Genomic DNA, 57,671 nt, shown 5'->3' on the forward strand with positions numbered 1-57,671 from the left:
ACGATTTTCACTTCGCACGCACTAAACTGCTTAGCCTAGAAAATACAATCAATGGTAAGGTTCTTCCTCTATCCTACCTCGCGAAAGCTCGTGAATTCGTCGACAAACATGGACTCAAGCTTCATTTAGATGGCGCACGAGTCTACAACGCTGCTGTAGCCTTAAACGTTGATATTAATGAAATTTCCCAACATTTTGACACAATGACCATTTGCTTATCAAAAGGCTTGTCAGCTCCGATCGGCTCCTTATTATTAGGGGACGTTGTCACGATTAATAAGGCTCGACGTATTCGTAAAATGCTAGGGGGCGGCATGCGCCAAGTTGGTTTACTAGCCGCTGCAGGTAAACTCGCACTAACCGAGCAAGTCACTCAGCTTAAAGTTGATCATGAGAACGCTCAAAAGTTAGTTCACGGTTTAGCCAAACTACCCGGCTTCTCAGTAAAGCCAGAGCTAGTACAAACCAACATTGTGTTTGCTAAATTAGATCAGAGTGTTGATATTGACAAGATTGCGAAAGAACTAGAAAAGGAAGGTATTACTATCACCCCGAGTAACCCTATCCGATTTGTAACACATAAGGATGTGAGTGCAGATGATATTGATGTGTTGCTACAGAAGTTAGCTGAGAAGTTAGGTTAGTACGCTCTAAGATACTGGCCTTCGCCAGTATGACGGTATATTGACCCTTGTTCGATAAAACTGGTCATACTGGAAGGCACAGCGTGGCTATCCAGTATCTTAGAAACACCCTAATCTAATTCTAATCAAGTTACCTACCGCGCTTCTTGCCTCGGTTTTTATGCACGCCCATTTTGGCTTTCATTTTTCGCTTTTCAGCACTACGACTGCGACGTTGACCACCGGATTCTTCGAGGATTTCAGACTCAGGGCTTGGCTCAAAACCCTCTAACCACTCTTGAGGAAGCTTGGCATCAAGTAATTTTTCAATTGCTTCAAGTAAGTACTGTTCGTTGTGGCTCATCAATGATACAGCATGGCCTTTATTGCCTGCGCGCCCGCTACGACCGATTCTATGAATATAATCTTCAGCTTTATACGGCATATCAAAGTTAATCACATGTTCGAGTTCTTTCACGTCGATACCACGTGCCGCAACGTCCGTTGCCACCAGCGCTCGCACCTTACCTACCTTGAAATCATCTAACGCTCGTTGCCTTGCGCCTTGGCTTTTATCACCATGCAATGACGCTGCTTGAATTCCGTCTAGCTTTAGTTCTTTGGCAACTGACTCGGCACCTTCTTTGGTGCGAGTAAATACCAGTACCTGCTGCCAATTTCTTGAGCCAATAAGGTATGAAAGTAATTCTGGTTTGCGTTTCTTATCTACGGGGTAAACAATCTGCTCCACAGCATCAGCGGTCGAATTCGCTGGGCTAACTTCTACCTCAACAGGATTATTAAGGATCTTATAGGCAAGGTTTTTTACGTCTTTTTTAAACGTAGCTGAGAAAAATAACGTTTGGCGATCAGCACTTAATTTTTGCAAAATACGCTTAATATCTGGCATAAAGCCCATATCAAGCATGCGATCAGCTTCATCCAACACTAGGTATTTCGTGTGCTGTAAAGTCAGTGTTTTATTAAATAAATGATCCAGTAAACGACCAGGAGTAGCGATTAAGATGTCGCAGCCTTTATTTAAGTTACTCGCCTGAACATTAAAACTGGTACCGCCGTACACAACCACCGTTTTAAGTTCTGTCGGCTGTGCGTATTGAGTAATAGCATCAAAAACCTGTTGCGCTAACTCACGTGTTGGCACTAAAACTAATGCCTTTACCTTGCATGGCGATTGAGTGTTATGAACACTCACCTGCCCCATCAATTTTTGAATAATAGGTAGACCAAATGCTGCGGTTTTACCTGTGCCGGTCTGAGCTGCTGCAAGTACGTCTTGCCCATCGAGAACGTGAGGGATTCCCTCAAGTTGAACAGGTGTTGGAGTGACAAAGTTCAGCTTTTCTAACTGCTCTAAGAGAATAGGATCAAGGCCAAGTGCAGCGAATTGTGATGAAGACATAGGTGATTCCGTACTATTTGGTCGTTTTAGGGCGTGAGTCTACTCGAATTTTGTCTTAGTTACAGCTTCAATTACGTCTGGATAAAAATCGATAAATACCTGATCTAATTCTTTGTAGTGCTTCTCTATGGTTTCAAAACAATCCGCTAACGGTCCCATACGCGGACTCCTGTTTGACATACGTGTCAACGCATAGCCGATATTATCCAGATCCTTGTATGAGTCTATCCAGCGATTGTCCCACATTGAGCTAATAACACGCTGGTATTGTTCAGGCACTGGCGATTTAACGAAGCTAGGGTGAGTAGCTTGTTTAGCATGATCGCAAAAGAGATCTAAAGAGGTTGAATGAAACTCTGCCCAATGATTGGCTAAGCAATGATCCCAAAACACATCTAGCGCTATGGGTGAAAAACGCCTAGTTACCCCAAAAAGCGGCTTTACCTCGGCAATTGACGGATGGCTGTCGGTGAAGCTATCGACAAATCGGTGTATGCGAATGCCCCTAGTTATCTCTTGAGCATATCGACCCTCAGGGTTACCACGAACAAAATCACCAAGGAGGTTTCCAAGAAGACTACTATTGCTCGCATCAGCAAGATGCAGGTGACCTAAGAAATTCATGCTTTAACCCTTAGCGATCTTTTGACGTGTCTCTCTAACGCGTTTTCGATATTCTCGTGGTGAGCATCCAAAGTATTTTCTAAACCTATGCGTAAAGTTATAGGGATCATTGTAGCCCAGTCGCTGAGCAATCAAAGCGATTGCCCAATCTTCATAACGTAATAGATCCGTTGCTTTGTCCATACGCAATTGGATAAGCTTACTTCTGGGCGACATACCATATAGGGATTTGGACACACGATTAAGCTGCTCTTGACTAATAAAACACTTTTCGGCAATGGCCTTAACTGTCCAGTCATGGTGTAACTGAGCTTCTATTTCATTAAATGTTGTTTGTACTCGAATCGCTGAACTGTAAGGCCTTGCTTCAAATCGAGCTAAGATCCGGCTGACCTCACTGATCAACAAACGTCGGTATGCAGGTCTTCCGTTTATCTCCAAATGCAGTAAATTCATTAATGACCACACCTGTTCGCTTGATTCAAAGGGCATCACCGCTTGTCCGCCAGAAATGAGGTCATCCCACTTTGGAAGTCGCTCCAATAAAATCCACACCATCTTCCAATGACTAAAGTCTGGGTGTAGTTCAAAACGATAAGGCAAACCAGCAGGTAGCACTGTCAAACTGTACGGTTTAAGCTCTTGCACGAACGTAGGCGTGATAAGCACGCCACTCCCTTCTAATGTCACTAGCAAAGTATGAATATCAATACCTTCTCGCTCAATTTCATAACCTGCTTCAAGCTCAGCCAAACCAGCCATGAAATAACCACTTTCACCTAACTCAGGGATATCAGTGTTGGTAAGAAACCGTTCTTTACACTCGTCGCTCAAATAGACTTTATCTGACCACTCACTTTTAGGAGCAAAAAGTTGCATGACAGATTTGCACAGGTTTTGGCTTTCTTTGAACATGCCTTTATCCATTCAGTGTGGCTATAGTTACCCTGATTTTCGGGGAGGTTATTATGTCAAGTCAAAAGCAAAATGTGACAAGTGTGAATTCCATGCCAAATGGATTCTTCTCTAAAGTTGCACGCCTCGCCATACCTGTCGCTTTGCAAAGTGCTTTAGTGGCTATGTTGCAGCTCGCAGACGTTTTAATGGTGAGTGATCTCGGTAAAGAAGCACCCGCAGCTGTTGGGATCGCGACTAAATGGCACTTTGTCATCATCATGGTCTCCGCAGGAATTGCGACGGCTAACGGTATACTCGTGGCTCAATATTGGGGACGCCGAGACGCTAGCTCTGCCAAAACTGTCAACACGCTAGCTCTAAAATACGGTACCTGGCTAATGGTACCGCTTACCTTTGTTATTACTGTTTTCTCCGGCTACATAATGTTACTGCAAACAAGTGATCCTGAGGTGATTCACCTAGGTTCGACCTATTTGTGGTACAGCATACCAGTGTTGGTGCTAACCCATTGGATTATTGTTGCTGAATCAAGTCTTCGCAGCTCTGGCAATGCGATGCTTCCTCTTTATTTAGGTGCGGCGACGGTGTTTTTGAATATTGGCCTAAATTTCTGGCTGATAAAAGGCGGGATGGGTCTTGAGCCGATGGGCGTTGCGGGAGCGGCGCTAGCCACTTCAATTGCACGGACATTTCAAGTAGTCGCTATCCTTTATGCACTGTTTAAGATAAACCACTGGTTAATAAAGTCAGAAGTGTTGCCGAATCCACAAAGGCTAGCAACGTCATTTCGTAAACTGGCTATTCCATCGACGGCGAATACAATCATTTGGGGTATGGGCACCCTATCTTATCAGGTAATCTTTGGACATATGGGCACCACAGAGTTAGCCGTATTTAGTATGCTCGGCCCCTTTGAAGGTTTGTGTTACTCAGCCTTCTTCGGAGTGGCTATTGCATGCGCCGTTCTCATCGGACAATCTTTGGGCAATGACGAATTCGTTGAAGCGCGAAACATGGCAAATTGGTTCATTAAAACAATTTTTGGGTGTTCTGTCGTTTTAGCCTTAATGGTTTTTCTGTTTAGAGAATCTATTTTGATTGGTCTTAATCTAGATCAACCTGAACTCTATACCCTCGCCTCGCCAGCAATTATGGTATTTACCGTACTGCTCGGAATTCGCATGCTCAATATGGTGATCATTGTCGGGATCTTAAAAGCAGGTGGAGAAAATTCGTTCTGCTTGCGAATGGATTTCATCGCCATGTGGATGGTAGGGATTCCATGCCTTGCGTGGGGCGCGTTTATCGCAGGATGGAGCTTTGAATACGTTTACGCATTAATGCTCACCGAAGAAATTGTTAAGTTAGCACTGTGTTTTCACCGCTATTTGAAAAAAACGTGGATCAAGAATCTCACTCTTTCTCCAGCTTGAATTTCAAACAGCCCTGATAACGATTAAACACCAACAAATACATCCTCCCTTTCTTAAAGGAGGAATGTGTTTGTGCAACCTTTCAATAAACCAAAAGATGTACCTGAGGTGACACACGTGTAATGACACAAGTTCACTTCACTGAATATCCCCATCCCCTCCAAGCATCCCTAACATATTGTTATTAAGTAGTTTTCACTCAAGATCCTCCTATTCACTCTTTGGCATCTTTTTTGCAAATCTGATGTACTTGCTGAGAGTGATACAGCAGTTCTCACAGCAACACTTAAACCAAAGACTATTAAGTGGAGCGAACCATGGATATGAACGTGATTACCCTCTGGTTTAGAAAATATCTGAACTTTTCGACACTAATAAGACTATGTTGTGTCGCAATACTAGGCTTTACATCATCACTATATGCAGCACCTAAGCAGATACCATTTGTTGATTCACAAATAACCATATTTCCGAGTGGATATGAAAACGGTGCTAGAAATGAATGTGTTAAAGACAGTACAGACTTAAACAGTCTGACTTGTACTGCCAATGACGTACAGTTAGCTGAAATCACTGTCCCACACGGTGAACCGACTACTTGTCGAGCAGGTGAGATTGTGACACAAAATCTAAGTTTTAAAGTAGTCTCAACGGCGAGCATTCGTTATAACTGGTCGTTTTATACCACCACTGATCCCAACGCTAGTCCATTAGAAGGTCCCCCATCTGATGTTACCAATCGTGAAGCTTGCTTGGTTTGGGTAGGTGATCTAACCGGAGGTAATTCGACAGCGCAAAATGCCAATGGTGACTCATGCGCAGACGTGACAAAGAACAATGACGCACTGTACAACAATGAAGAAATTACCTTTGTGTGTGCGGATACCGATGGCGATACTCAAGTCGATCTACAGTTTTGTGCGACTTGGGAACAAAATGCCGGTGGTAGTTGTGAGGCCGATAGTGGAGGTATAGATCCAAACAAATTACCTCTTCCTGGCGCACCTTCAAAATGTAACTGTTCAACTGCAACCATTCCTATCACTGTTTTACCGAGCGACCCAGAGTTGACGAAGTCTATCTTTGGTCCAGCGAGTCGTCCAGAGGATGATATCTTTAACGGTAGTAATACATTTACATTCGATCTGAAAATAAAAAACCCAAATACTGCAACTCCATTAGTAATCACCTCCCTTACTGATAGTTTTGGCGGTGCAAACTTCAGTATTCCAACTGATATAGACGCTTCCCCAGGCACATTAATTGAAGATCAAGTTGTTTTAATCAGTGCAACCGACAACGACGGTACTTGTTTAGCTTCTGGTAGTGAAACCGTCGCACCAGGGGCAACGTATAACTGTCGAGCTACTTTTAAATGGCACAATCTTGACCTAGACGATACCATTTTAGTGGATACGATCGTTCGTGAAGATAAACAAAATAGCTTCCAGGGTGAATGGAAATTTGGCAACGAATCTCCAACACCAACAGAGGTATCCAATACAGTTACAGTGAGTATTACTGATGTACCTCCAGTGTTAACTGTGACAAAAACTGCTAATAAGACCTCCATTCCAGAAAGCGGTGGAGCGAATTTTGATTTGATCAACTACACAGTAACATTTGGTAATGCTTCAGGATGGGATACCATCCAAATATTTGCCAATGATCTAGATGACACCTTGATGCAAAATGGTGCAAACTCGAAGTCAGGTTATCTCAAAACGTGTTCTATCTCAGGTCTTGATTTAGGTGAAAACCCTAAGTGTTACTATCCTGTGAATTTGGCCACAGAGTATCCAACACTGAATGCTGGGGATATTTATAAAAACACCGTTTCCGCGATTCCTACGGATGAAGAGGGAACATCAGGCACACTCAAAGATCACATGGTAAACGTTAATGTTACCAATGTTAACCCTACGGTTAGCCTAACTAAATACGTCAAAGCAGGAGGAGCACCAGCGTCGCCGAATACATTAGACCCAAGCTTATATAGCGACACTTCAGCTTCGGTCAATGAGTTCGAACTAGCGGATATCACTAACGCTCCTATAGTGACTTATCTGTTCGAAATCACTAATACTAGTCCAGAAACGGTGAACATTACCGACTTTGTTGACTTTGCATCTGCTAATGGTTCATTTAGTACAACGCCCCCTAGCCAAGTGTTTGATAATAATATCCCAGACACCAATCCAGTCGCAGGAGATTGTAACACTTTAGTCGGTCGTTCAATGGTTGCAGGCAGTTCTGAATACTGTTATTTAACCTTCAAAGTTAAAGGCGATGAATCGGAAGATGTTGATAACATTGCTTGGGTGTTAGTACAAGATACCGATAGCGCTCAAGGTAAAGCATTTGCTACTGATGCTGCTATTGTCTATATCGATCCTGTCACTCCTGACTTCGCACTTGATCTAGGCGTACAACTGAAAATCAACGTGGCTGTTACGGCGGATACAGGCAATACCGAGTATGTACTGTTCACACCAACCAGTGACATCTTGCTAAGTAATGTTGCAATACTTGATGGTGGTTACGCCAATGACAACCCTGCATTTACTGTGCAGAACCTAGATTGTTCAAGTTCAGAGCAGTCTTTGGGTCCTGACGAATCCTATAACTGTGACTTTACTGTTACCTTAACGGGTAATTTCGGAGCAACAGCACTAGGTAACTTGTCAGCTACAGTTCTTAAAGTACAAGCAAAAGACAATGATGGTTCAGTGCAATTTATTGATGCACAAGCTACCGTTCAGATTGTCGACTAATACGTCTCTTTAAATTAATTAGGCCACTCCTGAGTGGCCTTTTTTATCTCACCCACAAGGGTGATTTTTACTTATCAGAGTTCCATTTAAACAAGAGCTGACCTACTCTTTTAATGGAATTCAAAGCCGTTCCATTTTCGGCCTAGTTGATATTTTTATCTAATGGATGCGAAAACAAGGAATGAGCTGAATCTTTCACTAAGAAAATCAACGACTTTGATGTCCTCCTCTTCATTTTCAAAGTAGAAGGGTATCTCTGTATGCACCATAAAATTAATCTAGAATGCATTTCTCAATGTTGCAACACCGTAGAAAGCGGCGGGACACTATCCGCTCAGGTGCATCATCACCTCAAAAAGCTGGCTGGTGTAAATGATGTGGTTTTATTTACTGGTGAGACAGGTACAGGTAAGAGTGTTTGCGCCAAAATGTTACATTATTTATCCAAACGCCCTTTAGACAATTTTGTCGCTGTGAACTGTGGTGCCCTCGCAACTAGTCTTGTTCAATCTCAATTATTTGGCCATGAAAAAGGGGCTTTTACTGGAGCTTGTCAACGCCATAAAGGCTACATTGAGTCCGCTCAAAACGGGTCACTTTTTCTAGACGAAATTGGTGATATGCCATTAGGACTACAAATAAATTTGCTCGACTTTTTAGATACAGGTGAGTTTTATCGCGTAGGTGGAGATAAACCAATCCATATTAACACCCATATTATTGCCGCGACCAATTCCAACTTAGAGCAAGCTGTTGATAATGGTAATTTTCGAGAAGATCTCTACCATCGTCTGCATATTTTCTCTATTGAACTACCTCCTCTTCGAAGTCGCATTAATGAAATTGATACACTTGCGTCTCACTTTTTGCATCAAATCGACCCTAGGGATCACTATGAATTATCCTCTGCGGCGAAAAGGGCCATTCATCAATACCATTGGCCCGGAAACCTAAGAGAGTTAATTAACAAACTGAAGCGCGCCTGTGTTTATGCTGAGGGAAAACAGATTACACCATATGATCTTGAGCTAGCGGATATTTCAGACAACTTGGATCAGACAATACCTATGTATCATGCTGACCTACGAAAACAACGGGACTTATCGGAACGAAATACATTAATGGCAGCAATCGCTAAAAACAAAGATAACCGCTCTGCCGCCGCTCGTGATTTAAATATCTCTAGAAATACTTTTTATCGACTCTTAAGCAAATATCAATTGAAGTAGCTATAGAGAAGCTCTGATCTAGTTTTGAGTCATTGAAGCCAATGCACGTTCATAAATTGATACTGTTTTGTATAATTCAACCAAATTGAAAAGGTATAGTCCTTATTAAAGATGGACATCAAATATCCAAAACGTACCTGGTAAAAATAAGGTGCTGTTGTTAATAACCCATTAATAAAGCTAATCAAACAGTTCAATCACCAACTTATTGTCCTTTATAGATAAGCTAGGCTCAGCGGATTTGATTAAAGCTTCTTGAACGACATTGCTATCTAACTTGTAAACAGGTTGCTGAGATAATCCATAACCAATCATCGATACTGCAGGCTTTAATAATTGTTTTATCTCTGGGACTAAGCGTTGATCACCCTTTTCGTTAAACTGCTCCAAGCGTATCGACTTTAAAAAAATCTCACCGCTCTGCGCGTCATATTCAGGGATTGCGCTAAATTCTAAGTCTAGATCTAAGTTTTGATTCGGATTTCCCCACATTTGAATTTTTGCCAGTGTACTAGCAAAAATAGACACTCGATCAACATCTGCCCGCCCTATTCTTACCTCTAGGTCATCCACTGACACTTGAGCATAGAGCAGATTCTCCACGCCGACTGACTGCTCAAAACTCACATTATCCTGTAAATAGTCGGTCATTTCTTTTTCGGTAATACTATAACTAGCACAACCACTAAGAAGCAGTCCCAAACCAACAACACATCCTTGCAACCATCTTTTTAACATGAACTCGAGTTCTCATTGTCGAATTAAACCTCTCTAGAGCTAAGAGGGAAACCTCTTTTGAGTCAAGTTTTCTTTCACTTCACCTCTTTATTGGCTTCTGTTCTCATCTCTTTGTATGTTACAAAGAAAAACAAAGTCTTTAACATTTGCGCAACTCAAGTCACACTCCACAAGATAGTGTATTGATTCACCTGATTAGACCAGTATATTGATTGTTACAACCATGTAACATATAGGTGTTATACATGCACATAGATGAGCTTTTAAAAATGGCCGAGCGGTGCGTTTTAAACAACACCAGCATGGTCGTGCCAGAGCACTGGTCTCAGGGAGATGCCGTATTTGGGGGGTTAACAGCGGCGCTGCTGTTTCACGTCACCTCTCCACTTGCCACTTTAGGCAGGCCCCTTTATTCCGTTAAAACAAACTTTATTAGCTCACTGTTGATCGATCAGCCGTTCACTTTTGAATTAGAGTTGCTACACGAAGACAGCCAACACTCAAAAGTGACAGGGCGAATTGTCCAAAATGACGAAGTCGTAGTGGTTCAACACTCATGCTTTGGGCAAGATGTAGCGTTAAAAACCTCATTAGTGAATTACCCTCAGCAAACGCCACTGCTACCCTCTTTTAAACAATTGCCAAAGCTTCATGACACTCGTATCGCAACCAACGACATCCCTTCCTACACTCAGCATGTTGATTTCGCGGTAGTAAAAACACCTCAACTCAATGCTAATTTAGATATCTCTCATAATCACGGGTGGATGAAGTTGAAAACCTCTCCAGTACGAACGACTGGAGCTCACCTTATCTGTCTTATCGATGCGTGGCCGAGAGGTTCGTGCTCTGAACTGAACAGCCAAAACTCAGGAACGATCATGATGTGGAATTTGGAATTTCCAGCAGCCAATCATGAAGATTTAGGTACACAGTGGTTCGCCTATCAGTCAGACATAAGAAAGATGGCTGGAGGTTATGCCCACGTAGAGGCAAACATCTGGAGTGAAGACAACCGACTTGTGGCAATCAGTCGTCAAAGCGTTGATTTAGCGAGTTAAATTTTACGTTTGTATATAAAATTGCTCAACTATCAAGCAAGTAAACGCAATATAAGTTTCAGTTTTATGACGTCTAGCTCAAGCGCGCTACAATATCGGCCCATTAGATAAGAGCGAAGCTAGACAATGCAAATGCAATACTGGAAAAATAATGGAGCCGGACTTCTCACTTTAAGCGGATTCTTGTTTGCGATAGGCCTATTATCGAGCGTTATACCAAATATCGACTTGCTCAGCCCTGCAACAAACTCTGTCGGGACCATCCTTACCTATCTCACCTACTCTGCAGGTTCCCAAGGTTTTCTTATTACTTTGGCTTTCTTTGTCGCCATCACCGCATTTCGTACAACTAACAAGAAGCAATTCTTTTTGCTGATGACTCAGTTAGGTGTCCTATTAGTGCTCTCATTTGCTGCAAAAACAGCAATGAAAGAGATAACACAAAGCCCTCGCCCGTATACAGATGCATTAACTCAATTACATCTCGTTGATTCACCGAGTAGCTTTTACGCGCTCGACCTTCCGACTCAAAATACCGTAATAGACAACGCATCAAAAAAGGTGTCTCACTGGAGAACGATTCACTGGCAAGGGGAAACAGACTACTCTTTTCCATCTGGTCACACTGTATTTGTTGCTCTGTGTGTATTCTTTTTCGGTGGTTTATTCCTGAAAAGAAAGCAATACATAATGCTAGGCATTGTTTTCACTTGGGGTCTCGCGGTCGGCTTTAGCAGGTTGTGGCTGGGTATGCATCGTCCAGAAGACCTGATTGGCTCTAGCATCGTCGTCGCAGTTATCGCTGTATTGATACCAGCTCCCAATCAAACCGACCATCATCATTCTAACTAAGCTTACTCATAATAGATCAAATGCAGCCTTAAAAAGCTGCATATGAATAGGCACAAGATCTCGATGATTACTGCGGTAACCGCCACCCACTACGGCAGCGATAGGGATATTGCGTTGTGTCGCGAACTCAAGCATAAATCGATCTCTTTGATAGATAGCCTCTGTACTTACCGCAAGAAATCCTAGTTCATCTCCTTCGTGAATATCCACACCTGCATCATATAAGATGAGATCGGGGCGATAGAGATTCACCGCCATTTCCACCACTGAAGTAAACGAAGCTAAAAACTCTTCGCCAGTCGTTCCTTTCGCCAAGGCCACATCAATATCAGAGTTAGGCTTTCGTGCAGGGAAGTTCTTGTCACAATGAAATGATACGGTGGTAATATCCGGATTTTCAGCACATAAAGTGGCAGTGCCATCCCCTTGATGCACATCGCTATCTATGATCATGACTGAGTCCACATCAACATGCTTAAGCGCTTCATTAGCCGCAACCACCAAGTCGTTAAATAAGCAGAAACCACTACCATAGTTTGCATGTGCATGGTGGTATCCACCGCTAAGATGTATCGCAATTCCCTCTTCAATGGCTTTCTGCGCCGTTATCACAGTGCCTGATGTCGAGGTAAGTGTTCTTTTAATTAACTGCTCGCTCCAAGGAAAACCTATTCGACGCATTTTAGGTGCAGGCAAATCGCCAGTAGCGAGCTGATTTATATAATCTGAGTCATGGCACTGTGCTATGACGTCTATAGGCATCGGTCGTGGTAGGAAAAAGCACACGTGCTTTAGGTCAAATTCTCTTTGCTGAATCTCAATATTCACTGCGTCATACAGCAGCTTATATTTCATGATCGGGTAACGGTGCCCTTCTGGAAGGGGCAGATCTGAATAGATAGGGTGATAAATTAATGGAAGCATCTAAGACTTGTTGACCTTTTGATATTAAATTTTGCTTGGAATTTCTAGTGCGTTAGTCACTTTTCATACGCAGCCACCACACCTAAAAGCGACTGTCTTGTATGAATATCCAACAAGTCGGCACATAAACAAACTCGAAAGATCAGCAGAGCGTAACGCCTTGTTTTGCCAAGGTCTGTATATTCTTATTGATGTATCTCACAAAAGAAAGCAAAATGGCGCCCCTTCCTAAGAAGGTGAGCGTTTTTCACATTATTCAACTACGCTCCTACTAGCTTATTTGCAGGCAAATCCGCCTTCACTACTTTCACATCGAGAACATCTATGAGTTTTGACTCCCTTGGTCTATCAGCCCCGATCCTTCGTGCTATCAACGAATTGGGCTATACAAAGGCTTCTCCTATTCAAGAAAAAGCCATCCCTGCCATTATCGAAGGCAAGGACGTTATGGCCGCAGCTCAAACAGGTACAGGTAAAACAGCAGGTTTTACCTTGCCACTGCTTGAGAGACTGAGTTCTGGGCCAAGACCAAAAGGAAACCATGTTCGCGCGCTTGTACTAACGCCAACACGCGAGCTTGCAGCGCAGGTTCATGACAGTGTAGTAAAATACGGTGCACACCTAGAAACGACCTCTACCGTTGTTTTTGGTGGCGTTAAAATCAACCCTCAGATGCTAAACCTTCGTAAGGGTTGCGATGTATTGGTTGCTACACCTGGTCGCTTATTAGATTTGCATAGCCAAAATGCAGTGAAGTTTTCTGAGTTAGAAGTACTCGTACTCGATGAAGCCGATCGCATGCTAGATATGGGCTTCTTCCGTGATATTAAACGCATTCTCAATCTGTTACCAAAGCAGCGTCAGAACCTATTGTTTTCTGCTACTTTCTCTCCAGATATCAGAGAACTGGCTCGCGGCTTAGTGAATAATCCAGTAGAAGTATCCGTAAATCCACCTAACTCCACCACTCAACTTGTCGAGCAGAGCGTTTACGTATCCGATAAACGCCAAAAATCAGCCATTCTCGCGAACCTTATTAAACAAGGTAATTGGCAGCAAGTGTTGGTGTTTAGTAAAACGAAACATGGCGCAAATCGTCTCGCTCGTTTCCTTGAAGGGGAAAAGATATCAGCCCTACCAATTCACGGGAACAAAAGTCAAGGTGCTCGTACTAAAGCACTAGAAGAATTCAAAACCGGTAAGATCCGCGTATTAGTTGCAACCGATATAGCGGCACGTGGCCTTGATATCCCTCAGCTTCCTCAGGTAGTAAACTTTGATTTACCTCATGTGTCTGAAGATTATGTTCACCGTATTGGTCGTACTGGTCGTGCGGGTGAAACAGGTAAGGCTTACTCTTTGGTGTGCGCTGATGAGACAAAAGAGTTATTTGCGATCGAGAGACTGATCGGCAAGGTGCTAGAGCGTCATGAAATGGAAGGCTTCAAGCCAGTCAACGCTATCCCTGAATCAAAGCTCGATACACGCCCTATTAAGGCTAAAAAGCCTAAAAAGCCGCGAGTTGAACACAAGGATGGCCAACGTTCGGCTGAAAATGCTCAAGGTCATAAACCTGCCAACAAGAACAAACGTCATTCGACAAGGCGCGGATCTGGTCAAGACAGTGAATCCAAAGGCAATCAACAAAACAAACCTGCAGCAACGACTCGCGATGGCGCTAAACCAAGACCAAGACGTCGCCCGCAACGCAGTAGCAACGCCAATAATAATACCTAGCTTTGACAGCGGAAAGCTTATGACTTTCCGCTTTTTAGTTGCTTCCTGAGATGTCGATTAGAGACGTTTGTTTTCGGCACCTCAGGCACCTGTTTCTTTTCATGACGCAAGTGACGAATGGCTAGTAGTGGATGTTTAAGTAACATTCTAGGCCCAGAAAAGCGCATCACGGCGCCCATAGTCTCTTTCGGTTCTGGTCGATAGCAGTGAACCGGACAACGATTACAGGTTGGTTTATTCTGCCCAAATACACAACGATCTAGCTTTGTCTTAGCATATTGGCTTAATTCGTCACACTCTCCACATAAGCCATGCAACACTCCATGATGCTTGCGGCAATATATTTTTATCATTGCGTGCACAGTTTTAAATTCTTTAAGCAGTTCACCACTTAGTATTTCATCTAGTTGCTGCTGACTTTGCAAAATCATTTCTCATAATCAATAAGATACATCTAGTATATAACTTAAAAATCCCACACTGCCATTCCATTTATCTTGATTTAGCACCATGTCTCTTTTCCTTCAACAATATGTACAAAATAGCGCCAGTCATTCCGTTAAATGGAACTAACTTCTGAGCAAACACTCAAAATAAAACCAAGATTTATCACTATTATTGAAATACTTAGCTTTGTTTTAGCTAAGATAATAGAATGTTTAGCAAGAGCACATTGGCCGCATCAACTACACACTCGGCCAATATTTCGACAGGGAAACGGAGAGTCACATGCTTAAAAGGACGCTTCTCACAAGCGCTATTCTTTGCTCACCATGGCTTCACGCACAGGTGATCGAATCTACGTATTTATCAGGATTTGGCGACGCCAAACACACTTCTGGTTTTGAACATCTAGATTACGTTAATCCGTCAGCACCTAAAGGCGGTCATGTCACTTATGGCGCTATTGGCACTTACGATAGCTTTAACCGTTATGGATCTCGCGGTAAACCTGGCGCTATGACAGGGGAGATTTATGACACCTTGATGTTCTCTCCCACCGATGAAATCAATACCTCCTACCCTCTGATTGCAGAGAAAGTACGTTACGAAGACGACTTTTCTTGGATGGAAGTCGATATCAACCCAAACGCCAAGTTTCAAGATGGCGTACCTATCACCGCTAAAGACGTTGAATTTACTTTTCAAAAGTTTCTCGACCAAGGCGTGCCTCAATACAAAACGTACTTTAAGAAAATTAAATCCGTTAAAGCCATAAGCGACAAAACAGCGCGAATCGAAATGGCAGAACCCGATAGAGACGTTCTATTCGCATTAGTACAAGGTATGGCCGTTCTTCCTGAACACTTCTGGAAGGGCAAAGATCTCAGTCAACCTCTCTCTCAGCCTCCTGTTGGAAGTGGTCCTTACAAAATAGATTCTTTTAAGTCTGGACAAAGCATTACCTATGCTCGAGTTACGGATTATTGGGCAGAATCATTACCGGTTAATATTGGTAGGAATAACTTCGATACTATCCAGTATGATTACTATCGCGATGACACCGTGATGCTTGAAGCATTTAAAGCGGGCGAATACGATCTAAGACAAGAAGGTACCGCTAAATTTTGGGCCACCTCTTACACTGGCACTAATTTTGATAAAGGCTACATAATCAAAGAAGAGATCGCCCACCAAATTCCTCAGAGCATGCAAGGCTTTATCTACAATACCGAAAGCGACATCTTCCAAGACCCGAAAGTACGTGAAGCCCTCACCTACGCATTGGATTTCGAGTGGATGAATAAGAACATGTTCTACCACCAGTACGCTCGCACCAGTAGTTACTTCCAAAATACCGATTACCAAGCTAGCGGTAAACCGAGTAAAGCAGAGCTTGAGGTACTAGAGCCTATAAAAGATCAAGTACCAGAGCGTGTGTTTGGTGATTCATACGCACCACCAAAAAGTGATGCTTCGGGTAGAATCCGCACACAAATGCGTACGGCGATTAAATTGCTTAAAGAAGCGGGATGGGAAACAAAGAACGGCGTACTCACCAACAGCAAAACGGGCAAACCGTTTGAATTTGAATTAATGGTGTACAGTCCAACAACAGAACGTATTGCAGATCCGTTGAAAAAGAATCTGAGTAATATTGGCATCAATATGAAAGTTCGTACTGTAGACACTACCCAGTATTTAAAACGCTGGCATGAGCGTGATTACGACATGATCTTCTCATCCTATTCAGCCAATGCGTATCCAAGCACTAACCTTAAAATTGCATGGAACAGCAACTTTATCGATAGCACTTACAACCAAGCGGGTGTGCGAAACAAAGCAATCGACTACCTCACTGAAGAAATCGATACCCACCAGCAAGATCCAGAGAAACTAAAAGCCTTGGGCCCTGCCCTAGATCGCGTACTGACTTGGAACTTCTACGCCATTCCAGCCTGGCATACGGGTGCATTTCGGGTCGCGACTTGGGATAAGTTTACCCGACCAGAGATTCGTCCAGAGTACGACCTTGGATTAGATACTTGGTGGATAGATACCGAAAAGGCAAGCAAGCTACCTGCAAAACGAAGATAAGTGTTGTTATAGCTTCGAGTTGCAAGCTACAAGCTACAAGCTACAAGCTACAAGCTACAAGCTACAAGCTACAAGCTACAAGCTACAAGCTACAAGCTACAAGCTACAAGCTACAAGCTACAAGCTACAAGCTACAAGCTACAAGCTAGAAAATTTTAGGGCCTAGCCCTGTTTATCCATTCAAACATAGAGAGTTATGTCAGCTTATATAATAAGACGCCTGTTGCTGGTCATCCCCACCCTGTGGGCGATCATCACCATCAATTTCTTTGTCATCCAGATAGCTCCTGGCGGTCCAGTGGAGCAAGCTATTGCTCAAATGGAGGGCCTAGACTCGGGTGTAATGGAACGTTTTACCGGTGGTGGGCAAGAAGTCGAACTCAGCGCCGCTAATACCGATGCACAAACTACGGGTTATCGTGGTTCAAGGGGTATGGATCCCGAGGTAATTGAAGCGATCAAAAAACAGTTTGGTTTCGATAAACCAATCCATGTACGCTATTTTGAAATGCTAAAAAATTACATTACCTTTGATTTTGGTGAAAGCTTATTCAAGGGAGGCGATGTCATCGATCTCATTGTCGAACGCTTACCAGTGTCTATCTCTCTAGGGCTTTGGAGCACTTTGATTATTTACCTAATCTCCATACCTTTAGGAATAGTAAAAGCGATTCATCATGGTTCTCGGTTTGATATTTGGACCAGTGCTTTAGTCATTGTGGGCTATGCCATACCAGGATTTTTATTTGCGATACTGCTTATTATTGTTTTTTCTAGTGGTAACTACCTCGACTGGTTCCCTTTGCGAGGCTTAGTTTCATCTGACTTTGAACAGCTTAACTGGTACCAGAAAATTATCGATTACTTCTGGCATCTTACCCTACCTACCCTTGCTATGGTCATTGGCGGCTTTGCTACACTAACCATGTTAACCAAGAACTCTTTTCTTGATGAAATTAACAAGCAATATGTTGTTACGGCCAGAGCTAAAGGACTGGATGAAAGTAGTATTCTCTACAAGCACGTATTTCGCAATGCAATGTTAATTATTATTGCTGGATTTCCAAGTGCTTTTATCAGCATCTTCTTCACCGGTTCTATGTTGATTGAGGTGATGTTCTCACTCGAGGGAATTGGACTTCTCGGCTTTGAGTCCACGATTCAACGAGACTACCCTGTGGTATTTAGTTCCTTATATATCATGACCTTACTCGGTTTATTGTTGAGTATCATTTCTGATCTCACCTATTCGTGGGTCGATCCACGCATCGACTTTGAGGCCAGATAGATGAACCCATTACTTAAACTGCGCATTCAGCGCTTTACAGCAAATAAACGCGGCTTCTGGTCTCTCTGGATTTTTACTCTTTTGTTTACGGTCAGTTTATTTGCTGAACTCGTTGCCAATGATAAGCCTCTCTTTGTCAGCTTTGACGATGGTTGGTACTTTCCCATTGCACAGCAATACTCTGAAATTGAATTTGGCGGTGAATTTGCTGCCGAAGCGGATTACACCGACCCTTATGTACAAGACCTTATTAATGAAAAAGGCTACATGGTTTGGCCAATCATCCGGTTTAGTTATGACACCATTAATTACGATCTACCAGGTCCTGCACCCTCTGCACCTGATTCAATTAATTGGTTAGGCACCGACGATAGAGGAAGAGATGTGCTTGCTCGTATTATTTATGGGTTCCGTATATCCGTCTTATTTGGTTTTGTATTGACCATTGTCAGTAGCATTATTGGTGTTGTTGTCGGTGCAACTCAGGGCTATTACGGTGGCAAGCTTGATCTTATAGGTCAACGATTCATCGAAGTTTGGTCAGGAATGCCTACCCTGTTCTTGCTTATTATCTTATCGAGTTTTGTAGAACCGAGCTTTTGGTGGCTACTGGGTATTATGGTGCTATTTAGCTGGATGAGTTTAGTGGGTGTGGTGCGCGCAGAATTTTTGCGATGCCGTAACTTTGATTATGTAAAGGCAGCTCACGCATTGGGCGTAAGCGATAAACGAATCATTAGCAGGCATATGCTGCCAAACGCTATGGTAGCAACTCTGACTATGATTCCGTTTATTCTATCTGGATCAGTAACCACACTAACGTCACTGGACTTCTTAGGATTTGGTTTGCCTAGCGGATCACCATCTCTTGGTGAGCTGCTAGCTCAAGGTAAGGCTAACCTTCAAGCACCATGGCTCGGTTTTTCTGCATTTATCGTTTTATCGATAATGTTGAGTTTATTGGTATTTATCGGAGAGGCGGTAAGAGACGCATTTGACCCTCACGCGCAAGCGTAGGATATAAAAAAGAGGCGTAAAACGCCTCTTCAACAAAACTGGGTAATAAACTAAATTGCTTCTTAGCTCGTTTGCTCTGAAAGCTTAAGACGTTCGATAGACTGTTTCAGTTCGTTAGCAAGGTCAGTTGTAGCCGATAGGCTAGATTCGTTTTGACCGGCAATAGCGTCAACCATAGAAGTTGCTTGCTGAAGCGCATCGTTAACCGTCGCATCTAGAGAGCGTAAACATTTTTGCGCCAATTGAAGATGCAATTCCGCCTCTTTTGCGAGGCTGTAAGCTGATTTGTAGATTTCTTTTGGCATTTTAGCCTCCTGAGTCAATTTAGGGGGGTATGAGACAAAGTATTCGAAAGTCGAATATTGTATTTAAATACTACAAATAAGATATATTAATTTAGTTTAATGGGCTACATTTTATTTGAGAAAATGAGATACATAGCGCAAAACAGCCTAGAAAACATACCGATCTTTAAAATAAACGACATCGTTTGCGCAATCGATGTCGAACAAGACCTACAAAAGTAGCAAACTCAATCAACAAGGAACGACATGACTCAAGCATTACTCCACATTGAAAACCTCTCTGTTGCCTTCGGGGGAAAGACCCACCCCAGAACGGTGACACACAATGTGAGCTTGTCCGTCAATAAAGGCGAAACGCTCGCCTTAGTCGGTGAAAGTGGCTCAGGTAAATCTGTGACCGCTAATGCTATTTTACGTCTACTACCTAAAGCGAGTACCGTTTATCAAACTGGCACCATACATTTTGATAAAGAAGAACTGCTAACGCTATCGGAGCGTCGAATGCGTGGCGTGCGGGGTGCTCGAATTGGTATGATTTTTCAAGAGCCAATGGTATCTCTAAATCCTCTTCATAAAATTGGTCGTCAACTGGTCGAGACTGTTGAAATACATCGCGGTCTTCGTGCCAATAAGGCTAAGACTCTTGCCCTAACGTGGCTTAATAAAGTAGGCATTCGTAACCCCGAGCAGAAGATCAATGCCTACCCTCATGAACTCAGTGGCGGAGAAAGACAGCGTGTGATGATTGCTCTAGCCCTTATCAATGAGCCCGAACTCCTGATTGCCGATGAGCCAACAACCGCATTAGACGTGTCTGTTCAAGCACAAATACTCGACCTGTTAAAAGATCTCCAACAAGAACTGGGCATGGCAATGCTTTTCATCACTCATGATTTAAGTATTGTTAAACGCATTGCCAATCGCGTTTGCGTAATGAAAGAAGGCCAGATAGTAGAAACCGGTGAATGCCAATCTCTGTTTAGCGACCCTAAGCATCCTTACACTAAGATGCTAATTGATGCAGATCCTTCCGGTTCTCCGGTAGAAGCTCCTGAAACCAATACGAACCTAGTTGAGGCGCACGATCTCAAGGTTTGGTTCCCGATTACAGGTGGAATATTTAAGCGGGTCGTTGACCACACTAAAGCTGTAACAGGTGTTAACTTCACCCTCAAGAAAGGTCACACACTAGGTTTAGTGGGTGAGAGTGGCTCAGGTAAATCAACAACTGGCATGGCCATCCTGCGATTAGTTGATAGTAATGGCAGCATTGTGTTTGATACCAAAGAGCTTTCCTCGCTTGATCGAAAACAGATGTTGCCTCTTAGAAGTCGAATGCAGGTGGTATTTCAAGACCCTTTCTCAGCTTTGAATCCGAGAATGTCAGTAGCACAGATCATTGGCGAAGGGTTATTAGTCCATCAAAACCTAACGGACTATGAAATTGACGCTGAAATATGTCGTGTAATGCAAGAAGTTGACCTTGACCAAGAAACTCGCCATCGATATCCCAATGAATTTTCTGGGGGACAACGACAGCGAATAGCCATTGCAAGGGCATTGATCCTGAAGCCTGAGTTTATCCTACTTGATGAACCCACTTCCTCACTCGATCGTACAGTACAAGCGCAAGTGCTCGACCTACTCAAGCAACTTCAACGCAAGTATGGCCTAACCTATCTTTTTATCAGTCATGACCTCAACGTAGTTCGCTCTGTTTGTCATGACACTATGGTACTCAAAGCTGGACAAGTCATTGAATACGGGAAAACAGAACAAGTATTTAATGCACCTAAACACGATTACACACAACATTTAGTGACATTGTCACAGATGTAGCCGCTCATCTCAAAACGTAAGGTTAAACCTATTTATGAAAAGCTTAGATCAGCTAAATTACCATCATACATACGCCGATCTTGGCTCTTCACTCTCTAGCAGAGTCGATCCGACACCCCTTCACGCCCCCTACCTCATCCATACCAACCATCGACTCGCAACAAAGCTAGGAATTGATATTAAGTCTGCTGACAATGAGGTACTTACACAACTTCTCTCTGGACAAGGTATCCTTGACTCTTGGTCACCCATTGCGATGAAGTACACGGGTCATCAATTTGGGCAGTACAACCCAGATCTTGGTGACGGTAGAGGACTTTTGCTCACGGAATTTGTCGATGACACAGGTAACAAATGGGACCTTCATCTAAAAGGGAGTGGCCAGACACCCTACTCCCGAGGTGCAGATGGACGAGCGGTTATTCGTTCAAGTGTAAGAGAGTATCTAGTGAGTGCAGCTATGGATGGACTGGGCATACCTACCACCCAAGCCTTGGCACTCTCAGGGGCTAAAACACCAGTACAACGAGAAAACATCGAATCGGCGGCGACGCTACTACGTGTCGCTCCGAGTCATGTTCGTTTTGGTCACTTTGAATACCTCTTTTACAGCGGGCAGCACACCGAAATACAAGCGTTAGCAGATTACATCATTCATTGGCATATGCCCGAACTCGAAGACCTTAATGATAAATACGCTGCGTTTTTCCAACAGGTCACAAAGAGCACAGCAACCATGATCGCTCACTGGCAAGTTTACGGCTTTTGTCACGGCGTAATGAACACGGATAACATGTCAATATTGGGCCTCACTTTCGACTATGGTCCGTTTGCCTTCCTCGATACGTATTTATCAAAACACATCTGTAATCATAGTGATTACAGCGGACGCTATGCATTCCACCAGCAACCAGGAATTGGTCAATGGAATCTATCGGCGCTAGGTTATGCGCTATCGTCATTGATTGATAGCAAGCAAATAGAAGCCTCTTTGCAAGCGTACTCGTCGCATATTCAAGCCGAATATCGACGATTGATGCGTGCACGTTTTGGATTCACGACTGAACGAGAAAATGACCCTGAGCTTATCAATTCTTGTTTGGACTTGATGGAAAAGTTGGGGCTGGATTTTCATTTTACGCTAAGGATTTTATCTGAGACTGGTCCGAATAACTGGAGCGATGCCGAGCTAAATAATTCGTTGAACAAGCCTGAATTTACGACCTGGCTTAGGGATTACGAGAAACGTATTTTACTGGATTACCAAAATGATCATGAACGCCAAAAGGCGATGCAAGGAGTCAACCCTAAATACATTTTGCGTACTCATCTAGCGCAAGAAACCATTCAGCAGGTTGAAAATGGACAATTTGATATTTTAGACACGTGGCTTGCGGTGTTAGCTAATCCATTTATTGAACACTCATGTCCTTCTCATTGGTCACTACCACCGCGCAGTGACCAAAAAGGCATTTGTCTTAGCTGTTCTTCATAGTTTTGATCATAAATTATGCCAACTTTCGCACGGTATAAACAGTGCGTTCTGCTTATTCAAGATTAGCTACATTGCTCAATGTATTGACTCATGATCATCTTTTGGTGGGTTTGCATATTGCCTGAATGAAAGGCGTTTGCTTGCTCCCAGCCTAATTGACGAGCGGCTTCCGATGCCGCCGTTACAACGGCCTCCCCCTCAGTAAGATCCGGGTTTAATGCCAATGTAGTCATAGCCGCCTGTTCAATATGCTTAAACATCCTGTCTTGGTATTGAGGAATATTAGCCTCTTTTGCCAAAAATGCTGCGTATCCACCACATCGAGCTTGTTGGATAAATGTTTCTGTAGTCGGAGGTGGATTAACAGTAAGCGCCATTGCTTGCGTACCCGTAAACAAAGTTAAAGCTAACGCAATTAAACGAAAAGTAACTGATTTTTTCATAACAAGAGATACCTAGGAGTCTGTGCTTCATTCATCTTTTATAGACAAACGAGTTTGGCGGATTGCCATTACATGTAGTGATTTGGGATAAGTTGGACGATTAATTTAGAGCAACGTAACCTCTACCCGACATACAGTTACGCACCACCTCAGAGTATGCCTCCTGATTGCTTGCTTCTACTGCATTACGTTTGCCTCTGTTGCCAAGTATGCCTAGGGTCATACCTATAGCAGCACCGGTTTTAGCTGCGTCTGAACCTGAGTTTCCTGATACACTTCCTGCTACCGCTCCCGCAGTTGCGCCTCGAGCACCACGTTTAGCCGTTTCTTGCACAACGTTATCAGCCTCCTCTTGAGGCGCTTGTAACCCAAGTCCTTCACAATACACTATGTCTTCGCTGAACTGATTAGAGTCATATTGTCCTTGATCATAAACCAATCCATGGGCATTAACAGGAAGAGTAAACGCGGTGCTAAGTACACCTACTAACAGGGTTGCTCGAAGTTTTTTCATATCAAATGCTACTCAATTTGCCACACAAAAGATGGAACATATTGTGTGGTAAATCGGCATTTATATGTATATAGCGAGCTTTAGTTGATTCATTCACTCGACTTATGAATGAAGCGCTACATTGAGTATCAAATAACTACACTCGTTGAATCTCGTTAGGTTGATTTAATTTAACCCAAACCTTAGAAAAGTCGAACCAACCCAATGCATTGCACTTCGCATTTTGCAGCGCACCACAATGATCTTTACTCACTCCTAGCCAGCAATGAAACATAGGTACTATCAAGTGATTTTCCACTAGATAGCGACCAAGTTCCCTTGCTGGAAATCTTGTATTTTGCTGACCTTGCCATTCTTGAACCACTTGATGAATATACTCCAATTGATTGTCAGTACTTAAGTGATCCAGGTTACTGTAATCCAGAAGCCAACCTAGCAAAGTATCGTCCCTATGCGTTCCCAGTCCCATAGGTTTGATCCAAATATCTATCGAATCAATATCATCAGGAACATGATCATAGCGTATAAACTGAACCGCCAATCCATCTTGCTTAAGTAGCGATGCTATAGCCTTAGATAACGTTGGAAATACTGGGTGATCGCTATGGTATGCAATACTGACCGTCTCTATCTGAGGGGGCGCCAATTGCCTTTGCGGCTTGCTATGGTACCAACCGGGTTTGAGACCATGTGCCGGAAGCAAACCAAGTTCAACGATAGATTCTTCTGAAAGTTGGGCAAACAGATTAAAACTGGTGAGCCTAGAAGCGAAGTACTCTTGCCACAGCTCATCGCGACCAAGTCCACTGCGTTGATTTACTGAAATGTAGGTACAGCCTGGGTCTAGAGCGACGTCGTCATCCGTGCGTTGTGTTGGCATATTCGGTTGAGACAAACTTGGATAAACAATACTTGAGTGAATTTCATCAATTACCCACACCTCAACCCGATCAACCAAGGGTCTATATCCAAAATAGTTATCAAATGCTTCAAGGATCAATCTCTTGTCATCATTCACAGAAACTCGATAAGGCCCTGTTCCACTGGGAAGGCGATCGAAATCTTCGATTTCGTCACTATTATAAGGGAGTACCTTGGCAACCGTTTCAGCAAGCAACACATCAAAATGATAATCAGGTCGGCTAAGTTCTATGTCGATAACCAAAGGGGATGGCGTGGTTACCTTTTGAATATGAGTGAACAGCGGTAAATTCGCTAACGACTTCAAGTGCTCAACCACATGTTCAGTTTCAAGCAACTGACCATTATGAAAACGAACCTTAGCTCTAAGATAAAAGCGCCAATGGCTTCCTTCAACATCATCCCATGAATGAGCAAGATCTTGAGTTAGCTTGTCATTTTCATCCAGTTGCGTGAGACCGCTAAAGACTTGATGGATGATGTTTTGCTCTGAACGTCGATGAGGCTTTCTCGGGTTTAACATCGAGAGCTGACGATAATAGGGCAGACTAAGAACTTGCTGGCCTTGTCTATGTTGTACACCTAGGTAATCTTGAATTACTTGGGTTAGGCGGTTGGCATCTTGATTGAGAACTTGCAGTGCCTGCCCAATACGCCCTTCTTCAAGGTAACGTTTTGCCAGACTCTCGCCAACATCTTGTCGGTTCTGCTTAAAGATAAGCTGAGATTGCTTCCCTCGTCCAGCCGAAGGATGCCACTCAATCCACCCTTCTTCACTGAGCTTATTCAGTACGATACGGGCGTTTCGTCTCGTACAAAACAAAATCTCAGTAATGTCTTCTATACGCGTTTCGCTATCTTCGCCTTTAAAATGCTCAAATAGGGTTTCAAACTGTGTTCGAAGTCGCGGGCTACTCATAAAGAGGAAATTCCAATTCTTAGAAAATGTATCAGTTTCCTCATTTTAGCATGAAGTGAGAGAGTTTTACGTTATCGGAATTCCAGTAACTTGCGAAATTTCTTCAATGATTTCAGAGGGAAGCTTAATAGAAAAACGGCTTTGCGCATCTAAAATCACCAATACCGGCCCCATCAGTTGAACAGCATCTGTTTGAGCTTGAAAAGTCAGACGATGATCACCGTCCAATCGAATCATGATCTCGTGGGCATTCACAATAATCTTCCCTAATTCAAAATCTAGAGTCATACCTTTGCCTTCTTAACCGCATTTCGAACCATCACTGTATGACGAGAAATACACACCAAGTTCCCTCTATCATCACGAATCTCAATGGACCAAATGTGTGTGGTCCCGCCCAAGTGGATGGGGGTAGCGATGCCAGTAACAATACCACTGCGTACCGCTTTAAGATGATTCGCATTGATTTCAAGGCCGACACAATGTCTGTCACCCTCACAACAGTGATACGCAGCATAAGAGCCCAGCGACTCGGCCAAAACTACAGAAGCCCCGCCATGCAATAGACCAAATGGTTGGTGTGTATTAGGTCCTACGGGCATGGTCGCGGTTAATGAATTATCAGAAACCTCTGTATAAACAATACCTAAGTGCTCAATTAGCGTATTTTTTGATTGGGCATTGAGAGATTCTAGACTGATGTCGCGTTTCCATATCGTCATCGATGTCTTTTCCTTTGTTTTTGCTACGTTCTGTTATCTTATTCTTTTTAAACACTTTAGTGTTTAATTTTTCCTGTTTTATGGAAAATCTTATGGCATCAACCACACTTGTACTAAACCAAGGTTAAGGGTTAGCGCAAAGATAGAAAAGGACCCCTTCTATGCGACTAAAAACACTAGTACTCTCATTGGCATCTGTCGCTATCGTTACCGCTTGCGCCACCTCTCCAACAGGGCGCAATCAGGTGATTTTATTTTCAGACAACCAAATGTCAGATCTCGGCAGTCAGTCTTTTGAAGAAATGAAAACAGAACTGACCATTAGTAAAGATACTAAAACCAATACTTACGTCCAATGTGTCACCAATGCCATTTTGGAGTATGTCCCCATTCAAGGCAGCTTCACCCAGTGGGAAGTCGTTATATTTGATAGTGAACAGGTTAACGCCTTTGCGCTACCAGGTGGCAAAATTGGTGTATATACCGGCTTGCTTAACGTTGCAGTGAATCAAGACCAACTCGCTACGGTCATAGGACATGAAATCGCCCATGTACTGGCAGAACACAGTAATGAGCGTATGTCACATGCCCAACTTGCTAATACTGGTATGCAGTTAAGCAATATTGCCCTAGCCAACCAAGACTATAGAAACGAAATAATGGCTTTGATGGGCGTAGGTGTTCAATACGGCGTGATGCTACCCTACGGAAGAACTCAAGAAAGCGAAGCGGACATTGTTGGGTTAGAGTTGATGGCTAAAGCGGGTTTTGACCCGTATCAAAGTGTTGATTTATGGAAAAACATGGCAAAAGCATCAGGAGGTAATCAACCACCAGAACTGCTTTCGACCCACCCGTCTCACGATACGAGAATCAAAGACCTAACAGCAAAAGCGGCAACGGTACCCAAATTCACAGGGCAAAAGCCTAACTGCCCAAAACCAGATTGATTTTATTGTTCTAAAATAATCAAATATGAACACGTTGGCGTAGAAAACTTATTCTAAATCAACATTGATCGCGAACTGCTTTCATTACAGTGGCGAAGTATGGATAATGTCGCCAAATTACAAGAGATAACAAGGTTAATACATGTCTATTGAATCAACACTACGTCAACGCTGCGGCGACAAATGTGAGCTATGTGGCGCAACGAACGATCTACAACCCTTTGCTGTAGCTCCTCACTCTCAAGCTACCGTAGACCACGGCGCACTGCTTTGTGATACATGCCGCACTCAAGTAGAAGACGCAGATCAGATGGACGTTAACCACTGGCGTTGTCTAAACGACAGTATGTGGAGCCAAGAGCCACCAGTACAAGTGCTAGCATGGCGTCAATTAACTCGTCTTACACGCAAAGGCGAAGCTTGGGCACAAGACCTGCTAGACATGATGTACATGGAAGAAGAAACAAAAACATGGGCTGAAACCGGCATGGAAAATGACGGTAAGAAACACGTTGATTGTCATGGCGCACCATTGTCAAAAGGTGACACGGTAACCATCATCAAAGACCTACCAGTTAAGGGGTCCTCAATGGTTGTTAAAATTGGCACTATGGTTAGAAACATCAGCCTTGCACAAGATGATCCAGAACTATTTTCTGGTAAAGTGGAAGGTCAATCTATGTGGTTACGTTGTGAGTTTTGCCGTAAGAAATAGGTTAAATTGACTGGAATGTTAAGGCGCTTTGATAGCGCCTTTTTTGCGCCATTTGCTCAATTGAGTAATTGAAATAGGCATAAAAAAGACGTTCAGTCGATGTTACTGAAAACAACAATTTACCTAACGCCTCTTTCTTTACACTTGCTCGCTAGGATGACGCCAAATAAGTGGTTCTGTATATGGGCCAGTCATGCTTGATGTCGATTGACCAACGTCATCTAGAGCACCTTCCGTTAACGCCAGTGCAAACCAATTCTCTAATGGCGCTAAAGACTCTACAGGCAAACCTACTTTGTGAGGCGTATTGTAGCGTTTACCGTAATGATGAAATTCACCCATAATAAATACTACGTCTGGTTTTAGCTCTTGTTCTGCCCTTTCCATCAATCGAGTAGCGTAACCTTGTCGCTGATATTCTGGAAGAACGGATAAAGGCGCAACCACATAACACTTCAGATGAGGCGCTGCATCGATAGTAATTGGTGTATAACAGGCATGAGCGACCCCGTCATAAACAATTGAATAGCTACCATCTGCGATTAGATCATCCGCAAACTCTGCGTACAGTTTTGCATGTCGTTCATCATAAAGACCACCAGCGACTGCAAATGTTTCATAGTGAATTTGGTAAGGAGTTTTCATTTTATTCTCATTATTTGTTTTGGTTAAGTGACTACAGCCCAAGCAATAAAAGCTGTTTTTGTATGAAGCGATCTTTAATTGCCATTAATGGATAGTCCTTTGTTGCGAACAAATAGTTCAAAGCAATACCATCTATTTCAGCAATAATCATATGGCTATCAACCTCAGGCGTAGCCGCTGGGATATCTCGTAAGATTTCCTCAAATGAAGTCATCATTAACTGATATCGTTCATCAAATAAGTCTTTCAAAAGGGTTCTTGTTGACCGCTGACACAAGATTTGAAAATCGACTTGGTAATATAACTTATGTTCAGGTGACGCCATTGATAAGAAAATCTTGTCAAGAAAATCAACTAACCTAGCTTTCGGGCTTTGTTCTAGATCGGTATTAACTACACTCTCGCCAACTTCATTAATTATCTCAGCCATTCGCATGAAGACTTCCCTAAGTAATCCATCTTTATTCTTGAAATGATGAAAAACCAAGCCTTTTGATACATTTGAATGCTCGCAAATAGCCGCAACGGACGTATTTTCGTAGCCCTTGGTTGCGAATAACTCAATTGCTGAGTCAATGATTTGTCTTTTTCTGTCCATATTATTTGTCTTCAATGTTTTGAATATGATAACTGACTGACTGGTCAGTCACTACAATAAGCGCATCATATATAGCTGAGTCATACTTTGCAAGTTCAATTCAGTTCTTAGTGAAGATGGGGCTGAACCTTTGTACCTATCTAGTCTATTGAATTCATTTCTGAAAAATACTGTTTACCGCCATAACAGAAAGTAATACCTGTTATGTAACAAAAGCATTATTCGACATATCTATAGAAATCGTACAATCACAGCAAACATACAAATACACTCAGTTTCTTAAATTAGTAAAGGTTAACTGTATGGCTTTCTTGAAAATATTAGTAGTACTTCTCCTATTGAATTGGCTATACGATCGATGGTGTATACGGACAGGTAAACGATTCTTTACTCCTAAGATGGATAGTTATACTCAGGAGGAATTGTATAACCCTCACGAAGGTTGGACTAGGGACCGGTTAGAGACTGACTTAATTAAATCTGTAGATATTTACATCGATGAGTATGGCGTTACGCACTACCGTCACCGTATTCAAAAGAGGACCCATTTAGCTATATTCTTAGGGTTTATGTCACTGGGTAAAAATAATTGTGATAGATAATGATAAAAGGCCACATAGACCTACTTGGCGGTGATTTGAAATTTGTTATCTTATGCGTAAGTAAGATTCAATCTCTTACTGGTTCTGTTGCCTGATTCAATGCAGCTAAGTGGTAAGTTACGATCTGATCTAGCTACACTGATCAAACACCCTCGCCTCATGTCTAAACCTTATTACAAAACAACTCACTGGAAGCACTACAACAAAGCGCTTATTGCTCATGTATCTTGACTTAATTTTTTATTTCACTTACTTGTGTCTGTTTCTTTCGGCTTCGATAACTTGGTGCAGTTGTGCCCACCCAGCCTTTAAATGCTCGGTTAAAGTTACTTAAATCACTGTAACCAACTTGCCAACTTATCTCTTGTACTGAAAGGTCGGTCTCATCGAGTAATTGTTTTGCTTTAATCTCACGAACCTCTTCTTTTGCCTCTTTAAACAGAATGCTTCTTTTCTTAAGATTTCTTTGCAGCGTACGCTTTGTTAAGCCGAGTAGGCTTGCAAACCACTCAATATTAAACCAAGGCAAGGTCGCGTACGTCTTTATCAGTGCTTCAACGGCCTGATGCCAATCTTGAGTGGTATATTGCTCAGAAATAGCGCGATAGTCATAGGGAAGAGGAATCGCAATCGCACCGTATTGCTGTTCAAATCGAATATCGGAATTAAAAAAATGTTTAGGCAGTTTACGTGCCCTATTATTTGTACACACTAATTTAGCGTGAGAAGGCTGCCACCTTTTATCCAAGAATGTGCGACAAAGGCTGATGATAGTGAGCATTCGAAACCATTCCGATTGTTCGAACCCAGATGTGGATGGATGATAGCAGCTTCGATGACATAACCACCATAATCCATCTTTTTTCTCCGTCCAAATCGTAACGTGATTGTTCAAGCTCGGCATTTCAGTAATCAAGCAATGAATGGCTTGCTCTAAGGACGTGCATTTTCCTATCTCGTGGTGTAGCTGTGGTGATAACTGTTCCAGAGAAGTGTGACGACCGACTTCAATTCCTATTGAATAACCAAAGTTACGCTCAAGCCCATGAATAAAACGGATCAGATCGTGTGTTGGAAGCCATTGATTTGATTGTGTTAGCTCAATCGGTAAACCACATTCAATAGCCACACCACGCCAGTCAAGTGATCTCTTGTCGCAATAGTCAATATATGGGGCGATATTGCTGGTAGAGCTCAACAATATACTGGTGGTAATAGATGATGCTTTCATGTTTTTGCGTTGCCTTTAAATGTCACCAAATGACCTAACCAAGTGTAACTTAGATCCATATACTTCTCCCAAAACAAATGAGAGAAGAACATGAAACTTAAACCCCTTGCCCTATTTATTTCATCACTGACTATTTCATCATTGGTAATTGCATCACAACCAGTTGATATAAACCCAGTAGAAGCGGCTCTAAAAGTTGAAGGTGCTCAGGTCACTCTGGCTGTGAAAGATGCTGACCAATCTTTTACGCCTAACTTCGTTGATTCAGCCCGCGATAATTTCAACAACTTCCATTGGCAGATGGGAGGAGACCACAGTTTTTACTACAACATGCACATGAGTGAGTTCATGCCAACAGCCCTCGCTGCACCTCATGAAGATTACAAACCTTTGGTTAAGAATATTGATTCTCGCCTTGCTAAGCTGACGGTTGACACTGAAAGCAAGGGAGAGTTGACGATGGAACAGTATCTTGCGGATGAACAATTTCGAACTCAAGGTTTCATGTTAATTCACAAAGGTGAGATTGTTTATGAGGCTTATCCAGGTATGAGTCCTACAGACACGCATGTTTGGGCATCAACCGCAAAAACGACCGTAGGTGCTGTGATTGCGATGTTAGTCGAAGAGGGAAAAGTTGACCCTGAAAAAGACATTACAGATTATGTAACAGAGCTTAAGGGAACAAACTGGCAAGGCATCACCGTACATCAGATTTTGAACATGTCGACTGCGTTAGATAATGAAGAGACATTAGAGTCTATCTTGAATCCAGACTCTGACGTAGTCCGTTTCTTTGCTGCTTCATTCAACTCACCAAGAGCTAAAACTGGTGAGATGGAAACATGGATGAATGTGGCCAAAGGCGCTCAAAAAATAGAAGGCGAAAAAGCAGGTGATCATTTCCGTTATGCGTCTATCAATACCATGGTTTTGACCAAGCTAGTAGAGAACATTGAAAACAAGACTTGGACTGAGGTATTCGAAGACCGCGTTTGGTCTAAAGTGCATGCTCGTCAGCCAATGCAGATCAACTTAACGCCGGACGGTATGGCTATTGCGGTAGGTTTAGTTTCAACCACCTTAGAAGATATGGCTCGTTGGGGAACATTATTTACACCTAGCTGGAAAGCTGTGGCTGATGAGCCAGTAATTTCACAAGCGGTGATCGAACGCATTCACAATGGCGGTAATACGAAAGCCTTTGTCGGCACTAGTAAAGAGAGCAGCTCCCTACACGCTTTCAATGAAAAAGCTGACTACAACTCTTACCAATTCGACTACATCTTCAATGACGGTGCAATGTCGAAAAGTGGCAACCTTGGCCAGTTTATTTACATCGATCCAGATCGTGATTTTGTAGGCGTAATGTTCTCAACCAACCCTTATCACTCTGGCTTTGGTGAAAATAAAGGCCCAGCACTGATGCGTTCAGCAGCCAAGTTACTCGCAGAGAAATAATCTCAATTTTCACCTCACATGGACACTTAAGCTTCAAGGAGGAAGCAAACTACTTTCGAGAATTCAATGAAAAAATTCGCTCTACTTATCCCGCTGAGTCTCGGGATTTGCTTACCCGCGTATTCCACTGAAACGAACACCGAAAATAGGGTTATCGACCCTGCAGATGTGACACAGGTGTACACGCAAGCTGCGTTAATGTTGAGTGGCAACTCTGATATTCAATTTCAGGGACAGATTTCAGGTGGCTTGGACAATGGTCAGCAGTTTGCATTGCTCGCTGAGGCGACTTTCGTGGACGATAGTAATACTACACTACGTGACCCTAATAAATTCGGTTCGGAATACAGTAACTCACGAATCCAATACTTCCATGTGTTTGAACCTGGATTACAAGCCACTCCAAAGATTGGTGTATCGCTAGACTACATTAATACTCGCACCAACATTAAGAATGATTTGCTGTCGGTCGGTGGCATTGTTGCGATTAATCCTGCGTATACCGGTGGCTTTTTGGTTTTTCCAAGAGCAGGTTTAATGGCGGGTAGTATGGACATTCCCGGCATTAGTTCATCTGAAGACAACTTAACGGGTTACTCACTTGGGCTAATTACCGCTAAACACTTAGGTGATAGTGGAGCCTATGTGTCCTTTGTTCCAGAATGGCAAGATCTCTCTGGTGATGAGATCAATATGCAAAATTTCTCTTTCAAGACATCGTTAAATGTACCGATGAACAGTGCCCGAACTTGGTGGTTAAATACTCGCTATGACATCACAAAAGGAGATATTAACGTCAATGATTCATCAGTGGCGAACAATTGGCAAACTGAAGCTTGGGTAGGTGTTAGGTACTATTTCTAGTCTTTCTTACCTTGCTTAAGTTAATGACAACAACTCTTGGTTAGGCTAATGAAATTTACAAACCTTTGGTCAAAATAAAGGTCTTGTATTGATTCGCTCCGCTTCTAAAATGCTACATGACAAGTAATGCCTTCGGCTAAACGACCCTTGGGAACAACGTATAAAAAGCCAGTCACGATGACTGGCTTTTGTCGTTTCAGTATTAATCAAAATTTTATTCACTTGCTATGTTCCCTAACGTCACCTGCGTCGATAACGGTATCTATATTCAAGCAACCTGATCTGATGGATTTACGCCCATCACGTGACACTGTCACCTAAATTATCCTATCTCAGAACTGCTTGCCACAACTGTACAGTCAACAAATGCAGGCATATCTAGATCAAAGCCTTAGCCATTCGTGACAAGCACAGCTACTGAGTTGAACAACCATCATCGACACTTTCTTCATTACAGGTTCTAATTCTGAGTCCGTCATGCCTGTTTCTAACACATCGCAATCTCGTTTTTATCGCGTAAACACATAAGTGTAACGGTCTAATGCTATGATTTAACGCATAAAAGTAATGATCTAGCCTTTGGATTTACAACTCGTATGACCAACTCTACTAAAAGTTTCATTAGCGCTCAGCAGGTTGCAGACTTAGCGGGAGTATCTCGTTCAGCGGTGTCTCGGACATTCACTGAGGGGGCAAGTGTTTCAGCTAAAACAAGAGAGCGAGTATTAAACGCCGCTGGTAAGCTAGGCTATCATGTAAACCATCTTGCGAAAGGCTTACACGATAAGAGCAATATCGTAAGCTTGATTACTACAGATATTAACACGCCATTTCAATCTCGTTTCATTGACACCTTGTCTCGAAGTCTGCAGAAAATTAATAAAGTCACCATGTTAATTAATACCAAAAGTGATGACGAGAGCGTAACTGAAGCGTTGAATCAAACGTTGAACTTTCGCGCCGAAGTATCCGTAGTTTTATCAGGTCAGCCCTCTAAAGCACTTATTGATCAATGCATAAGGAATGGACAACGCGTTATTTTGGTTAACCGTAATTATGTTCATCCAGACGCTGATAATATCCGTATAGACAACATTGGTTCAGCTAGAAAAGCGTTAGATATTCTTATAAATCAAGGATGCAAAAATATCGCTTTGATCAATTCAGATGTTAAGTCTTCAAGCCTTATGGCTCGTGAGGAGGGGTTTATGCTTGCGGCAAAGCAAGAAAAAGTATCGATTCAAGTGCTACGTTTTGGTGATTCATCTTACGCTTCTGGAGCATTTCTTGCTAAGCGTTTAAATCGACATACTGATGGAGTGTTTTGTGTAACCGATCTTCTTGCATGTGGATTAATGGACAGTCTTAAATCTCAAGGGTTCAATGTGCCAGAGGATATCGCTATCGTTGGCTTTGACGATATTGAACAAGCAAGTTGGAATAGTTATCAGCTCACGACATTTCAACAACCTATTGATAAAATTACATCACATATAATTGAACGTGTGCGAACTGCAACGGACTCACCAAATATAGATTATCAATACACACTGGATGCCGTAAAACGTAAAACGACCAAGCATTAACCAACTTATACAGGGCGCTTTAGTGCCCATATAATTAAGTTCAGTTTTATCAGATTCTAATGTTCATTTCTCGTTTAAAAAAGCCCCATAATTAAGGGGCTTAATAGTAGATTTAGCTCAACGACACCAATGCTAGATCAATTATTGAAACCATGTTCATCTAATATTTCTAACATCGTCTTCGCCTTTTCAATTGCTTCAATAAGGCTAGGTTTAGGTGTCTCAAACCATTCGTCTGATCGCAGATCTCGGCGTTCACGAACAACATCTATTGCAGATTGCAATGTCGGGTATAGCGCTGATTGTTTTCTATGCATAAACAACGAAGCAATCGCTACCGAACGACTTCGTCCACCTCGGCAATGTATAAGCACATTACCCTGCTCTCTCGTTGGATAGCTCGGTTTTTCTGGCAGTACTTGGTTAAATGCACCATCAAGTAGATAATAGCCAGCTAGAATCATTTGATGTGGATTACCTGGGCCATCAATGAGTCCCATTTTGTAGGTACGAACGCCACCACATCCCGCCGCAAGCTTTGCTCCTTCTTGCTCCAAATAAGGATCATTAACATAATTTATATCTAGGTTAACCGCGCAATTAACAACGGTAGTAATTCCTAGCTCTTTATGTAAGTCCTGATCTCGCGCCGACTCATAACCACCAAGGTATAGGTGCTGTCCATTAGGTCCAATATCACTGGCCACCAAATGAGCGGCATCGCGCTCATAAACAGGAGATATAATCATTTTTATTCCTATAAGGTAAAATTAAGCATATTGTTCTATTTCAATTAATACTTTGTCGGCAACAGCTTCTGCCAATGAAGGGATGACCGCAAATACTGGGCCTCCTTTGTGCCACTCAGCCAATTGCGTATAATTGTTGATAACCCCACCAGACTCTTTAACCAACAAAAGTCCAGCTAAGCAGTCCCAAGGGTTCATATGTAACTCCACATAACCATCGGTTCTCCCTTTGGCGACATAGGCTAATGCGAGGGCGCCCGAAGCACTTCGTCGTACATTGGCACCCAATTGACACAGATTTTTGAGAGCTGAAAAGTAATTTTCTTCACTCGAACGCTGATTCCAGCCAAGTTCAAGACTTGCTTCGTCAAACGATTCTGTTTTAGCCACTTGCAAATTACGACCATTCAGTGACGAGCCCTTTCCTTTCTCTGCAGTAAATAACTCATCATGAATAGGATCGAATATCAGCCCGAGTTTGGTATCGTTGTCACACACATACGCCATTACAATACAGAAGTGTGGTATGCCTCTAGCAAAATTGGCTGTTCCGTCAATTGGATCTAGAATCCACGTATTTGACTTTATCTCACCACCAGTTTCTTCACCGTAAACAGAGTCTTCAGGAAATGCGGTATATAATCGTTCTCGAATCAATAGCTCTACAGCAAGATCCGTCTCAGTAAGAAAATCTTGTGGCCCCTTATAGCCGATTTTGTCCGGCGTCATGGTAGTAAAAGCATCTTTGGCCATCTTGCCAGCTTCTTTAATTATTTCGATTGCGACTTCTAATCGCTGACTCAGATCTATGTCTGTTTCATTGGTAGTTTGTTTTTCAGCTACATATTGCATGTAAACCCTTGTTGAATGGTATACCAAGTGTTCAACTTGACTCATTCCGTAGTGTCAGTTATTTAGAAAATCGGTTAGCGAGTGAAATTAATACGCCAAATATCCGCCCAGTCCTGTCGGTTATCAAAGTCTTCCATTCCAGTCGTTGCGTCGTATTGAAGTATGTTTGAATAAACGTTTTGTACACCCGATGCCTCGTTTTGATTTGCCGGTATAGATTGATTACCAGATACTTTCCCATCAACAGTCTGGTTAGAAATTCCTTCTTCAGTCATAAGGAAGTGCAGGAACAGCTTTGCCGCATTAGGACTTTGAGTTTTCGTTGATATAACGCCGTAACCCGGAGTTGACCAACCAACAAACGGATACATAGTGTCACAAATACCAAGGTGAACTTTGCCCTGAGCTACATCACGGTACTTAGCTGTAGACATAAAGCCTACAAAGGAATCGGTTTGACCAGGCGCACCCACCGTGTCACCGGCTGCCGAATCAGAATCTGTTGGCAATGGCGAGTTTTTAGCCAATGCTTTTACCCAGCTTACTGTTGCCGACTCTTTACTAATATCTAATGGCTTTCCAAAGTACTGTTTGTATGCCTCTGCAATCTGTTTATCATGATGCATTTCGAGTTGATTAAACCAATCAAGAAAGCTCGCTTTATTTAAAGGATCTGGAATAGCCACTCTCCTATTCCATTTCGAATCGGTTAATGCCCAAATGTTATTCACCGGGCATTCAGCATGAATCTCTGTGTTGTAAGTCCAAACTGCAGGGTCGCCATAAACTAATAGTGGATCTTTTGCGTAATCTGCAATATCGCTTTTTAGAGTTGGTGAAACCCATGATTCAGCCATACCCATTGGAAGTAATTGAGCTACGGTCGCTGAAGCATCTCCCGTGATAATCACATCTCCTCGAATATTATTCGCACGGTATTCACGGATCATCATTTCTACTTGCGCAGAACTGCTCACCTTAGTACCTACCGCTTGAACCCCGTACTTTTTCGTAAAGTTTTCCGCAGTCTGAACAATTTTTCCTGAAGGCGCATAAACGGTAATAGGTGCTTCATCCTGGGCCGCACTAATCAATCCTTGGATATCTTTGTCATCCCCTGTTGAAGCAAACACTGCTGTAGGAGCAAATGCCACTGCCAATGAGATAGAAAGTATTGTGGATCTAAAAGCGTTAATTTTCACAACATGACTCCTAGTTCGTCATTATTAGGTTTAGGAATACTTATTTGATGATTGTTTATTAATGGCCAGTCAAATCGCTTGCCATCAGCGTTAAATAAAAGAATGTCTTGTGGGGAAATAGACAGATTCATAGTGTCACCTTCCACATGAGAGGGCGGAATTTGCGTATTAATATGAATTTTATGATCAGCGATACTCAGTTCGAGAATCCAACTGCCTCCAGTCGGCAAAATACTTTCAAGTCGGGCTTTTAGGTTAAGTACTTTTATATCAGGAGTATCTTCAAGTCCCGTTATCTTGATTCGTTCTGGGCGAATACCAACAGAGCAGTTTGCCTCAAGATTTCCTAAATTATTTTCTAAATAGCGTTTAATTAATTCACTGCATAGCGACGGTTGGTCTAACTCAACAATGTTGATAGGGGGTGTCCCAACAAACTCAGCAACAAACCTATTTTCAGGACGATCATAAATATCGTTTGGGGTCCCTACCTGTTGTAACTCCCCGTCTTTCATTACCGCGATTTTGGTGGCAAGCGCCATTGCTTCCCATTGATCGTGAGTAACGAAAACGATAGTAGTATTGTAAGTAGAGTGAATGCGCTTTAGTTCCGTACGCATTTCAAGCCTAAGCCGGGCATCTAGATTTGATAGCGGTTCATCCATCAATAAGATATTCGGTTGAACAGCCAACATCCTCGCTAGTGCAACTCGTTGTTGCTGACCTCCTGAAAGTTGTGATGGATAACGAGATCGATATTTCTCAATACCTAATGTTTCCATAACAGACTGAATAATATCTTGGCGCTTTTTCTTATCTAACTTTTGTAATTTGAGCCCAAACTCGATGTTTTTTTCCACTGTCATGTGAGGCCAAAGCGCATAGCTTTGAAACACTAAACCCAACTTGCGCTTTTCCGATGATAAGAAGACTCCATCTTCTTTCGAGTCCACTATGGTATCGCCTAACACTATCTTTCCAGAAGATACGTTTTCTAAGCCCGCAATCATTCTCAATGTTGTTGTTTTTCCGCAGCCAGAAGGGCCCAGGATACACATGAACTCCCCTTCATTAATCAATAGATCTAACTGATCAACAGCGTGTCCTGCACCACGGTCAAATTGCTTGCAAACTTGGTGTAAATGGATATTTGGCATTAGTTTCCTAGTCCTTCTGCAAGATTAGTTTTTGTGAGTCTTTGAGTAAAATAAGTACCAATAAAGGCGATAAAACAAATAATGAGTACGACAGCATTCGCGGCTTGTGTGTAGTTGTAATCGATAAGTCGTAACGCATAGGTGGTGAGTACATCTGTCGATGGTACTGCCAATATAATGAATAGGCTTAACCCATTGATACCAGAGATAAAGGGCAATAAAATTCCCGTTACTAATGACCCTTTTTGAATCGGTAGCACAATCTGACGCATCCTGGTAATCCACCCTGCTCCCGCCATTTGTGCGGCTTCTTCCGGGTCTTTACCAAGCTGCATCATAGCCGATATACCAGCACGTGAAGCGTAAGGCATTTCATCGGCAATGAGAGCCAAAATGAGCAAGGTGACAGTGCCGTATAATGCGGGAATTGGACCTCTTTCCACTGCAAACAACGAAAGATAAGCCGCAGCAAATGCAATTCCAGGTACTAAATAGGGAAAGAAGGTAATTTGACGCAACGCGACGCTAAGCAATTTAATTGGGCTCCGTACGACAACATACCCAACCAGCAAGCCTAGTAACCCTGAACAAATAGAAGCAATACTAACGATCCACAATGTATTCCACACAGCGCTCCACAAATTCGAGCTAAATAAAATACCACTGCTTTCTGCAATCGTTGCGAGTCCAGAACCAATCCAATAATCAAGGGTAAAATTAGATAACGAAAAATCACCAGGAATTATCATCACAGTAGATAGCGCAAGCACCGTCAGCGGAACCACAACAGAACCTAAAAATACTGTCGCAGACAATAAGGTTGCAGGTAATCGCCACTGTCCTAATGGGCTAGGTTTATGCATAACCCCCTTGCTACCAACAGTCACAAAGCGCTTAGCCTCTTTGAGGAGTAAAGCATCGATTAGCAGTGAGACAACCCCAAAGAACATAATCGCCCCTGCTAATACTGCCGCTACACCGGTTTGACGAGATTCAATGCTTCTATACAACGACGTGGATAACACTTCGTAATTAACAGGAAGACCCAGTATGTAGGAAACACCAAACTCACCCAGTACCTTAGCAAAAATAAGAACACTCGCTGACATTAGTGCCGGCATCATCAATGGTATGATTATCTTAAAGGTAATAGTTCGTGGTTTAGCACCTAATATTCGAGCTGAATCCTCGAGTTGCGAATCAAAAGAGCGTAATGCATTTCCGAGAAGCAAAATAACAAATGGAATGTAATTTAAGGAAAGTATGATAATGATTGGCAGTTCACCATAGGCGAGCCAATCAGGTGTCGCGATGCCTAGATTTTCTAACCAACCTTGCTGTCCGCCCGTTGTTCGATTTTTAAATATCGTGGACCAAGCCATCGCGAACGTCCACGCAGGTAACATGTAAGGAACAATAAGCGCTGTCGCAAACCATTTTTTTCCAAACATATCACTACGGCTTACCAGCCAAGCTAGCACACTACCTAAACTTAAGGATATTGCGATAACGCCAAGGCTAACACGTAACGTGTGGCTTAAAGGTAGCCAAAAGAGTGATTCTGAAATAGGAGAAAATAACGTTCGAACTAAATAGTAATCGGTCCACTCTCCCATCGAATGACCTATTCTACGTTCATCGCCAAATTGCACTTGCACAGCGTCAAATAATAGCGAAAGCACCGGTACTGCAATGAAATAGCCGAAGACGACTAATAATAGCAACCCCATAATACTGGTTGGGGTCTGCATTATAAGTTGCATTCGGTACCGAATTGAATGAAAGCTAAATTGATGTTTTAGGCTTTGTATTACTGCGTTCAAAAGTCTACCTCGTTATTTTGCACAGCTGTGCAATCAAGGTGAATACTAGAGTGTTTATATGTCACTTTAATAAGGAAACAATGACAATTTAATGACTGTGAATCAGCAGTCGAAAAGGATAAATCTGTGAAATAGCATCACATCGAAATGCGAAATTAAAGCTCTGAAACAAGAAACTGGACCACAACTTCTCAGAGCAGTCTCCAGTGGAATAACGTTTCTTTCGATATCGTAATTTCAATGACTTAAGGTGATTCCCCCTTCTTTTTCTATATCAATAAAATTACTTGATCGATTTATGGTGTGAAAAAAAATTCGGAATGAATACAAAAACAACTAGACCGACCGGTCTGTATTGATGTAAAGTAAAGCCATACAGTAAAGAGAACGACGGAACTGGCTCATAAAAATGGAAGCGAACGTCTTTACTTCAGATTTTAACTTACAGTAGGTAACTTCAATGCTATATAAAACTGAACGTTTTTTCGTAAACACATACCACGCTATTGCTAGTAAAGCTTTTCCGCGTATGCCAGTTCCAGTGCCAAATGTACTCAACGGCGACAAATCACTCGATACACTAGCGAAACATTTGGTAGACAAAGGGATCAAACGCCCTGTTATCTTTACCGACAGTTTCTTTTCTACATTGCCATCATTCCAATTGCTCATTGATACGCTAGAAAAAAAGAATATAGATTACAAAATATTTAACGACATCCAACCTGATCCTTCATATGCGATTGTAGAGAAAGGAATCGCAGCGTGTCACGAACACAACTATGACTGTGCAATCGCGATTGGTGGTGGTAGTTCAATTGATGGCACTAAGATGATCAACGGCTGTGCTAAACACAACTTAGATCCTCGTAAGATTACCCACGGTTTGATGAGTATGCTACAGCTTCGCCGCAAAGGGGCATACTTTGTTGCTATTCCAACAACGTCAGGAACAGGATCTGAAGCAACGACCGTAACCGTAGTAACAGACGAAAAAACCAACCAGAAAAATGCATTAGTCAGCTATGGTGTTGTGCCAGACCTAGCAGTATTTGATTCAAGACTGACCATGGCACTGCCACCTCATATCACAGCGTCAACCGGTATGGATGCACTGACCCACGCTATGGAGTCATTCATGAGTACCTATTCAACAAAACAGACAGACGAAATGAACCTGAAAAGCATAAAGCGCATATTCGAGTTCCTACCGCGTGCTTATAAAAATGGCTCAGAAGACCATGAAGCAAGAACTGAAATGGCATTGGCTTCATTCGATGCAGGTAAAGCATTTTCTAAAACACTACTGGGCTGGGCGCATGGTATCTCACATCAACTAGGTGCTTTCTACAAGGTTCCGCATGGTATGGGCTGCGCTATCTCTCTACCTCATGTGCTTCAGTTTGCTCTACCAAAAGCCTCTGATCGTCTAGCAATCATAGCGGATACATTAGGCTTAGAAGGTTCGACGGAAAAAGAGAAAGCTCAAGCTGTGGTTGATGCGGTTTTTGAATTGAATCGTACACTCAATATCGACTCAAAATTTGATATGTTAAAACAGGAAGACGTAAGCGCTATTGCCAAAAACATCATAAAAGAAGGCAACATGGCTTACCCATCACATCGAAACTTCGACTCTTATAGGCATTTAGAAAGCTTCTTAATGGAACGCCGAGATTTCGCTTACTAAAGTCTCACTCATATAGGAGAGTTTCAGATTACTTTTCAAGTAACCGTAACGACAAGGACTGTCCTTACCTTATGCTTATACTCTAAATCATTTTACAAAACTGATTAGAGGAAACTGCGTATCGTCACAATGTATATTTGCAATTCATGAATTAGCTCAGGTATGTCAAGCTTACATACCTGAGTAATAATTCTGTTATATAAGGCTTTCTTCTGAGCTTTTCCATGATTGCCATAGTTATGATTTGAAATCCGCTAACTATTTTAAGTCTATTTTGTCGTTATCAGGTAGAGCCAAACCTAATTTAGTCACTTGATGGTTTTTAACGTCAGCCACTACCCAATGTAATCCATACCAATCAAAGCTATCACCAAGAACTGGGCATGCCCCCAACTTAAGCTCTACAAGCTCTTTAAGTGGCATATCACCTTCTTCTTCCAACACAGAGATTCCGTAGTAACCTGTCACATCGCTCACACGACAATTGATATCTAAAAAGAAATCACCAAAGAAACGTGGTGCAGCCTCATCTTCAGGGGCTTCACTAAACAACAAGCTCAGGGCGTCGAGATCTTTATCCTGCCCCAGCACACAAAGGGTATCATTGGCTTGTAAAACAGTACTTCCTGAAGGATGTAACAACTCCTCATCACGAAATACAGCCGTAATTCGTGTTCCTTCAGGCATCGTGAGTCGCTTCAAAGGCTCACCCACACACCATTTTTCTTCCTTTAATCGGTAAACAAACATTTCCCATTCACTCGCGCGGAAAATCTCTATCCCGCTTCTTGAATTCGGAGTCGGCTTTGGAGGCAGGGTAACATCTGCCATTCGCGCAGCTTTCATTAGTGTTCCTCCTTGTACTAAAAGAGACACCATCACAACGAAGAAGGCAATATTAAAATACAGCTCTGCATTGGGAAGCCCTGCGACCATTGGGAAAACAGCTAAGATAATTGGCACCGCTCCTCTTAATCCTACCCAAGAAATAAATTTGCGCTCTTTCGTTGAGAAGCTCTTAAATGGCATCAAACCAATCCATACAGCCAATGGTCTGGCGACCAGAATCATGCCAAACGCGAGCACCAATGCAGGGATCATAATCTCAATCAGCGTTGCGGGTTTCACTAGTAAACCTAACACTAAGAACATCACGATTTGACTCATCCAAGTCATACCGTCAAGCACATTCAGTATCGAATGACGAAAGCTTGTAGGCTTATTACCAATCAACAAGCCCACAAGATAAATAGATAAAATACCACTGCCACCAAGCTTATTAGACAGTGCAAAAAGGGAAATACCACCCGCTACTACTAGCACGGAATATAAGCCTTCATGTAACTCTACACGGTTAATAAGCGACCAAAGCAGCCAACCTCCGCCAAGACCTACTAGCGCTCCCACTCCAAATTGCATGCCAAAGCTAGTCGCTAAAAATGACAAACCGAGATCCGCTTCAGGATTACCTAGTACAGCAATTAAGGTGACAGTAAGGAAGACCGCCATCGGGTCATTGGTGCCTGATTCAATTTCTAAGGTCGAACCTACACGCTCATTGAGACTTTGGCCCTTCAGCATTGAGAAAACCGCAGCAGCATCGGTTGAGCCAACAATGGCTCCAACTAAAATACCTTGCAGTAAAGTCAAATCAAACAACCAAGCCGCCATCAGTCCAGTGAAGCTTGAGGTGAGTGCGACGCCTATCGTAGCAAGTGACAATGATGGCCAGAAAGCAACTTTAAAGCTTGATACCTTGGTTCTCATACCGCCATCAAGAAGAATGACCGCTAATGCAAGGTTACTAATTAAATAAGTTAAGGAGTGATCATTGAAATCAATTTGCCCAGGTCCATCTTCGCCAGCGAGCATGCCGACAACCAGAAAAATAAATAGAATCGGAACACCTAGCTTTGAAGATGCTCTGCTCAGCAATACGCTAAGTACGATAAGAACCGCTCCTGTTAAGAACAGGTTATCGATCATATTTACGTCCAATTGTTCCTCACTTTTGGTTACAGTTCATTAAGTAAAAATTATAACAAAGTAATTTTAATAGCTCTTAGTTATATTTCCGTATGACACACTTCTTAACAGTTCTGTTGGTAATTTCGACAGTTTAAAAGTCATAGCTTAGATAGGCTGAAACATTCCACTGCCGCATTACTTCTTTTGTTCAAACCCACAGTGGTCATATCTACAAATTACTTTTGCTAACTAACAACCTTCACGGCCAACCGCTTTTTCAAATCTATAAGTTATAAGCTAGTCCGATTTCTTATAGCCAACATCATTTTATCGCTAGCTTTCATTCTCAGAAATAGCAATAGTTATCTACATAGGCATGAATTTAAGTAAACACAAGGAACAGGTATGAAATCGATCTATATATTGCACGAAAACGAAGAATGGATAGTCCCTCTTCGTGAAGCATTCGATAAATTGAATGTACCTGCCAAAGAATGGTTTGTGAACGAGGGTCATATCGAGTTTGATACGGTTCCAGAGAATGCAGTTTATTACAATCGAATGAGCGCATCATCACACACCCGTGATCATAGGTATGCTCCTGAATTAACGCGCGTTATTGATAAATGGCTCGGCCTCAATAAAGCAACCGTTGTCAATGGTAACGGAGTCATCGATTTGGAAGTGTGCAAAATTTCTCAATATGCCGCATTGCAACAAGAAGGGATTGCAACACCGAAAACTCAGGCAGTAGTCGGTGCAGATTTCATTGTTTCAGCTGCAGAGAAATTTAATACTTGGCCATTGATTATTAAGCCAAATCGAGGTGGCAAAGGTCTAGGCGTTGAAAAATTCAATTCACTAGATGATGTTAAGTTGGGTCTAAGACGGCTAAAAGCAGATAGCCCTCTCGATGGAATCTGGTTACTGCAAGAGTATGTGAAGTCCACAGAACCTTATATTGTTCGCTGTGAGTATGTCGGTGGTAAGTTTCTTTATGCCGTTAAGGTTTCAACAGAAGGTGGGTTTGAGCTTTGCCCTGCAGACGGGTGTTCAATTGAAAATGCCTTTTGCCCTGCTTTTGAAGACGATAAGGCAGAGCAACAACAAGATAAGTTTGAAATCACAGATATCTTGGATAACTCTCCTCTAATTAAGCTTCACGAGCAGTTCTTGGCCAAAAACCAAATTGATATAGCAGGCATAGAAGTAATTTGCGATGAGAGTGGAAAGTGGTACTCCTACGACGTGAATACCAATACCAATTATAACTCGAAAGCAGAGATAAAAGCAGGCGTACCGAAGTCCGGTATGGAAGCGATTGCCGAGTATTTGGTGAAAGTCGCGGAAGAATCCTAACCCTAGTTGATGAAATGACTTTTCGTTGACCGTTCAGTCATTTCATCAAAAGATCTCTAGTGCTTCTATGCAGATTCGAATCAAAGAAAAAGCCGAGCTATAAGCTCAATACGTAACTTTAAGCCTTATTCCATTTAAGCAAGACTGGAGTGTGTTCTGGAAGCACTAGTTTAATACTGCTAGGCAGCACTTTTATCACTACATTTTGTGGCGACATAGGTTCACCATCTAAATTAATCGGCATAGACTCTTCAGAGTGCCATTCAATCGTTCTTATACTGTGTCGATGTACAAATTGAGTATCAGGACCTTTCTGCAATTCTTGAAGCTCTTCAAGAACAGTAGGAATATCACTAGTATTGAAGCCCTCGATAAAAAATAGATCGAACACACCGTCATCAATATAAGCTTTTGGAGCTAATGGCTGACCACCCCCAGCGGTTCTGCCATTGCATACGGCGCCAACCACCACATTAGCAAGTTTTACTTTATCATCATGAATAACTGTACCGGGAAAAGGCTGAAAATTAATGGCTTGAACTAGGCCAGACAGAGTATAAGCCCCTCCCCCAAGAAAGTTCTTAAGCACCACCGGAGTCGTAGCGGTTACTTGAGCACCAAACCCTGCCGTAGCAACATTCATGAAGAAGTGTTCATTAGCTGAGCCAGCATCAACCCAATAGCTCTGTCCCGATACCGCTAAGTTAAGGGCATCAAAAGGTTCTATTGGAATTTCACACGCCGTCGCAAAATCGTTCGCGGTCCCTAAAGGCAAGACAGATAATTCTATGTGGTTAAGATTATGCTTTAGAAGAGCGCTGACCACTTCGTTTACTGTACCATCACCGCCTCCTGCCACTATTCGTGTTACACCTTGCTTTGCAGCCTCTCTCACCAAACGATCAACATCGCCTTCTTCCCACGTTGAGCGAACTTGAAGGTCATATCCTTTTTCTCGAATTGCATAGACTGCCTCTCTAACGCTCTCAAGCCCTGCTTTCTTTCCATTGAGTATCAATCGAATCACGTTCTTAACCACTATTTAGTCATCAGTATTACTCATAATCTAGCAGGGATAACGAAAGTCAGGTATAGAACAGAAGCAAACGGCTAAGAAATTCAAATGAAATTACCCATCATGATTGGCAGGATAAAGTACACAGCGTTAAAAAACATATGTAGGGCAATAGAGGGGTATACGCTGTTATGTCTATCCCGGAAATAGCCAAACAACAAAGACGGAATCAGTACACTTAAAGCCCAGATAGGATCATGGCTGATAAAATGAAACCCTGTAAACACTATAGAGGAGCTAGAGTTAGCTACAGTAAAGCCAAATAAATGCTGCGAGCCCCAATTCAATTTTAATAATCTGCCCTGCAAGATACCGCGAAACAGCAACTCTTCAATTAAAGGGGTAATTAAAACCACCAGTACTAATACCTGCCAAGAGTGCTCTTTCAGTAATACTGGAGCATGATCAGACAGTAGTGCCAAGCCAACTGCGACACCCAACAAACAAGCAAGCTTAAACTGACGATCTGAAATCCATCTGGTATCTCCTCGCAAAGCAAATTCATCTAACACCTCTAGTATCAGAGATTTCGGGTAGTACATGGGGCGCATCATCTCGCTTTTTGTTAAAAAAGGCCGACATCAGATTTCAACGATGCCGGCTTATCCATAGTTAGTTTCTGAAAATCCATCGCACGTTACGATGTTGAATAAACAACTAGCTAGCTCGTAAACTGTGCTGGCGCCAGAATACTTGGACCAGTGCAATGACCAATAGTATTAGTAATGTTGGATCAATTCGCCCGTTTTGGCTTAAAGTACAACCACCTCCACCATCAGCAGCCGTTAAACCTATTGCCTCCGCAAAGTCGGAGTCATCACTCGTATCATCTTCTATCGTATCCTCAGCTTGCGTTGTCGCACCATAAGGCGGTTCATGGCAGCTTCCAAAGAATCCAGTACACCAAGCTGGAGCTGCTTGATTGTCAGAAACTACAGAAATAATTCTCACAGTAAATGTTCCACCGGGTATGCCATTACCTACCTTAATGATGTAATTAATACCTAGATTGAGTACATCCTCTATATCACCCATTTCGTACAATCCATTTGGATTCGCAGCTAACCAATCTATCTCAGCTTGATCAATAATAGAAAAACCTTCGCCATAGCTCCCTCGCCAATGGTTTCCATCCCACCATGCAATGAGCGTAGCATCCGTTTCCGGGTCGTTGTCTTCATCGAAAAATACCGCCTTTGGTTGCCATTTGGATGGGAGCCATTCCCCTAATGGAAGCCCTTCAATAATTCCCAAAGTTTCATGGTAGTGACTGGCTAATGTTGAAGTAGAGTAAATCATATCTGACGCCGTTAATTCGGCGTCATCACCCTCAATCCTAGGATTGTCATAAGTAGGACAAGCATCTTCAGCTGTAGACACACACCCTTGTTCCACGTCATATCCTGCTGTACGCAAGTCAAAGAAACCATTGCTGGTAAAGTGTTTATCTGGCTCACCAAATAATCCATGAGAAAAAGTAGCAAGACTATCACTTTCAAAGATATCAGAACCATCATAGACAAGGTTATCATGGCCACCAGAGGCACCCTCACCTCTTCCTAGAGAAAGATGCAATCTGTCTTCTATGCCGCTCTCACTCGCTGATTTAAATTCGCTACCGCGCCCTATACCTACTACGACTTTGAAACCGCTCAAACGCCTGCCTGTATAGTTATTAATTTTGCTAAATACTTGATAAGCACGAAGAGCTATTTGATCTGCACCTTCAGGCTCAACAGGTTCATCTTGAACATTAAATACGAGATCTATGCCATAGCCATCACCTTCGTAGATATCATCCACAGAGTTCGGAAGCATCGCAACCTTGAAGCGTTTATGAGTTTGAAATGGACTAGAACAAATAACAGGTTGAGGATGTACGGAATCCAAAAAATTAGCATCTTCTATTTCAGAATTATCTGGGCTTAGAAAAGACGAGCCTATAATGCAATTCTGAGGCTTACCATGAGATACGTCAAAGTCCCCATTTACGATTTTTATCGCATTCGGTTCCCCTACAGGCCAGTCTTTTCCTGTAATACGAGCCATTACCTGACCTTCATCACCACTGACTAAGCTTTCAAAATAGTCACCATATGTCATTAAACTATAGATTCCAGAGGATTCATCAAATGATCCAAACTCTAAACCATCTTGATACTTCAGCATGATATCAACATTGTCTAGATTCCAACCACCGACACAAGCAGTCAACTCTCCAGGCACGCCACAGTCACCAACAAAGGAATCCGGTGAAGTATCAGTATTAGAGTTTTGTATTATCGCTGCATAGGCATTTGCAACGAAGAATAGACCTGAGAATGTTAAGCCTATTGCACCATAGGTGCTGCGCCCAATCCTTTCCATCATCATAATAATCTCCACTATCGCTAGCTAGATAATCATCTACAGTACGCAAGGAAAGGCTATTTTTAATTCAAGTTGGGAACACTCCCATCAGGGGATAAATGCATTTACGACAACCTCAAGCTAGGTTGTTACATTGGAACACTTAACCGTTGTTCTGCTTGTGTTAACAATCCTGTCGAGATGTTTAAATGTACTTAAGCGTTTATTTTATTACCATCTCCTAATGTACCCTCATTTTAAATTTAGCAAAGGAAATGCATTACTAAAGATCAGAAAACGCTTCTTGACCATTACCTGAACAAACTTTGATCTAACCCCGTATTTAGCAGCGAAAAACAATAGAAATACCTAATGTCTTTTTATTACAAGATACAAAAATGGCTTGTAGTGAATACGCTACAAGCCATTAAAGATTACGTCTGCGATAAGGCTATCGTTGTTTTTTTCTGCGTTTGAATACCACGCAGAAGTTACCTCGTTTAGTGCGGCATTTCGAGCATCGCTCGCAGTCCACAGCAGACCGATCGCCCTCTTTCCAACGTTTAATGAGTTGAGGTTCTGCCAGTAAAGGTCTAGAAACAGCAAAGAAGTCGATACCTGTATTATTTGCGATGTTTTCAATGGCATCAAAACTACTTAAACCGCCAACAGTAATTACAGGCACTTTAACGTCTTGGCTAATCACATGACCGTATTCGTGAAAATAGCCCTCCTGTTGCAATGTATACCCATCAAACGACTCTCCAACCATTTCGCCGGCTTTACCATGGATATTGCCTGAAACAATAATGGCATCGACGCCAATTTGTTCTAACTTCTTACAGATTGTGCGAGTTTGCTCAAAGGTTTGCCCACCGTCAAAGAATTCGGTTGCGGTCAGCTTTATTAGGATGGGAAAGTCTTCCCCGACAAGAGCGCGTGTTTTTTGATAGATCTCAATCAAGAATCGCATGCGATTTTCAAGACTACCCCCGTATTCATCGTCACGGCAGTTGTAATATGGGCTCAAGAACTGATTGATCAAGTAAGTATGAGCGGCGTGAATCTCAACCCCATCAAAGCCTGATTTTTTTGCACGTAGGCTTGCCTGCGCGAATGCCTCCGTGATGAAATCAATCTCTTGTTTATTCATCGCCTTACCCAGAGTGTTGGTGCCACGCTCTGGGATATCACTCGGTGCGAATATTACTCGCTCACCAAGGTTGTAAGTGGTTTTGGTACCACCGTAAGCAATTTGTTTGACAATTTTGGCATCATATTGATGAACAAGATCCGTTAGCTTCTTATAACCCTCAATAAACGAATCATTGTAAATCCCCATCATTCCTGCATTAGGCTTTTCGTCTTCTACGATATTGGCATAACCAGTTACGATAAGGCCTACATCACCCTTAGCGAGCTCTTCATAGATGTCATACAGTTTCTCGGTCATGTAACCTTGTTCTGTTGCCATGTTCTCCCACGTTGCGCTTCGCACAAAACGGTTTTTTAGGGTCATATTGCCAATCTGGGCGGGTGAAAACAAAATGCTCAAGTCGATTCCTCTATTTGAAACTGCTTTGTAGACAGTACTGAAAGTGTGATCTAGATCGAATGACTGACTTTACTGATGAATCACAATCAAAACCTTAACCTAGGTTAAGTTATCCGCTATTGGTGAGACTCTAAACAAAAGACAATGAAGATAGCCTGACATAGTGATAAAAAAACGGCCCATGAACGAATTCATGAGCCGTTGAGATTCATAAGTCAGAGCTTTACACGTAGTAAGCTTCTACTGTTCCTTTAAGCGTGATAAGGATCGGTTGACCACGGCGATCTAGCGCTTTAGGTGAAGGAATTTTAACCCATCCTTCACTGATGCAGTATTCTTCAACATCATTACGCTCTTTGCCGTTAATACGAATACCGATACGATGGTGAAAACACTCTTCAACATAGTGAGGGCTACGAGGGTTACCTGAAAGGTGATCTGGAAGAGTTGGCTTTTCGTTAGTGTCGCTCATTTTCATGACCTGAAATAATAATAGTGTGCGTCATTGTAGACAAAGCCAGCCTATCGCTCAAGACATCCCGCACAGTACCCCTTACAACAGAGTAGTAGTTGAGCAATACAATACATTTTAGAAATGGCTTATAGACTTTGATGCCAGTATTCTCCTGATACTTTCAGGTTGCCCTTTCAATACGCTGACAAGAAAACCACAATCACCTGAAGTAAATAAGACGAGGCTCTAACTTAGTTCAATAAATCCTGCGATATCATTGTGCTCATCAAGTTCCCCCAAGTTTCAAGGAAGACATTATGCACAAGGCAACGCTATTGCTCGGCTCTATGCTAATTATCACTCAAGGTTGCAGTACTACCGCAATTACATCACAGCAAGACACCTTCGAGCCAGAACAATCAGAAGCTCAACAACCTCAAGTAGTCACTGAAACAAACTCAGAATTCAGTACCTTTTCAGATGAAAAGCAAGCATGGCTTGCAAGTGAAGAATGGAGTTATCACGGCAATGGATTAGCCAAAAATGTTGGCTGGAACGACCAAACACATTCAGGCGATCTTAACTTCACAGCGGGTTACAGCAACAATCCAAGTAATTGCACCGGTGAACTATTTATCACTGGTCCTTTTTATAGCAATAGAATCAGTGGAATCTTCAATGTAAATGGTCAAGATGTTCACTTTAAATACGTGAATAAGATCAATGACAATGCTCGACTATATCGACCTAAGAACCCCGCAGGATTGGAATTTGTGTTAAGTGAGTTCGGGAAAGGGGAACCTGTAATCATAAAGTCCGACATCGGCATGATAGCAACTTTCCCTAGTAATGGCTTTGAAGACGCAAAACGGGCTATAGATAAGGAATGCATAGCAAAAATGACTAGAGATAAAAATGCTTTATAAACGGTAAGTAACAGCAAAGTTAAAAGTGACTGTCAAAAAAATGCCTCCTAGGCAGGAGGCATTTGGAGATTACGTTTTCTATATTCCTTATAGACAATGACAAATCCAATCTGAAGTAGTTTAATACTTAAAAAAATCATTGATTCCTCACATTGTCCCGTTAATTATACACAACCATTAACATTTTGACATCAAGATATTAACCTACACGTTGTTACCTTGAGTATTCTGTTGCATTCTTTACCTACGAACTATTTTATAAAGTCACCTTGATGCATATACATTCATTAAATCGCATAGAAAACAGCAGTGCATGAAAGTATCAAACTCTTCTACACATTAAGAATAGTATTCACATTACAGGGATAATTATATTTACTATCAATGCATTAAGTTTGAACAATAATGGATATGACACTTTAACCACCTGCTATCAATCCCCTATTCGTTATAGAAAATAAGATTGTATTTATTCATCTTATGCCAGCCGGACAAAATATATAGTCTTTAGTTCCAGCACCAATTCAGAATTTCGTGTTGGACACTAAAGGATATAGAAATGAAAAAATTGACTCTAACTGCTATCGCAGTGACCTCAGCATTTGCAGCATCAGCTAACGCTGCTGAAGTATATAAAGCAGACAACTTAGCTCTATCTCTAGGCGGCCGCGTTGAGGCTCGTAGTGAGTTCTCTGACCAAGGCAAAGACAACAAAGTAAACCAAAAACAGCAAGAGCTATCTCGTGCTCGTCTTAACTTTGAAGCAAAAACACAAATCACCGAAGATATTCATGCTCGCGGCTTTGTGGAAAAAGAATTTACTAAAGACAATTCAAACGACACTCGCTACCTTTACGTAGGTGTAGGTGATGAAAACACTGAATTACAATACGGTAAAACCGACGGCTCTCTTGGTCTCATCACGGACTATACCGATATACTGAATACATATGGTTCAGAAGCATCAAGTAAATCCGTTACAGCCGACCGCGCTGACAACCAACTTCTTTACGTTGGCAATTATGGTGGTTTGACTGTTAAAGCTAACGTAAATGGCGGTGGTGACACTGTTACTAGTTTTGAAGATGCTAACCAAAAAACTCAAAATGTAGAGATCGATAAAGGCTACGGTGCAGCCGCTAGCTATGATTTCGGTATGTTAAAAGCTGGTGTTGGCTATGCTAAAGAAACGCATGACCAAAACTACAAAGATAGTGATAACTTACTAGTAGGTCTTGGTGCAGACGTAACGGATGAATTATACCTTGGCGCTCTATACGTTGGTGGTTCGCAGTTTGGTGATGATTTCCAAGGCTACGAATTGGCAGGTTCTTACGACTTTACCGAGAAACTGACTCTTGCATCGACATTCACAAGTGCAAACTTCGATTCAGAGAAAGATGATCGAAACACTGCAACAGTAGACCTAGGTTACCAGTTCACTAACTACTTCCTAACGTATGCTGGTGTGAGTAAGAAGTTCACACAAGACGAAGAACTTAAAGGCATGCTAGGTGCAAAAGTGACTTTCTAAGATGTAAGTACGATTGATTATACTTAAGTCATCTTATGGAGCTCTCAATCAGAGCTCCTTTTTTATGTCCTATTTAATTTCTCTTTTAGTTCTACTGTCCTTCCTCTCAATACTCACTCCGTTTTACCGCAAACGATTGCATAAATAAAAATCAAACTCCCATTAGAATTTTTAATGGTAAAACAAAAATAATCTATCGTGTAGCACGCGAAATTCGTGATCCAATCCAAATATATTCCCCCTACTTACGGTACTTCTTCAAGGATTGATTTTGATCACATTAAATATGTCGCCGTTGCAACACAATGCGCCCCGAAATCAATCACATCCCTTTTTTACGAGAATTATATAATGACAACAACGATTATCGCAGAACAAGTATCAGGGAAAACACGTAAATGGACTTATCAAGACATCACATGGTGTCTTTCTCTTTTTGGTACAGCTGTAGGTGCAGGTGTACTATTTCTACCAATTAAAGCGGGAGCTGGTGGTTTTTGGCCATTAGTTATTCTAGCCCTAATTGCAGCACCTATGACTTGGTTTGCTCATAAGAGCCTGGCGCGTTTTGTTCTATCATCTAAGAACGAAAACTCAGACATCACGGACGTAGTTGAAGAACACTTTGGAAAGACTGGCGCAAACATTATTACCTTTGCTTACTTTTTTGCCATCTACCCAATTGTTCTGATCTATGGTGTAGGCATCACTAATACTGTGGATTCTTTCATGGTGAATCAACTAGGTATGGAATCAGTGCCTCGCTGGTTACTTTCTGGTGGGTTAATTGCTCTAATGACAGGCGGCGTAGTATTCGGTAAGGAACTGATGCTAAAAGCGACGTCGGCAATGGTATATCCATTAGTTCTAATCTTGCTTGCGCTATCGGTTTACCTAATTCCAGATTGGAATACGTCAATGATGTCAGTGACTCCTGAATGGAGCACACTGCCTTCAACTATTTGGTTGGCGATTCCAATCATCGTATTCTCTTTCAACCACAGCCCAATCATTAGCCAGTTTACTAAAGAACAGCGTAAAACTTACGGCGAAGATGCACACAAAAAAACGGACATGATCACTGGTGGCGCTTCAGCAATGCTGATGGGTTTCGTTATGTTCTTCGTATTCTCGGTAGTATTATCTCTATCTCCAGAGCAACTAGCGCAAGCACAAACTGAAAACATCTCGGTGCTTTCTTACCTAGCTAATGTTCATGCTTCACCAGTAATCTCTATATTGGGCCCAGTAATCGCGTTCGCAGCGATTACTTCAAGCTATTTTGGTCACTTCCTAGGTGCACATGAAGGTCTAGTTGGTCTAGCTAAATCACGCTCAACTGCTTCTGCAAGCAAAATTGATAAGATTGCTTTAGGTTTCATCGTCCTAACTACTTGGATTGTAGCGATTATTAACCCAAGCATCCTTGGCATGATTGAAGCAATTGGCGCGCCAATGATTGCTGCAATTCTATTCATTATGCCTATCTTTGCGATGTACAAAGTACCAGCGATGAAGCAGTTAGCAACGTCTAAGCCAGCTCGAATCTTCACCCTTATCTGTGGTATCGCTGCGATTACTTCAGCGACTTACGGCATCTTCTAATAAACCTCGGTGCTTATTGGCCCTTAGCTCATGGCTAGGGGCTTTTTATTCTGCTCTCCCCCTTTATTTCATCATAAGGCATGAATAATCATGATCAGTATTTTTGATATTTACAAAATTGGCGTTGGCCCTTCAAGCTCTCACACTGTAGGTCCTATGAAAGCTGGCTATGAATTTGTTGAAGAACTCAAACACATGGCAACCTTGCAGTCAGTGACCAAGATAACAGTAGATGTCTACGGCTCATTATCATTGACAGGTAAAGGACATCACACCGACATCGCTATTATCATGGGTCTTGCAGGCAATCTTCCGCAAACTGTTGATATTGATTCGATAGATGGATTTATTAAAAATGTGGAGCAAACCGGGACCCTAGCTTTAGACACAGGCAGTCACACTGTTGATTTTCCTGTATCGGGTGGTATGAACTTCCACTCAGAAAACCTAGCACTGCATGAAAACGGCATGCAGATCCATGCATGGGCTAATGATGAACTGATACACAGCAAAACGTATTACTCAATTGGCGGTGGATTTATCGTCGATGAAGCCTCTTTTGGTCAAACTGAAGCGCTGACCGTTGAAGTGCCTTACCCTTTTGACTCGGCTACCGCTCTTGTTGAACAAGCGGTTGAAAGTGGACTTTCAATTAGTACTTTGGTACTTAAAAATGAGAAAGCATTGCACTCTGATAACGCTATATCAAGCTACCTTGCCGCTATTTGGCAGACCATGTCTGATGGCATTGAAAGAGGGATGAACACAGAAGGTGTACTACCTGGTCCACTTCGCGTTTACCGTCGTGCGCCTTGCCTATACAAAAAACTATCCACTTCCGCGGGTACTAATGCAGACCCTATGGCTGTAGTGGATTGGATTAACTTGTTTGCATTTGCCGTTAATGAAGAAAACGCAGCGGGTGGCCGAGTTGTAACCGCTCCAACCAATGGTGCCTGTGGCATTGTTCCAGCAGTGCTAGCTTACTATGATAAATTCATTCAACCTGTGACAGCAAAGGAATATACCCGTTACTTTGCAGCCTCTGGCGCAATTGGTAGTTTGTACAAGCGTAATGCTTCTATCTCAGGGGCTGAAGTAGGATGCCAAGGCGAAGTTGGCGTTGCATGTTCTATGGCGGCAGCGGGTCTTGCCGAGCTTATGGGCGGTAGTCCAGAGCAAGTGTGTATGGCAGCAGAAATTGGTATGGAACATAATTTGGGCTTAACGTGCGATCCAGTAGCTGGGCAAGTTCAAGTTCCGTGCATAGAGCGAAATGGTATAGCTGCAGTAAAAGCGGTGAACTCCGCACGCATGGCTTTAGGCCGAACATCAGCAGCGCGCGTATCTCTTGATAAAGTTATCGAGACGATGCTCGAAACAGGTAAAGACATGAACGCAAAATATCGTGAGACTTCTCAAGGTGGATTAGCTATTAAGGTTCTTTGTTAACAAGCACACTATGCAATAGATACAAGGCCCAACACTATGCTGGGCCCTTGTTTATCTTGTCAGTAAGATTAGAAACGGTGAGTCAGAGAGGATACAAACTGACGTTTATCAGAGCCATTTTGTCCGTACTCAGCTTGGATTGCCCACGAGCGGTTGAAGTTATAGCTAGCACCGACTAATCCCATCCATTTGTCGATATTTTCTTGTTCGATTTTATAGGTAATATGCTTATCATCAGGAAGATTTCCATAGTGCTCACCGTATATGGTTAAAGTACTATCCAGATAACTCACACCAACATATACATCAACGCTACTCGTATCTTTCAATGGAATCTGTTTACCAATGCGTGGACTCACATTAATCACCAGCTCTTCCGCTCTTGCATTTTTCATATCGATATAAGTAACAGAAACTGGGATTGCCAAAAAGTAGTCCTGCCAACCCGCAGCAAAGGTTGCGCCTATGGTGTAGTTCCATCCATCTAAGTCAACATCCAGTGCCTCGTTCCATCCAGTCGCATCTCTTAATGCTTCACAAAATTCTGCTGGTTTCTGCCCAGGTAAAATTGGATTACAAGGCAAACTATTTTCCGCTACCCCATTGGCGACCGACCCATCAGATGCAAACTCCACATGAGCCATGCCGTTAACCTTTCCTACCGTCGCAAACACGTTCATAAAAGGAAAGATCCAAGCATCAAGTTTCAGCTGAGGAGTTTTACTATGAGAATAGTTATTATCAAACGACATAAATTCCACAGCTTGTGTGGCACCATTATTAATTCCTGAAAACCCAGCCTCAAGACCTGAGATCGTCATATCCTGTTTAGTTTCAGCATAAAGAATGCTAATACCAAATGGCAAAGGAAGGCTGAAGCCTTTATCTACTACGTCTTGAGCAAAAAATGGTAATGGCCTATCCCACTGTGG

The 57,671-nt window shown here is 42.3% G+C and carries 50 protein-coding genes (2 of these 50 cut by a window edge); 23 read left to right on the forward strand and 27 right to left on the reverse strand.

All coding sequences use genetic code 11. The features are described 5' to 3' along the window. Window positions 1–644, forward strand: partial view of a low-specificity L-threonine aldolase gene (gene ltaE, locus OCU48_RS15890; protein WP_141344792.1) — the 3' portion only. Its footprint begins 364 nt before the window's first position; the window shows 644 of its 1,008 coding nt (coding positions 365–1,008); the start codon falls outside the window, past its left edge; the stop codon is at window positions 642–644. 130 nt (window positions 645–774) lie between these two features. Here ltaE and OCU48_RS15895 read toward each other — a convergent pair whose 3' ends face one another. From OCU48_RS15895 to OCU48_RS15905, 3 genes are read right to left on the reverse strand one after another with little or no spacing between them, the layout of a single operon-like run. Then, window positions 775–2,046: a DEAD/DEAH box helicase gene (locus tag OCU48_RS15895; protein WP_141344793.1), complete on the reverse strand. Its 1,272-nt coding sequence runs from the start codon at window positions 2,044–2,046 to the stop codon at window positions 775–777. Between the two features lie 39 nt (window positions 2,047–2,085). Further along, entirely contained in the window at window positions 2,086–2,670 is a 585-nt protein-coding gene (locus tag OCU48_RS15900) for an acyl carrier protein phosphodiesterase (protein WP_141344794.1), read from the reverse strand. 3 nt (window positions 2,671–2,673) lie between these two features. Then, window positions 2,674–3,585 (reverse strand): AraC family transcriptional regulator, encoded by a 912-nt coding sequence (locus OCU48_RS15905; RefSeq protein ID WP_141344795.1) that lies wholly within the window; start codon window positions 3,583–3,585, stop codon window positions 2,674–2,676. Window positions 3,586–3,638: 53 nt separating this feature from the next. Between OCU48_RS15905 and OCU48_RS15910 the strand changes: the two genes are divergently transcribed. The 3 genes from OCU48_RS15910 to OCU48_RS15920 all read left to right on the forward strand — a co-directional run bounded on the left by OCU48_RS15910 (window position 3,639) and on the right by OCU48_RS15920 (window position 9,024). After that, window positions 3,639–5,021 carry an MATE family efflux transporter gene (locus tag OCU48_RS15910; RefSeq protein ID WP_141344796.1) on the forward strand — a complete coding sequence of 461 codons (1,383 nt, stop codon included), beginning with the start codon at window positions 3,639–3,641 and terminating at the stop codon, window positions 5,019–5,021. Between the two features lie 317 nt (window positions 5,022–5,338). Continuing rightward, complete coding sequence (locus OCU48_RS15915; protein WP_141344797.1) at window positions 5,339–7,795, forward strand: hypothetical protein; 2,457 nt, start codon at window positions 5,339–5,341, stop codon at window positions 7,793–7,795. 260 nt (window positions 7,796–8,055) lie between these two features. Next, window positions 8,056–9,024: a sigma 54-interacting transcriptional regulator gene (locus tag OCU48_RS15920; protein WP_141344798.1), complete on the forward strand. Its 969-nt coding sequence runs from the start codon at window positions 8,056–8,058 to the stop codon at window positions 9,022–9,024. Window positions 9,025–9,204: 180 nt separating this feature from the next. On the opposite strand, the gene OCU48_RS15925 is transcribed toward OCU48_RS15920, so the two are convergent. Then, window positions 9,205–9,762: a YceB family lipoprotein gene (locus OCU48_RS15925; RefSeq protein WP_141344799.1), complete on the reverse strand. Its 558-nt coding sequence runs from the start codon at window positions 9,760–9,762 to the stop codon at window positions 9,205–9,207. A gap of 245 nt (window positions 9,763–10,007) precedes the next feature. Between OCU48_RS15925 and OCU48_RS15930 the strand changes: the two genes are divergently transcribed. Further along, complete coding sequence (locus OCU48_RS15930) at window positions 10,008–10,823, forward strand: acyl-CoA thioesterase (RefSeq protein WP_141344800.1); 816 nt, start codon at window positions 10,008–10,010, stop codon at window positions 10,821–10,823. 126 nt (window positions 10,824–10,949) lie between these two features. Then, on the forward strand, window positions 10,950–11,675 hold the full coding sequence (locus tag OCU48_RS15935; RefSeq protein ID WP_141344801.1) for a phosphatase PAP2 family protein: 726 nt from the start codon (window positions 10,950–10,952) through the stop codon (window positions 11,673–11,675). A gap of 6 nt (window positions 11,676–11,681) precedes the next feature. On the opposite strand, the gene OCU48_RS15940 is transcribed toward OCU48_RS15935, so the two are convergent. Further along, window positions 11,682–12,599: a histone deacetylase family protein gene (locus tag OCU48_RS15940; RefSeq protein ID WP_141344802.1), complete on the reverse strand. Its 918-nt coding sequence runs from the start codon at window positions 12,597–12,599 to the stop codon at window positions 11,682–11,684. A 324-nt stretch (window positions 12,600–12,923) separates the two neighbouring features. On the opposite strand from OCU48_RS15940, the gene OCU48_RS15945 reads away from it, so the two are divergent. Continuing rightward, window positions 12,924–14,336 (forward strand): DEAD/DEAH box helicase, encoded by a 1,413-nt coding sequence (locus OCU48_RS15945; RefSeq protein ID WP_141344803.1) that lies wholly within the window; start codon window positions 12,924–12,926, stop codon window positions 14,334–14,336. A 17-nt stretch (window positions 14,337–14,353) separates the two neighbouring features. Here the strand turns inward: OCU48_RS15945 and OCU48_RS15950 are convergent, their stop codons facing one another. After that, entirely contained in the window at window positions 14,354–14,767 is a 414-nt protein-coding gene (locus OCU48_RS15950; RefSeq protein WP_141344804.1) for a nitrous oxide-stimulated promoter family protein, read from the reverse strand. A gap of 298 nt (window positions 14,768–15,065) precedes the next feature. Between OCU48_RS15950 and OCU48_RS15955 the strand changes: the two genes are divergently transcribed. From OCU48_RS15955 to OCU48_RS15965, 3 genes are all read left to right on the forward strand, one after another. Then, entirely contained in the window at window positions 15,066–16,874 is a 1,809-nt protein-coding gene (locus OCU48_RS15955) for an extracellular solute-binding protein (RefSeq protein WP_141344805.1), read from the forward strand. Between the two features lie 196 nt (window positions 16,875–17,070). Beyond that, window positions 17,071–18,162, forward strand: coding sequence for a microcin C ABC transporter permease YejB (locus OCU48_RS15960; protein WP_141346653.1), 1,092 nt, complete (start codon window positions 17,071–17,073; stop codon window positions 18,160–18,162). Further along, entirely contained in the window at window positions 18,163–19,179 is a 1,017-nt protein-coding gene (locus tag OCU48_RS15965) for an ABC transporter permease (protein WP_141346654.1), read from the forward strand. Between the two features lie 62 nt (window positions 19,180–19,241). Here the strand turns inward: OCU48_RS15965 and OCU48_RS15970 are convergent, their stop codons facing one another. Continuing rightward, window positions 19,242–19,484: a hypothetical protein gene (locus OCU48_RS15970; RefSeq protein ID WP_141346655.1), complete on the reverse strand. Its 243-nt coding sequence runs from the start codon at window positions 19,482–19,484 to the stop codon at window positions 19,242–19,244. Between the two features lie 246 nt (window positions 19,485–19,730). On the opposite strand from OCU48_RS15970, the gene OCU48_RS15975 reads away from it, so the two are divergent. Together OCU48_RS15975 and OCU48_RS15980 are read left to right on the forward strand one after the other, a co-directional pair. Beyond that, window positions 19,731–21,323 (forward strand): ABC transporter ATP-binding protein, encoded by a 1,593-nt coding sequence (locus OCU48_RS15975; protein ID WP_141346656.1) that lies wholly within the window; start codon window positions 19,731–19,733, stop codon window positions 21,321–21,323. A 34-nt stretch (window positions 21,324–21,357) separates the two neighbouring features. Then, complete coding sequence (locus tag OCU48_RS15980; protein WP_141346657.1) at window positions 21,358–22,818, forward strand: protein adenylyltransferase SelO; 1,461 nt, start codon at window positions 21,358–21,360, stop codon at window positions 22,816–22,818. A 62-nt stretch (window positions 22,819–22,880) separates the two neighbouring features. Here the strand turns inward: OCU48_RS15980 and OCU48_RS15985 are convergent, their stop codons facing one another. From OCU48_RS15985 to OCU48_RS16005, 5 genes are all read right to left on the reverse strand, one after another. Beyond that, on the reverse strand, window positions 22,881–23,261 hold the full coding sequence (locus OCU48_RS15985) for a hypothetical protein (protein ID WP_141346658.1): 381 nt from the start codon (window positions 23,259–23,261) through the stop codon (window positions 22,881–22,883). A 100-nt stretch (window positions 23,262–23,361) separates the two neighbouring features. Then, the gene (locus tag OCU48_RS15990; RefSeq protein ID WP_141346659.1) at window positions 23,362–23,775 is read right to left on the reverse strand and encodes a glycine zipper family protein; all 414 of its coding nucleotides are present in this window, start codon (window positions 23,773–23,775) and stop codon (window positions 23,362–23,364) included. 136 nt (window positions 23,776–23,911) lie between these two features. Then, entirely contained in the window at window positions 23,912–25,615 is a 1,704-nt protein-coding gene (locus OCU48_RS15995; protein WP_141346660.1) for an SgrR family transcriptional regulator, read from the reverse strand. 66 nt (window positions 25,616–25,681) lie between these two features. Continuing rightward, the gene (locus OCU48_RS16000) at window positions 25,682–25,903 is read right to left on the reverse strand and encodes a DUF3389 family protein (RefSeq protein ID WP_141346661.1); all 222 of its coding nucleotides are present in this window, start codon (window positions 25,901–25,903) and stop codon (window positions 25,682–25,684) included. Continuing rightward, window positions 25,900–26,337 (reverse strand): hotdog fold thioesterase, encoded by a 438-nt coding sequence (locus OCU48_RS16005; RefSeq protein WP_141346662.1) that lies wholly within the window; start codon window positions 26,335–26,337, stop codon window positions 25,900–25,902. Before OCU48_RS16005 ends, OCU48_RS16000 begins: the two co-directional genes overlap by 4 nt. 161 nt (window positions 26,338–26,498) lie before the next feature. Here OCU48_RS16005 and OCU48_RS16010 point away from each other — a divergent pair, with 161 nt between their 5' ends. Together OCU48_RS16010 and OCU48_RS16015 are read left to right on the forward strand one after the other, a co-directional pair. Continuing rightward, window positions 26,499–27,287: a M48 family metallopeptidase gene (locus tag OCU48_RS16010; protein ID WP_141346663.1), complete on the forward strand. Its 789-nt coding sequence runs from the start codon at window positions 26,499–26,501 to the stop codon at window positions 27,285–27,287. A 142-nt stretch (window positions 27,288–27,429) separates the two neighbouring features. Then, window positions 27,430–28,002, forward strand: coding sequence for a PhnA domain-containing protein (locus tag OCU48_RS16015; protein ID WP_141346664.1), 573 nt, complete (start codon window positions 27,430–27,432; stop codon window positions 28,000–28,002). A gap of 138 nt (window positions 28,003–28,140) precedes the next feature. Here the strand turns inward: OCU48_RS16015 and OCU48_RS16020 are convergent, their stop codons facing one another. From OCU48_RS16020 to OCU48_RS16030, 3 genes are all read right to left on the reverse strand, one after another. Continuing rightward, window positions 28,141–28,647: a GNAT family N-acetyltransferase gene (locus tag OCU48_RS16020; protein WP_141346665.1), complete on the reverse strand. Its 507-nt coding sequence runs from the start codon at window positions 28,645–28,647 to the stop codon at window positions 28,141–28,143. A gap of 31 nt (window positions 28,648–28,678) precedes the next feature. After that, entirely contained in the window at window positions 28,679–29,245 is a 567-nt protein-coding gene (locus tag OCU48_RS16025) for a TetR/AcrR family transcriptional regulator (protein ID WP_141346666.1), read from the reverse strand. A gap of 834 nt (window positions 29,246–30,079) precedes the next feature. After that, on the reverse strand, window positions 30,080–31,078 hold the full coding sequence (locus OCU48_RS16030) for a helix-turn-helix domain-containing protein (protein ID WP_141346667.1): 999 nt from the start codon (window positions 31,076–31,078) through the stop codon (window positions 30,080–30,082). 90 nt (window positions 31,079–31,168) lie between these two features. Here OCU48_RS16030 and OCU48_RS16035 point away from each other — a divergent pair, with 90 nt between their 5' ends. From OCU48_RS16035 to OCU48_RS16045, 3 genes are all read left to right on the forward strand, one after another. Further along, window positions 31,169–32,539: a serine hydrolase domain-containing protein gene (locus OCU48_RS16035; RefSeq protein WP_141346668.1), complete on the forward strand. Its 1,371-nt coding sequence runs from the start codon at window positions 31,169–31,171 to the stop codon at window positions 32,537–32,539. 66 nt (window positions 32,540–32,605) lie between these two features. Continuing rightward, window positions 32,606–33,403 carry a hypothetical protein gene (locus OCU48_RS16040; protein WP_141346669.1) on the forward strand — a complete coding sequence of 266 codons (798 nt, stop codon included), beginning with the start codon at window positions 32,606–32,608 and terminating at the stop codon, window positions 33,401–33,403. A 596-nt stretch (window positions 33,404–33,999) separates the two neighbouring features. Continuing rightward, window positions 34,000–34,989, forward strand: a complete 990-nt coding sequence (locus tag OCU48_RS16045; RefSeq protein WP_141346670.1) for a LacI family DNA-binding transcriptional regulator — start codon at window positions 34,000–34,002, stop codon at window positions 34,987–34,989. 137 nt (window positions 34,990–35,126) lie between these two features. On the opposite strand, the gene OCU48_RS16050 is transcribed toward OCU48_RS16045, so the two are convergent. The 5 genes from OCU48_RS16050 to OCU48_RS16070 all read right to left on the reverse strand — a co-directional run bounded on the left by OCU48_RS16050 (window position 35,127) and on the right by OCU48_RS16070 (window position 40,700). Continuing rightward, entirely contained in the window at window positions 35,127–35,738 is a 612-nt protein-coding gene (locus tag OCU48_RS16050) for a dual specificity protein phosphatase family protein (protein WP_208727204.1), read from the reverse strand. Between the two features lie 21 nt (window positions 35,739–35,759). Next, entirely contained in the window at window positions 35,760–36,590 is an 831-nt protein-coding gene (locus OCU48_RS16055) for an inositol monophosphatase family protein (protein WP_167496220.1), read from the reverse strand. 74 nt (window positions 36,591–36,664) lie between these two features. Beyond that, complete coding sequence (locus OCU48_RS16060; protein WP_141346672.1) at window positions 36,665–37,792, reverse strand: ABC transporter substrate-binding protein; 1,128 nt, start codon at window positions 37,790–37,792, stop codon at window positions 36,665–36,667. Next, a complete protein-coding gene (locus OCU48_RS16065; RefSeq protein ID WP_141346673.1) occupies window positions 37,789–38,949 on the reverse strand; it encodes an ABC transporter ATP-binding protein in 1,161 nt (386 codons plus the stop codon). The genes OCU48_RS16060 and OCU48_RS16065 overlap by 4 nt, the downstream gene beginning before the upstream one ends. Further along, window positions 38,949–40,700 carry an ABC transporter permease gene (locus OCU48_RS16070; RefSeq protein WP_141346674.1) on the reverse strand — a complete coding sequence of 584 codons (1,752 nt, stop codon included), beginning with the start codon at window positions 40,698–40,700 and terminating at the stop codon, window positions 38,949–38,951. Before OCU48_RS16070 ends, OCU48_RS16065 begins: the two co-directional genes overlap by 1 nt. 532 nt (window positions 40,701–41,232) lie before the next feature. Between OCU48_RS16070 and OCU48_RS16075 the strand changes: the two genes are divergently transcribed. Beyond that, the gene (locus OCU48_RS16075) at window positions 41,233–42,462 is read left to right on the forward strand and encodes an iron-containing alcohol dehydrogenase (protein ID WP_141346675.1); all 1,230 of its coding nucleotides are present in this window, start codon (window positions 41,233–41,235) and stop codon (window positions 42,460–42,462) included. A 258-nt stretch (window positions 42,463–42,720) separates the two neighbouring features. Here the strand turns inward: OCU48_RS16075 and OCU48_RS16080 are convergent, their stop codons facing one another. Next, entirely contained in the window at window positions 42,721–44,448 is a 1,728-nt protein-coding gene (locus OCU48_RS16080) for a potassium/proton antiporter (RefSeq protein WP_141346676.1), read from the reverse strand. Window positions 44,449–44,835: 387 nt separating this feature from the next. On the opposite strand from OCU48_RS16080, the gene OCU48_RS16085 reads away from it, so the two are divergent. After that, a complete protein-coding gene (locus OCU48_RS16085) occupies window positions 44,836–45,789 on the forward strand; it encodes an ATP-grasp domain-containing protein (RefSeq protein WP_141346677.1) in 954 nt (317 codons plus the stop codon). Window positions 45,790–45,907: 118 nt separating this feature from the next. Here OCU48_RS16085 and yegS read toward each other — a convergent pair whose 3' ends face one another. From yegS to OCU48_RS16110, 5 genes are all read right to left on the reverse strand, one after another. Continuing rightward, window positions 45,908–46,828, reverse strand: a complete 921-nt coding sequence (gene yegS, locus OCU48_RS16090) for a lipid kinase YegS (RefSeq protein ID WP_141346678.1) — start codon at window positions 46,826–46,828, stop codon at window positions 45,908–45,910. An 80-nt stretch (window positions 46,829–46,908) separates the two neighbouring features. Then, entirely contained in the window at window positions 46,909–47,406 is a 498-nt protein-coding gene (gene mrtJ / locus OCU48_RS16095; RefSeq protein WP_141346679.1) for a JDVT-CTERM system glutamic-type intramembrane protease MrtJ, read from the reverse strand. A gap of 115 nt (window positions 47,407–47,521) precedes the next feature. After that, window positions 47,522–49,237 carry a choice-of-anchor F family protein gene (locus OCU48_RS16100; protein ID WP_141346680.1) on the reverse strand — a complete coding sequence of 572 codons (1,716 nt, stop codon included), beginning with the start codon at window positions 49,235–49,237 and terminating at the stop codon, window positions 47,522–47,524. Between the two features lie 427 nt (window positions 49,238–49,664). Continuing rightward, window positions 49,665–50,768: an NADH:flavin oxidoreductase gene (locus OCU48_RS16105; protein WP_141346681.1), complete on the reverse strand. Its 1,104-nt coding sequence runs from the start codon at window positions 50,766–50,768 to the stop codon at window positions 49,665–49,667. A gap of 223 nt (window positions 50,769–50,991) precedes the next feature. Then, window positions 50,992–51,240, reverse strand: a complete 249-nt coding sequence (locus tag OCU48_RS16110; protein ID WP_141346682.1) for a DUF3297 family protein — start codon at window positions 51,238–51,240, stop codon at window positions 50,992–50,994. Between the two features lie 299 nt (window positions 51,241–51,539). Here OCU48_RS16110 and OCU48_RS16115 point away from each other — a divergent pair, with 299 nt between their 5' ends. From OCU48_RS16115 to OCU48_RS16130, 4 genes are all read left to right on the forward strand, one after another. Further along, window positions 51,540–52,148, forward strand: a complete 609-nt coding sequence (locus OCU48_RS16115) for a hypothetical protein (protein WP_141346683.1) — start codon at window positions 51,540–51,542, stop codon at window positions 52,146–52,148. Between the two features lie 559 nt (window positions 52,149–52,707). Continuing rightward, window positions 52,708–53,682, forward strand: a complete 975-nt coding sequence (locus tag OCU48_RS16120; protein ID WP_141346684.1) for a porin — start codon at window positions 52,708–52,710, stop codon at window positions 53,680–53,682. A gap of 351 nt (window positions 53,683–54,033) precedes the next feature. Beyond that, entirely contained in the window at window positions 54,034–55,287 is a 1,254-nt protein-coding gene (locus OCU48_RS16125; protein ID WP_141346685.1) for an aromatic amino acid transport family protein, read from the forward strand. 90 nt (window positions 55,288–55,377) lie between these two features. Then, complete coding sequence (locus OCU48_RS16130) at window positions 55,378–56,739, forward strand: L-serine ammonia-lyase (RefSeq protein WP_141346686.1); 1,362 nt, start codon at window positions 55,378–55,380, stop codon at window positions 56,737–56,739. 68 nt (window positions 56,740–56,807) lie between these two features. Here OCU48_RS16130 and OCU48_RS16135 read toward each other — a convergent pair whose 3' ends face one another. Beyond that, window positions 56,808–57,671: the 3' portion of a lipid-binding SYLF domain-containing protein gene (locus OCU48_RS16135; protein ID WP_141346687.1), read on the reverse strand. It continues 621 nt past the right edge of the window; only the last 864 of its 1,485 coding nucleotides appear in the window; its start codon lies off the right edge, out of view; it ends in the stop codon at window positions 56,808–56,810.

It is taken from the genome of Vibrio inusitatus (assembly GCA_024346935.1).
Classification (GTDB): Bacteria; Pseudomonadota; Gammaproteobacteria; order Enterobacterales; family Vibrionaceae; genus Vibrio; species Vibrio inusitatus.

Bases quoted from the DNA above. Each gene is read 5' to 3' on its own strand.
- OCU48_RS15895 (WP_141344793.1), bottom strand. From the start codon at position 2,046: ATGTCTTCATCACAATTCGCTGCACTTGGCCTTGATCCTATTCTCTTA.
- OCU48_RS15900 (WP_141344794.1), bottom strand. From the start codon at position 2,670: ATGAATTTCTTAGGTCACCTGCATCTTGCTGATGCGAGCAATAGTAGT.
- OCU48_RS15905 (WP_141344795.1), bottom strand. From the start codon at position 3,585: ATGTTCAAAGAAAGCCAAAACCTGTGCAAATCTGTCATGCAACTTTTT.
- OCU48_RS15910 (WP_141344796.1), top strand. From the start codon at position 3,639: ATGTCAAGTCAAAAGCAAAATGTGACAAGTGTGAATTCCATGCCAAAT.
- OCU48_RS15915 (WP_141344797.1), top strand. From the start codon at position 5,339: ATGGATATGAACGTGATTACCCTCTGGTTTAGAAAATATCTGAACTTT.
- OCU48_RS15920 (WP_141344798.1), top strand. From the start codon at position 8,056: ATGCACCATAAAATTAATCTAGAATGCATTTCTCAATGTTGCAACACC.
- OCU48_RS15925 (WP_141344799.1), bottom strand. From the start codon at position 9,762: ATGTTAAAAAGATGGTTGCAAGGATGTGTTGTTGGTTTGGGACTGCTT.
- OCU48_RS15930 (WP_141344800.1), top strand. From the start codon at position 10,008: ATGCACATAGATGAGCTTTTAAAAATGGCCGAGCGGTGCGTTTTAAAC.
- OCU48_RS15935 (WP_141344801.1), top strand. From the start codon at position 10,950: ATGCAAATGCAATACTGGAAAAATAATGGAGCCGGACTTCTCACTTTA.
- OCU48_RS15940 (WP_141344802.1), bottom strand. From the start codon at position 12,599: ATGCTTCCATTAATTTATCACCCTATCTATTCAGATCTGCCCCTTCCA.
- OCU48_RS15945 (WP_141344803.1), top strand. From the start codon at position 12,924: ATGAGTTTTGACTCCCTTGGTCTATCAGCCCCGATCCTTCGTGCTATC.
- OCU48_RS15950 (WP_141344804.1), bottom strand. From the start codon at position 14,767: ATGATTTTGCAAAGTCAGCAGCAACTAGATGAAATACTAAGTGGTGAA.
- OCU48_RS15955 (WP_141344805.1), top strand. From the start codon at position 15,066: ATGCTTAAAAGGACGCTTCTCACAAGCGCTATTCTTTGCTCACCATGG.
- OCU48_RS15960 (WP_141346653.1), top strand. From the start codon at position 17,071: ATGTCAGCTTATATAATAAGACGCCTGTTGCTGGTCATCCCCACCCTG.
- OCU48_RS15965 (WP_141346654.1), top strand. From the start codon at position 18,163: ATGAACCCATTACTTAAACTGCGCATTCAGCGCTTTACAGCAAATAAA.
- OCU48_RS15970 (WP_141346655.1), bottom strand. From the start codon at position 19,484: ATGCCAAAAGAAATCTACAAATCAGCTTACAGCCTCGCAAAAGAGGCG.
- OCU48_RS15975 (WP_141346656.1), top strand. From the start codon at position 19,731: ATGACTCAAGCATTACTCCACATTGAAAACCTCTCTGTTGCCTTCGGG.
- OCU48_RS15980 (WP_141346657.1), top strand. From the start codon at position 21,358: ATGAAAAGCTTAGATCAGCTAAATTACCATCATACATACGCCGATCTT.
- OCU48_RS15985 (WP_141346658.1), bottom strand. From the start codon at position 23,261: ATGAAAAAATCAGTTACTTTTCGTTTAATTGCGTTAGCTTTAACTTTG.
- OCU48_RS15990 (WP_141346659.1), bottom strand. From the start codon at position 23,775: ATGAAAAAACTTCGAGCAACCCTGTTAGTAGGTGTACTTAGCACCGCG.
- OCU48_RS15995 (WP_141346660.1), bottom strand. From the start codon at position 25,615: ATGAGTAGCCCGCGACTTCGAACACAGTTTGAAACCCTATTTGAGCAT.
- OCU48_RS16000 (WP_141346661.1), bottom strand. From the start codon at position 25,903: ATGACTCTAGATTTTGAATTAGGGAAGATTATTGTGAATGCCCACGAG.
- OCU48_RS16005 (WP_141346662.1), bottom strand. From the start codon at position 26,337: ATGACGATATGGAAACGCGACATCAGTCTAGAATCTCTCAATGCCCAA.
- OCU48_RS16010 (WP_141346663.1), top strand. From the start codon at position 26,499: ATGCGACTAAAAACACTAGTACTCTCATTGGCATCTGTCGCTATCGTT.
- OCU48_RS16015 (WP_141346664.1), top strand. From the start codon at position 27,430: ATGTCTATTGAATCAACACTACGTCAACGCTGCGGCGACAAATGTGAG.
- OCU48_RS16020 (WP_141346665.1), bottom strand. From the start codon at position 28,647: ATGAAAACTCCTTACCAAATTCACTATGAAACATTTGCAGTCGCTGGT.
- OCU48_RS16025 (WP_141346666.1), bottom strand. From the start codon at position 29,245: ATGGACAGAAAAAGACAAATCATTGACTCAGCAATTGAGTTATTCGCA.
- OCU48_RS16030 (WP_141346667.1), bottom strand. From the start codon at position 31,078: ATGAAAGCATCATCTATTACCACCAGTATATTGTTGAGCTCTACCAGC.
- OCU48_RS16035 (WP_141346668.1), top strand. From the start codon at position 31,169: ATGAAACTTAAACCCCTTGCCCTATTTATTTCATCACTGACTATTTCA.
- OCU48_RS16040 (WP_141346669.1), top strand. From the start codon at position 32,606: ATGAAAAAATTCGCTCTACTTATCCCGCTGAGTCTCGGGATTTGCTTA.
- OCU48_RS16045 (WP_141346670.1), top strand. From the start codon at position 34,000: ATGACCAACTCTACTAAAAGTTTCATTAGCGCTCAGCAGGTTGCAGAC.
- OCU48_RS16050 (WP_208727204.1), bottom strand. From the start codon at position 35,738: ATGATTATATCTCCTGTTTATGAGCGCGATGCCGCTCATTTGGTGGCC.
- OCU48_RS16055 (WP_167496220.1), bottom strand. From the start codon at position 36,590: ATGCAATATGTAGCTGAAAAACAAACTACCAATGAAACAGACATAGAT.
- OCU48_RS16065 (WP_141346673.1), bottom strand. From the start codon at position 38,949: ATGCCAAATATCCATTTACACCAAGTTTGCAAGCAATTTGACCGTGGT.
- OCU48_RS16070 (WP_141346674.1), bottom strand. From the start codon at position 40,700: ATGCAGACCCCAACCAGTATTATGGGGTTGCTATTATTAGTCGTCTTC.
- OCU48_RS16075 (WP_141346675.1), top strand. From the start codon at position 41,233: ATGCTATATAAAACTGAACGTTTTTTCGTAAACACATACCACGCTATT.
- OCU48_RS16080 (WP_141346676.1), bottom strand. From the start codon at position 44,448: ATGATCGATAACCTGTTCTTAACAGGAGCGGTTCTTATCGTACTTAGC.
- OCU48_RS16085 (WP_141346677.1), top strand. From the start codon at position 44,836: ATGAAATCGATCTATATATTGCACGAAAACGAAGAATGGATAGTCCCT.
- mrtJ (WP_141346679.1), bottom strand. From the start codon at position 47,406: ATGTACTACCCGAAATCTCTGATACTAGAGGTGTTAGATGAATTTGCT.
- OCU48_RS16100 (WP_141346680.1), bottom strand. From the start codon at position 49,237: ATGATGATGGAAAGGATTGGGCGCAGCACCTATGGTGCAATAGGCTTA.
- OCU48_RS16110 (WP_141346682.1), bottom strand. From the start codon at position 51,240: ATGAGCGACACTAACGAAAAGCCAACTCTTCCAGATCACCTTTCAGGT.
- OCU48_RS16115 (WP_141346683.1), top strand. From the start codon at position 51,540: ATGCACAAGGCAACGCTATTGCTCGGCTCTATGCTAATTATCACTCAA.
- OCU48_RS16120 (WP_141346684.1), top strand. From the start codon at position 52,708: ATGAAAAAATTGACTCTAACTGCTATCGCAGTGACCTCAGCATTTGCA.
- OCU48_RS16125 (WP_141346685.1), top strand. From the start codon at position 54,034: ATGACAACAACGATTATCGCAGAACAAGTATCAGGGAAAACACGTAAA.
- OCU48_RS16130 (WP_141346686.1), top strand. From the start codon at position 55,378: ATGATCAGTATTTTTGATATTTACAAAATTGGCGTTGGCCCTTCAAGC.